The sequence below is a fragment of the Cognaticolwellia beringensis genome, assembly GCF_002076895.1.
GTDB lineage: Bacteria > Pseudomonadota > Gammaproteobacteria > Enterobacterales > Alteromonadaceae > Cognaticolwellia > Cognaticolwellia beringensis.
On record NZ_CP020465.1, the window covers coordinates 2,249,188 to 2,306,858 of the forward strand.

47 protein-coding genes (1 of these 47 running past the window's edge) are annotated in these 57,671 nt (G+C 36.9%); 23 read left to right on the plus strand and 24 right to left on the minus strand.

The window, feature by feature from the left end:
* Window positions 1-143: 143 nt before the first annotated feature.
* Window positions 144-2,114 (plus strand): tyrosine-type recombinase/integrase, encoded by a 1,971-nt coding sequence (locus B5D82_RS09545; protein WP_081151097.1) that lies wholly within the window; start codon window positions 144-146, stop codon window positions 2,112-2,114.
* 170 nt (window positions 2,115-2,284) lie between these two features.
* Here B5D82_RS09545 and B5D82_RS09550 read toward each other — a convergent pair whose 3' ends face one another.
* The 4 genes from B5D82_RS09550 to B5D82_RS09565 all read right to left on the minus strand — a co-directional run bounded on the left by B5D82_RS09550 (window position 2,285) and on the right by B5D82_RS09565 (window position 7,420).
* The gene (locus B5D82_RS09550; RefSeq protein ID WP_081151098.1) at window positions 2,285-3,367 is read right to left on the minus strand and encodes an acyltransferase family protein; all 1,083 of its coding nucleotides are present in this window, start codon (window positions 3,365-3,367) and stop codon (window positions 2,285-2,287) included.
* Window position 3,368: 1 nt separating this feature from the next.
* Window positions 3,369-4,703 (minus strand): O-antigen ligase family protein, encoded by a 1,335-nt coding sequence (locus B5D82_RS09555; RefSeq protein WP_081151100.1) that lies wholly within the window; start codon window positions 4,701-4,703, stop codon window positions 3,369-3,371.
* Between the two features lie 3 nt (window positions 4,704-4,706).
* Window positions 4,707-6,230: an oligosaccharide flippase family protein gene (locus B5D82_RS09560; RefSeq protein WP_081151102.1), complete on the minus strand. Its 1,524-nt coding sequence runs from the start codon at window positions 6,228-6,230 to the stop codon at window positions 4,707-4,709.
* 98 nt (window positions 6,231-6,328) lie between these two features.
* Window positions 6,329-7,420, minus strand: coding sequence for a GNAT family N-acetyltransferase (locus tag B5D82_RS09565; protein ID WP_081151103.1), 1,092 nt, complete (start codon window positions 7,418-7,420; stop codon window positions 6,329-6,331).
* Window positions 7,421-7,856: 436 nt separating this feature from the next.
* Here B5D82_RS09565 and B5D82_RS09570 point away from each other — a divergent pair, with 436 nt between their 5' ends.
* The 3 genes from B5D82_RS09570 (at window position 7,857) to B5D82_RS09580 (ending at window position 10,564) form a co-directional block, all read left to right on the plus strand.
* A complete protein-coding gene (locus B5D82_RS09570; protein WP_081151105.1) occupies window positions 7,857-8,759 on the plus strand; it encodes a glycosyltransferase family 2 protein in 903 nt (300 codons plus the stop codon).
* Window positions 8,760-8,955: 196 nt separating this feature from the next.
* Window positions 8,956-9,654 (plus strand): sulfotransferase family 2 domain-containing protein, encoded by a 699-nt coding sequence (locus B5D82_RS09575; protein WP_081151107.1) that lies wholly within the window; start codon window positions 8,956-8,958, stop codon window positions 9,652-9,654.
* Between the two features lie 10 nt (window positions 9,655-9,664).
* Window positions 9,665-10,564 carry a glycosyltransferase family 2 protein gene (locus B5D82_RS09580; protein ID WP_081151108.1) on the plus strand — a complete coding sequence of 300 codons (900 nt, stop codon included), beginning with the start codon at window positions 9,665-9,667 and terminating at the stop codon, window positions 10,562-10,564.
* A 117-nt stretch (window positions 10,565-10,681) separates the two neighbouring features.
* Here the strand turns inward: B5D82_RS09580 and B5D82_RS09585 are convergent, their stop codons facing one another.
* Both B5D82_RS09585 and B5D82_RS09590 read right to left on the minus strand, forming a co-directional pair.
* Entirely contained in the window at window positions 10,682-11,647 is a 966-nt protein-coding gene (locus tag B5D82_RS09585; RefSeq protein WP_081151110.1) for a glycosyltransferase family 2 protein, read from the minus strand.
* Window positions 11,647-12,465: a glycosyltransferase family 2 protein gene (locus B5D82_RS09590; protein WP_157673863.1), complete on the minus strand. Its 819-nt coding sequence runs from the start codon at window positions 12,463-12,465 to the stop codon at window positions 11,647-11,649. The genes B5D82_RS09585 and B5D82_RS09590 overlap by 1 nt, the downstream gene beginning before the upstream one ends.
* 186 nt (window positions 12,466-12,651) lie before the next feature.
* On the opposite strand from B5D82_RS09590, the gene B5D82_RS09595 reads away from it, so the two are divergent.
* The 5 genes from B5D82_RS09595 (at window position 12,652) to B5D82_RS09615 (ending at window position 18,553) form a co-directional block, all read left to right on the plus strand.
* The gene (locus tag B5D82_RS09595; protein WP_081151113.1) at window positions 12,652-13,803 is read left to right on the plus strand and encodes a glycosyltransferase family 4 protein; all 1,152 of its coding nucleotides are present in this window, start codon (window positions 12,652-12,654) and stop codon (window positions 13,801-13,803) included.
* Window positions 13,804-13,826: 23 nt separating this feature from the next.
* Entirely contained in the window at window positions 13,827-14,819 is a 993-nt protein-coding gene (locus tag B5D82_RS09600) for a glycosyltransferase family 2 protein (RefSeq protein ID WP_081151115.1), read from the plus strand.
* Window positions 14,820-14,922: 103 nt separating this feature from the next.
* The gene (locus tag B5D82_RS09605; RefSeq protein ID WP_081151116.1) at window positions 14,923-15,993 is read left to right on the plus strand and encodes a glycosyltransferase family 4 protein; all 1,071 of its coding nucleotides are present in this window, start codon (window positions 14,923-14,925) and stop codon (window positions 15,991-15,993) included.
* A complete protein-coding gene (locus B5D82_RS09610; RefSeq protein ID WP_157673864.1) occupies window positions 15,983-17,005 on the plus strand; it encodes an endonuclease/exonuclease/phosphatase family protein in 1,023 nt (340 codons plus the stop codon). The genes B5D82_RS09605 and B5D82_RS09610 overlap by 11 nt, the downstream gene beginning before the upstream one ends.
* A gap of 18 nt (window positions 17,006-17,023) precedes the next feature.
* Window positions 17,024-18,553, plus strand: a complete 1,530-nt coding sequence (locus B5D82_RS09615) for a hypothetical protein (RefSeq protein ID WP_081151120.1) — start codon at window positions 17,024-17,026, stop codon at window positions 18,551-18,553.
* 719 nt (window positions 18,554-19,272) lie between these two features.
* Here the strand turns inward: B5D82_RS09615 and B5D82_RS09620 are convergent.
* Window positions 19,273-20,448 carry an IS4 family transposase gene (locus tag B5D82_RS09620; protein ID WP_081148330.1) on the minus strand — a complete coding sequence of 392 codons (1,176 nt, stop codon included), beginning with the start codon at window positions 20,446-20,448 and terminating at the stop codon, window positions 19,273-19,275.
* 348 nt (window positions 20,449-20,796) lie between these two features.
* Here B5D82_RS09620 and B5D82_RS09625 point away from each other — a divergent pair, with 348 nt between their 5' ends.
* A complete protein-coding gene (locus B5D82_RS09625) occupies window positions 20,797-21,930 on the plus strand; it encodes a hypothetical protein (RefSeq protein ID WP_081151121.1) in 1,134 nt (377 codons plus the stop codon).
* Here B5D82_RS09625 and xrt read toward each other — a convergent pair.
* The gene (gene xrt, locus B5D82_RS09630; RefSeq protein ID WP_172820637.1) at window positions 21,898-23,334 is read right to left on the minus strand and encodes an exosortase; all 1,437 of its coding nucleotides are present in this window, start codon (window positions 23,332-23,334) and stop codon (window positions 21,898-21,900) included. The two genes, B5D82_RS09625 and xrt, sit on opposite strands and share 33 nt — an antisense overlap.
* A gap of 303 nt (window positions 23,335-23,637) precedes the next feature.
* Between xrt and prsT (B5D82_RS09635) the strand changes: the two genes are divergently transcribed.
* From prsT (B5D82_RS09635) to B5D82_RS09645, 3 genes are all read left to right on the plus strand, one after another.
* On the plus strand, window positions 23,638-26,391 hold the full coding sequence (gene prsT, locus B5D82_RS09635; protein ID WP_157673866.1) for an XrtA/PEP-CTERM system TPR-repeat protein PrsT: 2,754 nt from the start codon (window positions 23,638-23,640) through the stop codon (window positions 26,389-26,391).
* Window positions 26,392-26,449: 58 nt separating this feature from the next.
* Window positions 26,450-29,227 carry an XrtA/PEP-CTERM system TPR-repeat protein PrsT gene (gene prsT, locus B5D82_RS09640; protein ID WP_081151126.1) on the plus strand — a complete coding sequence of 926 codons (2,778 nt, stop codon included), beginning with the start codon at window positions 26,450-26,452 and terminating at the stop codon, window positions 29,225-29,227.
* A gap of 139 nt (window positions 29,228-29,366) precedes the next feature.
* The gene (locus B5D82_RS09645; protein WP_081151128.1) at window positions 29,367-30,212 is read left to right on the plus strand and encodes a PEP-CTERM sorting domain-containing protein; all 846 of its coding nucleotides are present in this window, start codon (window positions 29,367-29,369) and stop codon (window positions 30,210-30,212) included.
* A gap of 453 nt (window positions 30,213-30,665) precedes the next feature.
* On the opposite strand, the gene B5D82_RS09650 is transcribed toward B5D82_RS09645, so the two are convergent.
* The 4 genes from B5D82_RS09650 to B5D82_RS09665 all read right to left on the minus strand — a co-directional run bounded on the left by B5D82_RS09650 (window position 30,666) and on the right by B5D82_RS09665 (window position 34,646).
* Window positions 30,666-31,556 (minus strand): ThiF family adenylyltransferase, encoded by an 891-nt coding sequence (locus B5D82_RS09650; protein WP_172820638.1) that lies wholly within the window; start codon window positions 31,554-31,556, stop codon window positions 30,666-30,668.
* A gap of 45 nt (window positions 31,557-31,601) precedes the next feature.
* A complete protein-coding gene (locus B5D82_RS09655) occupies window positions 31,602-32,405 on the minus strand; it encodes a PEP-CTERM/exosortase system-associated acyltransferase (RefSeq protein ID WP_081151130.1) in 804 nt (267 codons plus the stop codon).
* A 307-nt stretch (window positions 32,406-32,712) separates the two neighbouring features.
* Window positions 32,713-33,477 (minus strand): PEP-CTERM/exosortase system-associated acyltransferase, encoded by a 765-nt coding sequence (locus B5D82_RS09660; RefSeq protein WP_081151131.1) that lies wholly within the window; start codon window positions 33,475-33,477, stop codon window positions 32,713-32,715.
* Between the two features lie 353 nt (window positions 33,478-33,830).
* On the minus strand, window positions 33,831-34,646 hold the full coding sequence (locus B5D82_RS09665) for a patatin-like phospholipase family protein (RefSeq protein ID WP_081151133.1): 816 nt from the start codon (window positions 34,644-34,646) through the stop codon (window positions 33,831-33,833).
* Window positions 34,647-34,757: 111 nt separating this feature from the next.
* On the opposite strand from B5D82_RS09665, the gene B5D82_RS09670 reads away from it, so the two are divergent.
* Complete coding sequence (locus B5D82_RS09670; protein WP_081151135.1) at window positions 34,758-35,522, plus strand: S1 family peptidase; 765 nt, start codon at window positions 34,758-34,760, stop codon at window positions 35,520-35,522.
* A 52-nt stretch (window positions 35,523-35,574) separates the two neighbouring features.
* Here B5D82_RS09670 and B5D82_RS09675 read toward each other — a convergent pair whose 3' ends face one another.
* The 3 genes from B5D82_RS09675 to gpmM all read right to left on the minus strand — a co-directional run bounded on the left by B5D82_RS09675 (window position 35,575) and on the right by gpmM (window position 39,185).
* Complete coding sequence (locus B5D82_RS09675; protein ID WP_094122786.1) at window positions 35,575-36,339, minus strand: divergent polysaccharide deacetylase family protein; 765 nt, start codon at window positions 36,337-36,339, stop codon at window positions 35,575-35,577.
* 100 nt (window positions 36,340-36,439) lie between these two features.
* Complete coding sequence (locus B5D82_RS09680) at window positions 36,440-37,624, minus strand: murein hydrolase activator EnvC family protein (protein WP_157673867.1); 1,185 nt, start codon at window positions 37,622-37,624, stop codon at window positions 36,440-36,442.
* Window positions 37,625-37,643: 19 nt separating this feature from the next.
* Window positions 37,644-39,185, minus strand: coding sequence for a 2,3-bisphosphoglycerate-independent phosphoglycerate mutase (gpmM, locus tag B5D82_RS09685; RefSeq protein WP_081151138.1), 1,542 nt, complete (start codon window positions 39,183-39,185; stop codon window positions 37,644-37,646).
* Between the two features lie 263 nt (window positions 39,186-39,448).
* Between gpmM and B5D82_RS09690 the strand changes: the two genes are divergently transcribed.
* The 4 genes from B5D82_RS09690 to gpsA all read left to right on the plus strand — a co-directional run bounded on the left by B5D82_RS09690 (window position 39,449) and on the right by gpsA (window position 41,742).
* Complete coding sequence (locus tag B5D82_RS09690; RefSeq protein WP_081151140.1) at window positions 39,449-39,874, plus strand: rhodanese-like domain-containing protein; 426 nt, start codon at window positions 39,449-39,451, stop codon at window positions 39,872-39,874.
* A 23-nt stretch (window positions 39,875-39,897) separates the two neighbouring features.
* The gene (gene grxC, locus B5D82_RS09695) at window positions 39,898-40,158 is read left to right on the plus strand and encodes a glutaredoxin 3 (protein ID WP_094122788.1); all 261 of its coding nucleotides are present in this window, start codon (window positions 39,898-39,900) and stop codon (window positions 40,156-40,158) included.
* A 63-nt stretch (window positions 40,159-40,221) separates the two neighbouring features.
* On the plus strand, window positions 40,222-40,731 hold the full coding sequence (gene secB / locus B5D82_RS09700; RefSeq protein ID WP_081151143.1) for a protein-export chaperone SecB: 510 nt from the start codon (window positions 40,222-40,224) through the stop codon (window positions 40,729-40,731).
* Between the two features lie 3 nt (window positions 40,732-40,734).
* The gene (gene gpsA / locus B5D82_RS09705) at window positions 40,735-41,742 is read left to right on the plus strand and encodes an NAD(P)H-dependent glycerol-3-phosphate dehydrogenase (protein WP_081151144.1); all 1,008 of its coding nucleotides are present in this window, start codon (window positions 40,735-40,737) and stop codon (window positions 41,740-41,742) included.
* Window positions 41,743-42,568: 826 nt separating this feature from the next.
* On the opposite strand, the gene trmL is transcribed toward gpsA, so the two are convergent.
* Window positions 42,569-43,033 (minus strand): tRNA (uridine(34)/cytosine(34)/5-carboxymethylaminomethyluridine(34)-2'-O)-methyltransferase TrmL, encoded by a 465-nt coding sequence (gene trmL, locus B5D82_RS09710; RefSeq protein ID WP_081151146.1) that lies wholly within the window; start codon window positions 43,031-43,033, stop codon window positions 42,569-42,571.
* Window positions 43,034-43,144: 111 nt separating this feature from the next.
* Between trmL and B5D82_RS09715 the strand changes: the two genes are divergently transcribed.
* Complete coding sequence (locus B5D82_RS09715; RefSeq protein WP_245807601.1) at window positions 43,145-44,071, plus strand: cation diffusion facilitator family transporter; 927 nt, start codon at window positions 43,145-43,147, stop codon at window positions 44,069-44,071.
* 32 nt (window positions 44,072-44,103) lie between these two features.
* Here the strand turns inward: B5D82_RS09715 and B5D82_RS09720 are convergent, their stop codons facing one another.
* Genes B5D82_RS09720 through B5D82_RS09730 form a run of 3 tightly spaced genes read right to left on the minus strand, consistent with a single transcriptional unit; the run spans window position 44,104 to window position 47,265 of the window.
* Window positions 44,104-45,114 (minus strand): alpha/beta fold hydrolase, encoded by a 1,011-nt coding sequence (locus tag B5D82_RS09720; protein ID WP_157673868.1) that lies wholly within the window; start codon window positions 45,112-45,114, stop codon window positions 44,104-44,106.
* A 49-nt stretch (window positions 45,115-45,163) separates the two neighbouring features.
* Window positions 45,164-46,564 (minus strand): ATP-binding protein, encoded by a 1,401-nt coding sequence (locus B5D82_RS09725; protein ID WP_081151150.1) that lies wholly within the window; start codon window positions 46,562-46,564, stop codon window positions 45,164-45,166.
* On the minus strand, window positions 46,564-47,265 hold the full coding sequence (locus tag B5D82_RS09730) for a response regulator (protein ID WP_081151151.1): 702 nt from the start codon (window positions 47,263-47,265) through the stop codon (window positions 46,564-46,566). The genes B5D82_RS09725 and B5D82_RS09730 overlap by 1 nt, the downstream gene beginning before the upstream one ends.
* Before the next feature lie 178 nt (window positions 47,266-47,443).
* Between B5D82_RS09730 and B5D82_RS09735 the strand changes: the two genes are divergently transcribed.
* The gene (locus B5D82_RS09735) at window positions 47,444-47,929 is read left to right on the plus strand and encodes a Spy/CpxP family protein refolding chaperone (protein ID WP_081151153.1); all 486 of its coding nucleotides are present in this window, start codon (window positions 47,444-47,446) and stop codon (window positions 47,927-47,929) included.
* Between the two features lie 3 nt (window positions 47,930-47,932).
* On the opposite strand, the gene B5D82_RS09740 is transcribed toward B5D82_RS09735, so the two are convergent.
* The 5 genes from B5D82_RS09740 to rsgA all read right to left on the minus strand — a co-directional run bounded on the left by B5D82_RS09740 (window position 47,933) and on the right by rsgA (window position 53,275).
* Window positions 47,933-49,891, minus strand: coding sequence for a M56 family metallopeptidase (locus B5D82_RS09740; protein ID WP_081151155.1), 1,959 nt, complete (start codon window positions 49,889-49,891; stop codon window positions 47,933-47,935).
* Between the two features lie 32 nt (window positions 49,892-49,923).
* Window positions 49,924-50,310 carry a BlaI/MecI/CopY family transcriptional regulator gene (locus B5D82_RS09745; protein ID WP_081151156.1) on the minus strand — a complete coding sequence of 129 codons (387 nt, stop codon included), beginning with the start codon at window positions 50,308-50,310 and terminating at the stop codon, window positions 49,924-49,926.
* Window positions 50,311-50,534: 224 nt separating this feature from the next.
* On the minus strand, window positions 50,535-51,281 hold the full coding sequence (locus tag B5D82_RS09750) for a glycerophosphodiester phosphodiesterase (protein ID WP_157673869.1): 747 nt from the start codon (window positions 51,279-51,281) through the stop codon (window positions 50,535-50,537).
* Between the two features lie 44 nt (window positions 51,282-51,325).
* On the minus strand, window positions 51,326-52,207 hold the full coding sequence (gene asd / locus B5D82_RS09755) for an archaetidylserine decarboxylase (protein WP_081151160.1): 882 nt from the start codon (window positions 52,205-52,207) through the stop codon (window positions 51,326-51,328).
* A 30-nt stretch (window positions 52,208-52,237) separates the two neighbouring features.
* A complete protein-coding gene (rsgA, locus tag B5D82_RS09760; RefSeq protein WP_081151162.1) occupies window positions 52,238-53,275 on the minus strand; it encodes a small ribosomal subunit biogenesis GTPase RsgA in 1,038 nt (345 codons plus the stop codon).
* A 282-nt stretch (window positions 53,276-53,557) separates the two neighbouring features.
* Here rsgA and orn point away from each other — a divergent pair, with 282 nt between their 5' ends.
* From orn to B5D82_RS09775, 3 genes are all read left to right on the plus strand, one after another.
* Window positions 53,558-54,103: an oligoribonuclease gene (orn, locus tag B5D82_RS09765; RefSeq protein WP_081151163.1), complete on the plus strand. Its 546-nt coding sequence runs from the start codon at window positions 53,558-53,560 to the stop codon at window positions 54,101-54,103.
* 295 nt (window positions 54,104-54,398) lie between these two features.
* On the plus strand, window positions 54,399-54,887 hold the full coding sequence (locus B5D82_RS09770) for a DUF4442 domain-containing protein (RefSeq protein ID WP_081151164.1): 489 nt from the start codon (window positions 54,399-54,401) through the stop codon (window positions 54,885-54,887).
* Window positions 54,888-55,145: 258 nt separating this feature from the next.
* Window positions 55,146-57,671: the 5' portion of a hypothetical protein gene (locus B5D82_RS09775; RefSeq protein WP_081151165.1), read on the plus strand. 1,098 nt of this gene lie beyond the right edge of the window; 2,526 of the gene's 3,624 nt are visible here — the first part of the coding sequence; it begins with the start codon at window positions 55,146-55,148; its stop codon lies off the right edge, out of view.

Genomic DNA, 57,671 nt, shown 5'->3' on the forward strand with positions numbered 1-57,671 from the left:
ATAAATTTTAGGTTAAGAAAGTTGGAGAGTTAAATAATGACTATTAATCTGGTCTTTTTGTTTATAAAAAAAAGTGTTAGCCTTTTATTGTACCCACTGACTTTAATTTTAGTCCCATACACCATCCTAGCGAGTATTAATTAGTGTCCTTCAATCGGAATGTAGATGCAATATCATCTTTATATCAAGACCAAAATAAAGAACTAGATTCCAACGTTCAAAACGAAATATTACAAACAAAAAAATGGAAAGTGCTGACAGGTACTTTCTTATTTTTTCTTATTTTATCGTTGATTTTTATTTGGACGAGAGAAAGTGTGTTTCAGAGTCAGGCTACTATTCAGTTTTCCACAGTTCAAGTGGTCGGTGGAAAGCTGTCTTCTCCTCTATTGCTAGACAGTTTACAAAACCAGCAGCGCCTCACCAGTAACAGAATATTAAAAGCCGTTAATTACAGCATACGCCATAATTACAATATACAAAGTAATGTAGATCTACTGAGTAAAATGCTAAGTGTTGAACTACAAAGTGGTCAAATTATTAATTTAAAGGCAACAGGCAGCAACCCTGAGCAATTGAAACCAATTCTGACAGTTTGGTTAGAGGAGTACCTTAAAGCTTTTAGCGTAGAAAACGATATTAATAACACTGACAGTATATTAACACTGAGCACTATGCTGGAGGCTATAGAAGATAAAATATCGCAGCAAAAAATGGCATTAGTTACCTTTAGTCAAGATAACGATATTGTTTCGTTTGAGCGTAACGAAAATAAAATTTTGAATAAAGTTAAATCGATAGAAAAACTACTGCATGCAGCTGAGCAAGACCACCTTAACCAGCAAGAAATAGTTAATCGTATCAACTATGCTGAAAAAGAAAATAGCTTAATTGTGCACCCTAAAGATGAAGCTGCTATAGCAATGGTTAGGCAAAATATAGCTAATATTGAAAATCAACTTGCTGAATTATCTGAGAAATACACACGTAAATATATGGAGAAAGATCCTAATATAATCTCGTTGCAAAAGTCGCTAGTAAATTTTCAAGATCAATTAGAAAAAGATAGCCTATTAAGTCACACTCTTTTCGTAAAAGAAGCTAAAAACAATTTGCTGGTGGCAAAAGGTAAAGTGGGTCTCTTAAGCGAGCAGCTAAATACCCTAAATAAAGAAGCACAAACCTTTAATCATAATTTAAAAGAATATGTTCGTATGAACGATTCATTGAATCAGTTAGTAACACAAGCGCAAGGCTTAAAAGATAGCTTGCTAGAGCAAGAGATGCTGCAAGTAGGAAAGCCTAAGTTTACCGTTTTAGAATATCCGTTTGTGCCTAGTTATCCTATTGCACCTAATAATCAAAGAGACTCTTTAATAGCCCTGTTAATTTCGGCGATAGCGGCACTATTAGCGCTATTTTTGTTTAGCTATATAGTACGGCAGAAACAGCCTTCAACTGTTTTTTCAAACTATACCGTGGTACCCAACGTTGACATAGGCGAGAAGCGGCAACGGCTAAATCAACAAGAGCTTGAAGCACTAGAAAACCAAACCGCACAAGTGCTACTTGAACAAAACGCTGTAATTGATAATTTTAGACTGTTAAGTACTGACGAATGTGAAAAATTAGTAAATTTTGCCAATAAGCAAGGAAAACTGGTTATTTTGTTAGTATTAAGCGGCGTTAATATTAAAGAGCTATTAGTAATTAAATTAAAAGACTTTGATATAGAAACAAACACGCTAAAAGTTAACGGGGCGTTCGCCAGAAATATAGCATTAACAAATGAAGTTAGCGTGCTTGTTAAAGACGTTATGCGATATAAAAGCACTCAAGACAGCCTGTTTGATAATGATTATTCGCTTGACGAACTTGCACATCTAATAGCCAATAGCGCACACGACGCAGAGTTAACTGAACCAGAAACCATTAGCCTAGAAAGCTTGCGACATACCTACCTTACGTATTTATTAGAACAAGGCGTTAAGTTGAATGAGCTAGAGAAAATAGCAGGATATATTAACCCTGCTCAGTTAGCGCTTTACCGTAAAAATAGAATTAACACACCGTTAAAACATACAGAAGTTAGTACTATTTACCCAATGCTTTAAATGTCTTTGTTCTGAAAAGGGCTCAGCACCACTATAGTAAAATAAACCCATGATATAAAAATATTGGCTCTACCTCATACATCTTTATTTATGCTAAGTTCAGTGGTTAGCCTTTTAAGACAAGCTAGTCGCTCGCAAAAACAGTAATTAGTGTGAATGCAGTGTCATGTTTATATAAAATAACGCTTTAACTTCATAGAAGGCTTTTCTATAAAATTCCATGATATAGCTGATAAAACTATAACTATAGTACCAGCTAGAATAGTCATCTCAGTTGGGCTAATGCCAATAATGTTAATTGCTATGGTTTGCTGAATTGGCCAAGCGTAGATATAGGTTCCGTAAGAAAAGTCACCCATTGTATTGTATTTTAATATCTTGCCCTTAGGTAAGTAAGCAGCGCAAAGTACTAAATAGGGCATAGTGAAAATATACATAACAAAGAATGTTGCTTTATTTAAGTACAGTGCAAATATCAGCAACGATAAAATAATCACTACCCATTTAAGGTTGAGAGAAATATGATTTCTTAGGACATATATCCCGCCCCCAATAAAAAAAGCCGATGCAAACCTGAAAAACTTATAATAAAACCAATGAAAGTTCTCATTAAAGTGAAAATGGAAATATAGGGCAGTACTGCTTATTGCGATAAGTACTATAATTGCTGGAACAATTGGAAAAGTGATATTCACCTTTTTTAATACGTAGCTCAAAACACCCATACCTATAAGTACTACATACATTCGTAGCTCCCATGGTAAGGTCCATAATGAACCATTAACACTTGAATCTAATGGTGCGTTATAAAATACCCCAGGTAACTCTTGATAGTCGGTTATTATAATTGTTGAGTTGTATATTATAAAATTTAACAGCGTAGAATCTTGAAGGTAATTTTGTAGTGAAAAGCTAGTTAAATAAGCGCCTAAAATTACGCAAAAAAGTACAGAAACTAAAAGGGCAGGAAAGATTCTCAATATTCTTGATACGATGAAAAATTTCAAATCTGTACGAACCAGCAAACTTCGAGTAACTAATAAACCGCTTGTAATAAAAAAAATATCTACGGCTATAGAGCCTAGGCTAATGCCTAATAAGTTTTTTATTGGCTCTAACTCTCTATTTCCTAGAGCAAGTGCATAACTGTGGCTAACAATAACGGCTAGTGCTGCTAGCATTCTGATTAAATTGAAGTTGTTGTTTTTACTATCTATAACGCTGCTAAGTGCTATATTATTTTGATAGCTCACATTACAGCCCTAACTTTAAAGAAATATAAACAGCAACTATAATAGACCAGCAATAAATCATCGATCTAACCGCAACATGATTAGAAAAGTGTATAGCATATTTTGGATTCAGCTTTACTAGCCTAATATGAGACGCGATTGCCATACCTAAATAAATAAATAACAAAAGCGTGAACATTCTACTGATAAAAAAGCCTGTTATCATAAAGCCCACCAAGGAAAAGAATAGGGTTTTGTTAAGAAATAACTCAGCTTCTTCTTCAGGTGGTGCCACTGTTTTTTCACTGTCGATTAGTTTTTTATGGCTAATTTGATCGCGAATAAACAAATATCCTGTTAACGCTGTAAAAATTAATGCACCACCCCATAAAGAATAACCAGGCACGCCTAGCTCCGCGGCAACATGAATATATGAATTGTGTGCCACTAAGCCATGTTCTTCAAGAAATTGGCCCATACCAATACCAAACACAGGGTTGTGTAATAGCATTAGCACCCCTGCATACCAGGCCTCTAATCGGCCATCGGCAGAAGCATCGATACTACTTTGTAGTGATGCAATTACCGTAGCAGCAATAGGGGCTAGCACGACAATAATCATAAATAATTTTGGCCCTGCATTCATCACGATAAAATACACCGCAACTAAAGCACCAGCGCCGAGCATAGTACCGCGAGAGCCTGTTAAATAAATGCCGTAGAATAGCGCCGCTAAAACGCTAAACATTATTATTTTACTGAACGCTTGGCTTTTTTTATAAAAATAAATAGCAAATGGAATGTTCATAACTAAAAACATACCTAGGTCGTTAGGGTCATTAAAAAAACCTAAATACGTAATGCGCCGCTCACCAAGACTAATATAGCCAACGGAGTATGTGCCTAATGCCCAACCTGCACCTTGATATGCCGTTTGTTGTACATGACCATTGTGTACCATAAGTAAGGCAGCAAAAAGGCAAACAGCCATAAGTATGTGCTGGCGTTTAATGCTAGTTATACAGTTTGAATATAAAAAAAGCGGAAACAGTGCACTAACCAATATACGCTCAGACTGGTCAATACCAATCATGCCTGAGCCGTTCAAAAAACCTGAGAATATAATCAACGGCACTAACGCTAAAATCATCCAATGCTGCGGGTACATTTTTATCGGTCTTTGCATGGCAACAGTGGCGCCGAACGCAAGAATGATAAAAACCTTTATCGTTATCCACTCAATACTTGTTTGAAACATTTCATGTGGGCGAATAAGCACTGAGGCAGTATATAAAAATAAAAAGAAGAAGCCTAACGGCGAGTCATCTTGTACATTTTTTTGGAAATGACGAGCCATGTTTTAAAGTTCCTTTATAAATTTTTGCTTAATATTGGCAGGCATACGTTCAACAGCATAAGTTAGCAAAGTCTTTTTAATGGCCTTATCAAGTAGCAATATCCAACAAACAACAACAATAAAAGGAAAAGCTAACGTGGCGGACATTAAAAACTCTAACCAAGTATCAATAGCTAAATAGTCTAATAAATAACTGCCTGCTATGCCTATGATAACGGTAATAAGCACCGACTTTGATAAACACCAATAAAGCCCGCGCATATTAAAATTATTGTATTTTTTAAACAATACTATTTTGGCAAAAACATTAAAAATAAGGCTATTAACAACACCACCTGCAGCCATACCAATAAGACCAAATTTCAAACCTAAAAATATAGTCAAAGTAAGCCCTAAAACAACTGACGCAATAGTGATAACTGAGATATATTTGTGATTCGCCTGGGCAAATAAAACCGTATTAGCAGAGCTACTAAAAGTAGCAAACAAAGCTGAAACCACATACAAATACAGTAAATTAATCGCGTATTCAAATTCTTGACCTACCCATAAAAGAATAAAAACTTTACCAAAAATAAACAGCGATAAAAACAATACAGTGGAAGAGAACAAGTTAATACGAGTAGTTTGATTAAATAGCAGTTCCATATTCTCATTGCGAGCGACTTTTTTATTAAATAAAGGGGAAAACACGCCGGTAATTGAACTAACAAATGCCGAAGTATGCATGATCAAATTACTGGCAATGCTGACTAAGGCTAAAGACGATAGATCAAATAATTGCGTAACGATTAGTGGACGTGATTTAGTACCTACAGTATTGGCAATACCATTAATAACCAAGTGTTTTGAATAGGAAAATAAATCGATGACTTCTTTTTTGCTGGCGAGTTTAAAACTAAACCTTAGGTCTGGGAATAGTCGTTTAGCATAATAAATTTTCAACGTATTGGTTAAAACATCACTAGCGAGTGTTGCAACTACAGCGCCCCAAATATTTAAGTCAGACAAGAGTAAAAACACCATAACAGCTTTTACTATCGCGTTTAATGACGATATGTTTGCATCAATATCGAAACGCAGCATACCGGAAAAAATGCCATGAAAAGGGTTCATCATAAACCCCCAAAGCACCTTGACTGACAGTACAAGTAAAATATCAACTAAGGTAATTTGGTCTAAGCCTTCAACCCCAAAAATAGCCGGCACAGTGGTTAAGCCAATTAAGATTAAAACAGACAAACCACCTAAAACCGAAAAAAGTACCAAGCCGGTAGAAAAAATCACGTTAACACGCTTTTTATCGTTTAGCTCTAAAGCTTGCACTATTTGGCGTTGAATCGCTTGCGGAAAACCTAGGTCAACAACATTAAACCAGCCTAATATGGATAAAATTAACAGCCATAAGCCATAGTGGTTACTGCCTAATTCATTAATAAAAAAGGGCGTAAGTAAAAAAGACGTTATTACGACAATTCCACGTTCAAGAAACCGAAATAGCGAGCTAGTAAGTAATTGTTTTTTCATTGAATGGTATAGTAGCTTCAATCAGAAAATTATAAGGAAAAAGTAAGTTAATGCGCTAGCTGACTTCAAGTTTTTATAGTAATAAGTGTTTATAACATTTATTTGCGGATAAATCGTGAAAAAAGTGAACGGTTAAGTTTATTACAAACTTTACTAAAAAACAGCTTTACTGGGCTTTTAACAACCGTTATTGATATCATAGCTCGAGCATCCGCATTAAATTTTGCTTTATAGCTATTGTTTATACCACCCATCATAAAATCGTAATATTTAGTTGGACAATTTATTATCGACCAATAATGCAGATATAGGCCAGGAGACAGCTTTGCATAATTTTGTTGGTCCCAACCACTTTGATAAAAATGATAAGTATCGTTTGAAACTAAATAATAATGTATGGCAATAGGTTGCTCACCAATAAAAACCGCGCTCATTGCTATTGTGCCGCTGTTTTTTTCACGCAATGCTTTATGGAATTCATTAAATTCAGGGGCAGCGAACGCACCATTTTTTCCTTTGTTTTGCCAGCGACTTTGATGGTGTTTTTTTAATAAACACCATGCATTGTCGTATTCTTCGTCATTAAGCCAGCGAACAATAGCACTTAAGTTAGTCAATTGGTTTTTACAACGATTAATGCGCGAACGGGTATTTTTACTTAATTGTTCAAATTGCCAATGCACCTTATCAACCTTATATTGGGCATAGTGCTGTTGAGTTAAGGTGCCCCTAATATGTGGTAGGATTTTGGCTATATGTGAATCTTTAAAAACCGCTTTAACAACACAAAGATCAAAGTTGAGTTTGTTTATTTCCTTAATAATTAAGGGGTAAACTGTTTTCTCATAACCTCGTTTTATAAATACATCTAGATACTCTAGCGCGACTTCAGCATATTCGGCTTCGCCTTGACCGACTAGGTGCAGGGTTTTGATAAAAGGGAAAAATTTACTTTTTTCAATAAAGAATGGCGCTAAACAAATTAATTTATCGTCTTGGTAATAAGCGAAAGAGTGTAATTGCCAATTTTCCTGCCAATAGGAGTTAGCCCAAGTGTTAAGGATGTCAACTGAACTTTGTTGCTTAGTGGATTTATATGTTTGTGCAATATCAGTAAGCAAAGTTGTTAACTGAATATCAGAGTGGACCTGCAATAAACGTAAATCACTTTGGCTAATCATTCGAGTCATATAAAGGAATTTCTTTGTGTTAGCTAATTTTTAGAATGTTAATAGGTACCTGTTAAATTTCGAACAACACCGCCCAATTTTGGTATTCAGCTTAACAGTTAACTCGTTTAATATCATTGATTACAGTATTATGTTTAGAGTACTTTATATATTAATATAATAGCACAAAGGCTAATTCAAACGATAAGATACAGTGCCTCATGTTTTGAATATTAATATAAGTACTACAAATACCTTAAAGGACTTAACTAATTAAAATATATAATATAATAATTCCAAACTTATTTGTTATTAATCAATTTTTAATAAAATAGCAAAGTATTATAATAAAAATTATATAAGAGTCGTCCTAGTGTAAAATTGCCAAGTCTTTTACAATATCGACATAAAGAAACTTTTACAATGTTCACTATTCAGTTTTTACAAAGGGTCATCAATGGAAGTTAAAAAAAAAATATTAGTAATCATTATTACTTACAATGGAGAAAATTGGTTAGATTACTGCCTTAATGATCTTAAAAGTCCATCGAATGATCATATTATTGATATTCTATGCTTAGATAATTTATCTACAGATCATACAATTGAAAAATTGAGAAATGACTTTCCAAGCGTTTCAGTTATTAAAAATGATAGTAACCTAGGATTTGGTAAAGCCTGTAATATTGGAATGCAAAAAGCGATTGATGAAAACTATGATTATGTTCTTTTATTAAATCAAGACGCTAACATTAAAAGTGATGATGTAAATCAGTTAGTAAACTTACATACAGCGAATATGGAATATGGAGTTTTAAGTCCTATTCATTTGAGCGGTGATGAGTCTAAATTAGATTCAAATTTTGGAGAATATCTTCGCTTAAATAATACACCTTTGTTAATAGAAGATTTACTTTTGAAAAAAAACATATCAGCTATATATGAAACTAACTTTGTTAATGCGGCTGTTTGGCTTTTACCTATAGCTTGTATTAAGGCAGTTGGTTTTTTTAATCCTGTTTTTCCTCATTATGGTGAGGATGATGAGCTTGCGGAAAGAATAAAAAAATCGGGATTTAAAATAGGTATAGTACCGAATGTTTTTGCCAAACATAAACGAGAAAATAGGTCAGTTAAAACACTTGAAAGTCATTTACAAAGTAAAGTTAACCGTGAACATGTAAATTTTATCATAGAATATTATCGCTATCCTGCGTCTAAAGTGAAAAAATTACTATATGTTGCTCGTCTACTCTTAATTAAAATTATATCAAGTTTGATACTTTTTGATTTTTCAAGTACTGCAACTTATATAAAAGCAGGGTGGCGGTTTGCGTTTAATTCTATAAAAAAATTATAGAATTATTTTTAACTAAATACTTTGATATTTTGGTCACATTTAGATTTACATCTACTTCCCAAATCGGGTATAGATCAAAATTTACTAGCACACTGGTGCTTGTTGGGCTAAAGGAAACAGTTTTTTATAATGGTTCCTACTGGGTTGATTTTTACATTGTAAAAGTAATATAAACTTTTAAAAGGCATAGAAGCTGATGATTAGATTATACAAAAAATATATTGGTTATGAGGCTAGGAAAAAAATTGGAATATTTTGGGGGTTATGTAAAGAATGCCGAAATAAAAAACAGATATATTTTAGAATGCCTAAAGTCGCAAGTGGTACTATTGTAGAAGCACTAAATGACGAAACAGTAATAGTGCCTCATTCTTATAAGCCAAAAACTATAAACAACCTACTTAAAATTAATTCCAACGCTATAAAATTTACTTTCGTTAGGCATCCATTAGACAGGTTTGTAAGCGCATACAACTGGGCTGTTAGGGATGATATATCTCCTGAAGAATATCCTTTGGATATAATTCAGAGGAATATAATTGATCAATTTGAAGGGATTAACGATTTTTGTAGGAACTTACCCACTTTACTTAAGAGTAACACTAACCATTTAATTCACTTTTACCCACAAACTTATTATATTAAACCATATGACGAATTGTTAGTTGATTTTGTTGGTAAATATGAAGATATGACGGATAGCTGTTTGATTTTAAAGAAAAAATATGGTATAGATTTATCTATTGAGTTTGGCGATAACTTAAAGAATAAGAATAAGAAGAGAACTAACAAAGAACCAATTAAAGTATTGAGCGAAATGGGAGTTAGCACTAAAAATGTTAAGCTATTAAAAGAAATATATTCAAAAGATTTTGTTACTTTTGGATATTATTAGGAATAAACCTATGAAATTATCAATTGTTTTTGCAACATTTAAAAGTGAAGCTATTTTAGATAAATCTTTACGGGCTTATTGCAACATAATCACGAGTTATCAATGGGAACTAATCATTGTTGACAATGCTTGTCGAGTTGAAACTCGACAAATAATTGAAAAGTACAAAGATAAACTTCCTATTGTATTTCTAGAGCAGCCACAGCCAGGGAAAAACAATGCATTGAACAAAGCCTTACCCTCGATACAAGGAGAGTTAGTGATGTTTACAGACAACGATATAATTCCTGCTAGTGACATTATTGATGTTTATGTAAAAACTGCAAAAAAAAATATGAATATTGATGTTTTTGGTGGGAAAATTTTGCCAAATATAAAATTGCCTAAATGGATAGATACTAGCGTTTTTGGAATTAAAACTGCTTTTGGCATCTTAGATGGAGGAAATGAAGATAAAGAAATACCTCTAGGAGATATTTGGGGTGGTAACATGTTAGTTAGGCAGTGTGTTTTTAAAGAAGGCGTGACATTTAACACTTCAATTGGCCCTAATGGCAAGAGTTATATTATGGGAAGTGAAACAGAGTTTCTAGGACGTTTAAGTCAGCTTGGTTACTCAGGTTTATATGTTTCCAAGGCAATTGTCTTGCATCAAATAAGAGACGAGCAATTATCGATTAATTGGCTAGCTCATCGCGCATTTAGAGCAGGAAAAGGAGCTTTTTTTAATAACCATGAAAATGCCAAAAAACTATTTGGTTTCCATCGATATTTATTAAGAAAATCTATAATAGACTTTATAAAGTCATTAGTCGCAATATTGAGCTTAAACAAGTCAAAAATTAATATTGCTATAATGCAGCTATGTAATACTTTAGGAAAGCTTTCTCAGTCACGTAATAATTGCTAAAGTTGAATTGACTCTATGACGAATTCTGTTTGATTACCAAGTTTGTATAACGACCGCAAACGATATTCGAAATTAATTAAAATCGTTTTCGATCGTTATACATATTTTTACTTGGTCTTATAGTGCTTTAATTAAACCTAGTTTTTTTAAAAGGAACTTGCCTTTTTTATCGATAAAATATATTTCTTTATACAATATTTTCAGAGCATCATTATCTTTGGAGTTATAGTGTTTTTCAAAGTCCAATAATTGTTGGTATCGTTCATTGTGCATTAATGTGGAAGTGCCGCGACCATCTATTCTTTTCAACCATTTTTGATGCCAAGCGATGTAACTAAATGCGTCAAAGTGTAATATACAAGCATCGTTTGAAATAGTTCCAAATTCGTTTTTTTTATATATTATGTTAGATACATGAAGGCCCATCAATTTTACATTTGCTTTAACTCTAGTTGCAGACTTTCCAGCAATATATGCTTTCATATAACCATACTCTAAGTACCTGCCGTTGCCTGTTAAAATTAAGAAACTTTTTTTTAGCTTGACCATTAAAAGGTTTATTTTTGTTCGTAACTTAATATAAAACGGCATTTTTATCGAGTTTTTATAATCGACAGGGTGGCTACGAAAGTTTTTGATTTCTGACCAAAAATTCGTATGTTCTTGTGTTTCAGGAATAGATTCACATACAGGAAACCTAATAGTAACTATGTTGTCAGGAATGTTCTTGAAGTATCCCGGCGCTGATTTTAAGTTATCAAAATGTATGAATTCATCTACATCTACATGCAGTAACCAATCGATGTGAAGCTGTTGGCAAAGATCTAAGGCGTAATCAGAGTTGTACATTTGTCGTTGCTCTACAGATTTGGATCTACCGCTAGCTGTTTCCCAATATTCATCAGAACAACGGATAGTTATTACATTTTTTAGACCTTCTATTGTCTTGATGTTTTCGTCATCTGGGTCATCAAAAAAAATTATTATCTTCTCCATTCCAATTTTTTCATAATGCTTTATAAATGCGATAGCTTGCGCCAATGTTGTTCGTTGAGTACTGCAAACGGCTATAGATATTGTCATTATTTTAACCTGAAAGTTTTAGCTATTAATATGCCAATAAAGTAATATGTTTTTTTTTCTAACCCCTGAGTTTTACTGCCTGCTGTCATAAAGGTTTTATATAAATATTTAGAAGTCATTCCCTTATTTTTCTTGAACGTGTGCCAGTGCTTTTTTAAAAGCTGGCAATGACCAATCAAGATCGAGCGCCCATTTGATGAAATATTGCCATGCTCCATTCGTCTTACTTTTGTTAGCGCTTGATTGATAAAGCCTATTCTAAAACCTTGTTGAATTAAGCGTATGCTTAACTCATGATCTTCTGAACACCGAACACTTTCATCAAAGTACTTAACAGCCTCTAGTGATGCTTTAGTAATAAGTAATGAGGGTGGGGTAACTTGCATAGAATCTAGTAAATCAACAATTGTTAAGTCAAACGGTTTGTCAATAAATGTTGATAGATCACCTGTTTTATCGAAGGTAGTGACGCCGGTATGGCAAGCTGAAAAATGTGGGTATTCTTCTAAAAAAGATAATTGTACTTCTAGTTTATTTGGTAGCCAAATATCATCAGCGTCTAAAAATGCAATTAAATCACTGGTTGCCGTTTTTACCCCCTCATTTCTAGCCGTTGATACACCTTTGTTTTCTGTAAAATCGATGATTTTTATATCAGTATATTGAGATAAAAACTTGAGTGCTTTCGCGCCACAACCATCATTTACCACTATAATTTCTTCAGGCTGAATTGTTTGCTGCTTAATTGATTGGTAGGTGTCATCAAAAAACGCTTCAGCATGATAAAAAGGAATTACGACACTAATAGAAGGGGACATTAAACATTCCATTGTTGGATTTCGATTAAATAACTACTAAATGTACTTTTATTCTAATTTCCATACAAGCTTTTAGACCTATTTCTTTTAATTATAAGGAAGATGTAGTAATTTATGAACAATAAAAAGCGATGTTTATTGTTACGAGCAATTTGCTTTGATAAGTAGCTTTTATAAGGGAATGAAATGCAAAAAAATGAAAATCCATTGAATATTTTACAGTTAACATTGTCATTTGAGAATGGAGGTCGAAAAGAAGCTATTAGAAACCTCGCGGCAGGTATGCAAGACGATGGACATAAAGTTTTTTTAGGGTGTGTTTCACATTTAGGTGCTGAGCAAAAAGACTTAACCGTATTCGAAGATACTGTGGTGTTTGACCGCCAAAAATTATTCGATTTTACCGCAGCGAAACAATTAGCTGAATATTGTGAAAAACATAAAATTGATTTAATACATACCCATGATGCGGGCAGTTTATTTTTTTCCTCACTTGCTAAGTTTTCTTTTAATAAAACACCTCCGCAAATTATGACTTTTCATCGTTCGTTGAACTTTGAAACCGCAAGCTTTAAAAACAAATTACGTAATATGTTTTCATTGTTAGTTAGCGAGGGTGTTATTACCGTGTCAAATGCTCGTGGCCGAGACTTTATTGCTAGCAATTTAATAAAACCTAAACGATTACAGTTAATTAATCTTTCTGCTGATATAAAAAGATTTACATTTGACCTTGATGCGCGTGCGCGTATTAGAGATGGCTTTGAAATTAAACCAACCGACATTGTTTGTGGTGCCATGGGGCATTTTGGCCTAGAAAAAGGCATTGATGTCGTTATTAAAGGTTTTGCTGATTTGCAACAGCGCCTTGGTGACGAAGGTAAGTCAGTTCACTTGATGATTTTAGGCAAGGGTAATAAGCAAGACACTAAACGCTTAGAAAAGCTTATTAGTGACTTTAACGTTGAAAGGGTAATTTTTGCAGGCTTTCATCCTGATCCTGAATCGTACTTTTCGGCATTTGATATTTTCTTACATTCTCCCAGAGAAGAAAATGGTGCTACGGTACTATTTGAAGCAATGGCAACAGGTTTACCTATAGTCGGTTCCTTAATTGGCGGCGTACCTGAGGCAATAGTAGAAAATGAAACAGGTTTATTGGTTGTTAGTGACACGCCTGAGCAATTGGCTGATGCAGCCCAGAAAATAATTATTAATAATGAGCTTAGAGGCGCTATGGGGCTAGAAGGCTTTAAAAGGTGTTACCTTAATTTTACTCGTGAACATTATTTTAATCGCCATGTCGATTTCTACAGGCAAGTTTTAAAGCAAAATTAACAATAGGTTACAAAGGAAACGTAATGACTACTATTACTATAGTGATAACTCCAAGAGAACGATATTACGGTGTTATTGAGTGTATTGACGCTGTTTGTGAAAACACTGATGAACCATTTGACTTAATTATAACTGACATTGGCTACCCTAAAGCACTCATTAACCAAGTTGAGCAACGAATTAAAAGTATACCTAATGCTAAAATAATTGATTATGGCGGCATGGTTACACCGATGAAAGTGTTCGAACATTTAGTGCCTATTATTAAAACTGATATGTTGGTTTGGGTTGAAACTGATACGACTGTTTTACCGGGTTGGATGCCGCCACTTATTGAAAGTATTAATGATGGTGCTTCTTTTGTTTCGCCGTTAACGCTAGAAAAAGAGGGGGTTGATCAGGGCGCTAAAATTCGTAACCATTTATATACGTGTAAAATATTGGTTGTTGAGTATGAAGGCGTTGATTACCTCATTGAAGCTAAAGAATATAGAAGAGAATTACCAGAAAAAATACCGTTAGAAATAAGACCAACAGAAACTTTTGAGTGGCATACGGTAGCTTTTAAAACGGCCGATTTACAAGAAATTGATTTTCCAGACATGGTGATGAGACAACAAATAGATATTCCTATGCAGTTAAGAGCACAGGGTAAAACTATGGTTGCTAATCCTTTTTCGAAGGTGATATTTGATAATTTATGTACTCGATTAACCATTAAAGATATGCGGTACTTCTTTTTTGTTTGGTCGCATAAGCTTAATGAAAAGTCGCATCGTGAGTTTGAAAAAAGATGGGGCTATAACTTTTATTCAGAGCAGTCTATTTATAATTGGGTGTTTCGTCGTAAAGCTTTTTTGATTTGCCGATTCTTTTTTATTCCTATTCCATTAGCGAATAAAATTACCGGACTGGCTAAAAGAATTTTTTGCAAAGATTGGGATCCCTTAAAAGACCCGATTGGTGATTCAAGACAATTATCTCAAGAAATAGGTAACCCAGAGCCTAATCGTTAATGTCGACCTAATTGCATTTATATTTCCACCTCTTTTGAAGCTAATACTTTAAAAGAGGTGATTTACAATTTCATATTTATTATATGTTCATTCGAAGTTGGTTATGAAACAAAAAAAAACAAGTAAAAAAGTAGCGCACATTATTGGTAGTTTAAAAATAGGAGGTGCAGAGCGTTTTATTATCGATTTGTCGATAGCACAAAAAAAACTCGATATAAAACCTGCGATTATTTCATTGGGTAGTCCTACCGATGATCTAGTTGATACCTGTCATATCAATAACATTCCGGTTGCTTCTTATTCAAGCCATTCTTATATAAAGTTATGTAGAGTTTTTTTTGTTTTATTAAAGTTTGATGTTATTCATGTGCATTCTCCTCATGCGTTAAAATATATAAGTTTATTCTTACCTTTACTGCGCAAAACTGTTGTTTATACAAGACATGGTGCAGCACCTTATTCTGCAGCTCCTTGGTTAAAGTTCCATCAAAAAATTAAGCCATATATAACGGCAGTTACTTTTGTATCTCAAGAAGGTAAAGATAACTTTCATCAAGCCCATGGATGGGAAGATATTACTAGCGTTGTGGTTGATAACGGTGTTTTGATAGAGCCAGTAAAAAAAGTACCCGCTAAAAAGGAAATTTTAAGAATTGGTTCAGTAGGCCGAGTTATTCCTTTAAAAAACCAAATAGGATTGCTTAAGGCTATTCAGCGTTTACCTGCCGACTTACAAAGTAATGTGGAAATACATTTCTTTGGAGATGGGCGAAGTTTAGCAGACTTGAAGACGTTCTATAACGAAAAAACGCCTACTTTAGCTGTAACCTTTCATGGCATGGTGAACGACCGTGAACTAATTTATTCTTCTTTAGATTTATTGGTAGTTACCTCTGAAACAGAGGGCTTATCGATGGTGATTATTGAAGCTATGGCGAATAGTATTCCTGTTATCGCGACTAATGTTGGAGGTAACCCGAGATTAGTCAAACATGGTGAAACAGGCTGGTTGTTTGAATATGATGATGATAAAGCGTTGGCAGCACAGATAGTGAGTCTGCTAAATAATAGGCCGCTTGTCGATGAAGTTGGCGCACATGCTCTTTCTTACATAACAGACAACTTCTCTATCGAGTCATCAGCAACCAAATATGCCAAGCTTTATGAAAAATAGCATACGCAATATATTTCAACGCTTAAGCCAACCTTATTTTATATTTTGTTGTTTTATGTGCTTGTTGGTTACGCTGTTACCTTGGTGGCCAACTCATGAAATACTGATTATTCCTAAATATGCATTATTGTTTGGCCCGCGTTGGTGGTTATTAATTACTGTTATTGGTTTGTTTGTTTTCTGGCGTTATTTGTCAAAACGTCAATTACAGTTTTCTTCTTTGTTGATGCTGTTATCACTCAATTATTTAGACTTTCAGTTACCTAGTGTGGCTTCATACTTTTCTACATCTACATCTACATCTACATCAACGTCTACAACAATTAGCTCAGAAATTTCAATACTTAGTGCTAATATTGGTGGTGGAGGGTCAAAAAACGAACTTGATTCTATCGGCTTTAGCATGGAACCTGACATTATTTTATTACAGGAAGCGAGACGAATTGAGCTTTCTACCTTATTTAATGATTATGACTTTAAAGAGTGTATATCTGGTTTATGCATTGTTAGTAAATACCCTTTTAAACAAGTAAAGGTGCTCAGTAGAAAGCTATTTCAAGGCTGGGGAATTTTTGCTGTTTTTTATGAAATAGAAACTCAATTTGGTATGGTTTCATTAGCTAATGTGCATTTTGAAACGCCTCGCTCAGTACTTATGGGGTTAATTTATCGTACTTTTGATTTTTCATTGGCAACTACCATAGACAGTAATCGGCAATTTGAGGCGGAATTGGTCAGTTTATGGTCACAAAATAAAAGCCATACGTTAATTGCTGGTGATTTTAATATGCCAGAAGATGAAAACACGTATCAGCGTAATTTTACCCATTTAAATAACGCCATTGGCACCAAAGGTTTTGGTTTTAACGCCACTAAGCACACCGTGTGGCATGGCGTGAGAATTGACCATGTTTTATATTCTGATGATTTCAAATTAAAAACTGTTGATGTTATTGAGTCAATCAATGGTGATCATCGGCCAGTAATTGCTACTTTTAGCGTAGGTAATTAATAGAAAGAAGGATTTGTGATGTTAAAATTAGCGCTTATTGCTGTTTATATTGTTTTGTGTGTTTTTTCAAAGCATAGCGTTAGCGCTGAAAATAATATTACATTTGATGTTAGTGATATTAAAAAAGCATCAGTCGAAGGTTCGTTATTTTTATTGTTGCCTATCCCGAAGCAAGGTGTTCCTTTAAACAGTAATTTTTTTCTATCTGATAATAAGGTCCCGATTAAAGCGAGCTTCAAGGCGCTTAATACTTGGCCAACGATTAAAAACGAGCAATTTATTCGTTTACTCTCGATTGAAGTTAGTGCTTTACAGCCAAGTGCTAAAGCCCTGACACTTAATTGGGAGGGGGCAGATACAGCGCTTTCGGTTCAGCAAATTAATGCAATTGAAAGTAATGTAAGCCAGCTTGTTTATCCTTCAAAGCCATGGCTGGTGCAAAGTATATTATTGCATCCTTATAAGGCTGTAGACAGCGATTGGTACACTGAGCCGCAAAAAAAATATGCCCACTATTTTACAAACCAGGCCTTGTTGACCAAGAAGGGCTATCCTGCTCACAAAGCAGCACAATGGTTGTATGACCGTCCTCAAGCTATTTATCAACTTTATTTAATGTCGGGTGAAAAAGAGTGGCTAACAAAAGCGAACGAACTCGCTGACTTTTATATCAATAATATTGATGAAAGCGGCATGTTTATGCTGAAGAAAAACTTTGATCCTAAATACTTAATGCCGAAAGGGTTGTTGTATCGGTATTTACTTACTGGTGATGTTGAAGCTATAAAAGCGCTCAAGCGAATTTATGAACGTTCGCTAGATTGGGATGAAAGCTATACTTTACGGCGTGGTTTTTGGACTGAACGTAATCAAGCCGCGGCGTTAAATGTTGCGGTTTCTTATTGGGAGGTGAGTAATGATGAGGCGGCGCTAAGGCGTATTAATGACATTATTGATGCAACGGTGGCAATGACATTTAACCCAGGCAATGATTGGTCATTAAGAGGTTGCCCTCAGCATAGTTTTAAATCACATGAAGGGTGGGGTGATGACACTCCTGCTTGTTCGCCTTGGATGATGGCTTTGTTAGGTGATGCTTTGTGGCGCTTTTATCAACTAACAGGTGATGTGCGTGCAGCGTCATTAATTGATGCCTTTGGTGATTTTGTTTTAAATTATGGTATTTATTATGGTAATGCCAGAGTAAAAAATATTGTTATTCCTAAATATATAGTGTCAATTAATAATCCTAAACAAGAAGAATTGAACCAATGGACCGATCCGCAGCATGCTTGTGATGTTGGGGCTTTACTGGGTAAGTCTGCGTATATAAAGCAAAAAAACAATCGTGATAACTTTCTTGTAAAAACTTTATTTAATGCTTTATTAGAGCAATGTGCGGGAAACTATACTAGATTAAAAAAAGCACAGAATAGTAAACGTAAGGCAAATCACTGGGTGCTTAAACCGCCACGACGTTTTGGTTGGATGTATTCAACCACCAGCGATTTACCTTGGTTAAAGAGTCAGTTGCTGAATGATTATTGATTTCGAGTGAGTTATACAGCTACGCTATAGTGCAGAAGGTAACTGTATTGTAGATCGGACTTCAGTCCGTCAATGGGTAGCGGGCGATTAACATGAAGCTTGATGGGCTAAAGCCCAACCTACAAAGAAGCCTACGGGTGATGATGTAGCGTTGGCTATGGTGTTGTAGGTCGGACTTTAGTCCGTCAAATGGGTAGCGGGCGATTAACGTGAAGCTTGATGGGCTAAAGCCCAACCTACAAAGAGCCTGCGGGTGATAATGTGGCTTGGGTAATTGTTTTGTAGGTCGGACTTCAGTCCGTCAAATAGGTTAGCGGGCGATTAACATGAAGCTTGATGGGCTAAAGCCCAACCTACAAAGCGCCTGCGGGTGATGATGTAGCATTGATAATGTTTTGTAGGTCGGACTTCAGTCCGTCAAATGGGTTAGCGGGCGGTTAACATGAAGCTTGATGGGCTAAAACCCAACCTACAAAGCGCCTGTTGGTGATAATCTGGCGTTGGTAATTTTTTGTAGGTCGGACTTTAGTCCGTCAAATGGGTTAGCGGGCGATTAACGTGAAACGTGATGGGCTAAAGCCCAACCCACAAAAAGCCTGCGGGTGATGATGTGGCGTTGGGTAATGTTTTGTAGGTCGGACTTCAGTCCGTCAAATGGGTTAGCGGGCGATTAACGTGAAACGTGATGGGCTAAAGCCTGAGAGATCCCCACAAGTTTCTCAATATAAACTTTCATGAATCAGTGCCTTCATTGCACTGATTATCATCTTATCCGATATATAATACCGCTTATGTTGTAGGATCCTTAGCGCTAAATACCCATAAGATAGCACACGCTTAGTTTTCACCGAGTTTGCTTGGAATTGCCGATGATAGCCTGCTGATTCCGCTGCCTTGCCTACACAATATAGATAAAATTGAACCATCATACTTAACAGTAAAATAACCTGCAGCCTTTCTACTGAACGGCTTAAACTACGAGACAAGCCTAAGCCATAGTATTCATTTTTACAGTCTCTAAAGGATTCTTCAATGGCCATTCTTCGTTTATACATATTCACTAAATGCTGCGGTTTAAATGTATTTCTAGGTAAATTAGATACTAAGAACCAAGGCTCTTTAGCTGACTTTGAACTCTTTATATTGGTTTTACATTTTGTGGTTACGCCCTTTCGATTAAGCTTATGGCGATACATCTTTCGTCCTTTGAATAAGACACCACGACAAACAAATTGATGAGCCTTTGATAAGATTACGCCTTTGAGCTCACTTGCTATAGAGAGCGCAAGATGGTGACATTTGCTCACATAATGCCAATCGCTTTCACCTTGACGTTGGCATTTTACAGTGCCTCTTGTCCTTGCAAGCCAGTACCATTGCTGAGCCTCGATCGCTTTAAACCACGGGATTTTAAAGCCCGCATCCGTGCATATAATAGGCTGAATATCTTCAGGTAATATCTTTTTTAAATTAGCAATGAAGTTCAAGTGTACTTGGTGGTTCGTGTGTTTACTTTCAGGATGAACTTCCTCATAGATCGTAACTGCACGTCCTCCAATAGAAATGGCGGCTCTGAGCATGACGAAGTTATAGTTGTAGACGGTGGACCAGTCCACATGAATAAGTGGGTGGGGTGTCGTAATAAACAGCCGTGCAATGTCCTGGTAAAATGACTGCCTATTCTGATATAAAGGCTGACTCCCAAGCAGTCTATCGATACGTTTTATCGCGTGTTTTTCTGATTTACCCTGCAAGCTAGCAGCGTGTCTTCCCATCGAGGTTAAGGTCAATGCCGCACCATTGATGAGACTATCAGCAGCAGTAAAAAGAGATTTTGTAATTCTAGGATCTAAAGTGTTTGAATCAAAGGTGAATAAGTCTGATAATGAAGGCATAGCGCTTGTATTTGGTATATTTGTTTTTTGTGGTGATTAACATTTTACCAGATATCAAGCGCTTACTTCTTAAACTTGTGGGGATTCCTCAGGCTAAAGCCCAACCCACAAAAAGCCTACGGGTGATGATGTGGCGTTGGTAATTTTTTGTAGGTCGGACTTTAGTCCGTCAAATGGGTTAGCGGGCGGTTTACGTGAAGCTTGATGGGCTAAAGCCCAACCTACAAAGAGCCTGTGGGTGATAGTATTAAACGTGATGGGCTAAAGCCCAACCTACAGGTGACTTTATTCACTGCATCTGTGTGTTTGCTTATAATCTCTTAATAGGGATATTCATTGGAGAGGGAAATGAACAAAAATTTTGCTTTATTATTCAGTTTTTCATTATTGATTATGGCTGGTTGCTCTGAGTCTGATCAGGCATACAACGAAGTTAATGATAGTGAATTGATAAAAGCTTCAGCTGAAATTAATCGGCAAAACTTCGACGATTTTCCGTTTCATGATGTGCCAGAGTGGCGCTATGATGTTGCCGAATACCAAGGCCCTTATTCTGAATCGGGTGAGTATTATCAAGAGCAAAATATTATTGCCCCCGCTGCGTTAAGAAACACTGTGCCCATTGGTCAAGGTGATTGGCTGGTTGCAGAACTTTATACCCGAACAGAAAAGCCTATTGTGCTTGATTATATAGATGTTGTACCTGACCCCATTAATGCTAAGAACCAAGTGCTAAAAATTAGTACCCCAGATCATACTGATGGTGTTGTGCTGCGTTCTAAAAATCCATTACCACCAAAATATCGTATCAGTTTAAAAATTGGTTTTGCTAATTACGGTAATGAAACAAAGCTCAATGGTTATAACGACGGTACTGAAAGTGCTGAGCCTTGGAGGGCGTTATCAAGTGTTGGCCATAACGGCTTTTATTGGTTAGCAATACTAGATAGTCCCCCTAAACCTCATAATAATATTTGGATACATCATCATCGAAAATTTGTCATTGATAGCTGGAACAGGAAAGACTTTAATCATACGGTAAATGTGATTGCACTCGATGGAAAAAGTGAAACCCATCAGGCGTTTGGTAAAAAATTTATTAGTTATGTTGATGGCGGTTGGCAAAAAATATCTGACGTACCGGTTGATTATTACCTACCTGATGAATGGTATACCGTTACTTTTACGCGTACGGCTTTATATTATGAATATGCGATTGAAGGCCGATTTAAAAACGCTGGGCAAACTATATATACCGATAGAATAGATTATCGAAAAAATTGTATTTATCATTACAATCAAACGCCAGAAGAGCTAGTGCCCGATTGCATTGATAATAGGCAGCAAGTTTTTTCGGGGAAAAATTTTACAGCGTGGCCTAGTGGTAGTGCTTATCCAGAATATTTTATGTTTGGTGAACCCCATATTAATTATTATGAAGGCAGTGTTTTAGTTGATGATATTACCTTCGAGGTTTTGTAATTCAGCTTTACATTGACGTTGTTGACAAGGTATAAATTTCCAATGCAGCTTGGTCTGATTAATATTCTTAGCCGCCATAGTTAACCGGGCTATTTTAAATGCTCTAAGTGACCCAAACTGTTGTTGGTTTATTTCATAACTGGCAACAATTACCGCCGCTTTACCTGCCTTAAATACGATATGTGTTTTCTGGTTTTGATCTACATCTTCATTTATAGATTGCCAACCATTAGGGATTAAATCATTCTCGTAGTAACTTGGCTTACCGTCTAACTCTTTACCATTAAAGAAATAGGTAAGCTCGACAATTCCGCTGTCTTTTGAGGTTAACTTGCGAGTAACAAAAGCATAAAAATGAATTTGTGGCTTTATTTCAAATGCGTCATCACTGGTTAAATTACTATCGTCAGGAGCAAGTATCAGCATGGTGCTGACAGTGGTTGATGACAAAGCCAGTAATACTAATAAAACAGCTAAAGCACGCTTGTTGGTGTAGCTTTCAACTTGTGATGTGTTTATATGTTCAGTTGATTCTGGAAGTGAGTCTGAATCTGGTGCTGTTAAATCAATATCAGCACACTTATTACCCCACCAAAATAAAATGAACATAAAAGGTACGAACAAATACCAGCCAAAGGTATTATGATCTTCCATTAGGCTACTCTCCATATTGGTATAGTCACCAATTAATATGAGTGCGGTTATTCTTATCCAGTTAGTCAGTAGCGCTCCAAAAATAGCGAGGGCAAAAAAAACAAACGCCTTTTTGGCATTTTTAATATATAGAAACCTGAAGAGTGTGCTGATCGCTAATGAAACGATCATGTATCTTAAACCACTACAGCCGTCGGCTATTTCAAATACGCCCGCAGGAATAGTAACAAAGTTACCTTCTACATAAGTCGGCACACCAGTAAAACTCATAAAGTAGGTGACTACGCTGACTGATATTTCTTGTAGTATATTGGTCAGCATGCCCCAAACAGGCATGATAAAAATTAAAAATATGCTAGGGAAAACTATATACCGGTTCAATTTATAAAGCATATTAATGCTAGTGACTAAAACTGCTAACAGAGAGCACCAGTAACCTAAACTAATTTGGGCGTTGCTCGTTATGAATAATGCTAAACAAGAACAAATAAATATGACTGTTGCAGGAAATGATAATTTTTCTCGAAAATTCAACTTGCCTGCTTTTTGCAGTATATAGAACAAATATAGAGAAATAATGGGAATTAAGTAGGCGTGAGAGTATGTACCGTCATCAAAACTATGGCGCCATAAAGTCACCAAAATAGGCATGTTTAATAATGAAACGGTGAAAGAAATGAGCAAAATCCCTAAAAGCGGAGCTTTAAAGAAAGTACTGAAGATTTCAATGAGTTTATTCAATTTTATCATGCGTCTTAATTTATAATTATCAGGTGAATAAATGAAAAGTTGATTATAATGATAAACTTCCATACAAGCTTTATCAGTATAGTGATTAAGTTAACAAGGTTTTAAGGGTTTGTCTTTATTTAAAGATATAAAAACGGTTATATTTAATAAATACAATAAGTAATGAGTTTTTTAGAGTAAGCATTATCGTAACAATAACGTGAGTTTTACACATAGCTTTATAAAAAATTATTAGGTAGGTTACTTTAATTCATTGAGAAGTGCATACTAAACAATAAAATTAAAACACAGGGAGTTGGTATCTTGAAATTCAATCAATTAGCAGCGTATATTGGGGTTGCCGTTTTTATTTCTGCTTGCGGCGAAAGTATAACTTCACAAGAGCATATTGCCAACGCGAAGTCTGCGATAGAAAGAAACGAGCTGAGTATAAGTGAAATAGAATTAAAAAATGCTTTAAAAGTTGATGGAAAAAGTGCAGAAGCACGGTTTTTACTTGGTCAACTATATTTATCTCAAGGTGATAGTTTAGTTGCTGTAAAAGAATTAGAGCGAGCGCATTCATTAAATTACGACGGTAATAAAGTTGTACCATTACTCGCTAGGGCTTATTTGCTAGCTGAAAGCTATGAAGATATTTCAAGTTTAGATGACGACGGTAAAGACTTAGTTATTGACAGTAAAATTAAATTCTTAGCCTTTAAAAGTATTGCTGCTGTACTTAGCGAAAAATTTGAATTAGCTCAAGAGCTTACCCTGCAAATAATCTCGTTGTCTGAGACCAACTCCTATTCTCTGTTAGCTAGTGCTTATGTTAACTTTGCCGAAAATAATAATGAACAAGCACTTTCTTTAGTATCAAAAGCCTTACTAGCTGACTCTGAAAATATTGATGCCTTTTTGTTAAAAGGTCATGTCTCTTTTGCTTTAAATAAATTTGCCAGTGCGGCAGAAAATTACAAGAAATATAATGAATTACAGCCAAAAGTGGGCGTAACAAAATTATTTATTGCTAATTCATTATTACGTGACAATCAATATGATGAAGCTGAAAAATATGCTGATGATATTCTTGCATCTATCAGTGAGCAACCGCTAGCAAATTATATAAAAGCCGTGGCGATGTTCGAAAAAAAGGACTATACCAATGCAAAGTCGCATGCAGAAACGGCGCTTAATCAAAACTATAATTTACCCGTTTTAAAATTAATTGCCGGTACAAGTGCATTTAATTTAAATAATTATGAAAGCGCATATCATCATTTAAACGTTATTGTAAAACAAATGCCAGCTAATCATTATTCAAGGAAAATATTGGCGATAAGCCAACTTCAGTTGGGGTTAATTGATGATATAAATGAAACACTCATTGGTTTTAACGCGACGACTTCTGAAGAAGTACGTTTTTTATCTAGCTTGAGCTTTCAACTGGCAGAACTAGGCGCCCTTGACGAAGCTAAAGTTATAGCAAAACAAGCTAATGAGAATGCAACCGAGTCGAATGCTGAGCAAAGTGTGCGTAGTGGCATATTAAAATTAATGACCAATGATCCTTCTGGGGTTGAAGATTTAGAATTAGCGCTGGAAGCAAACCCAAATCTTGAAGGTGCAGAGCTTGCAATTGCCTTTGCGGCATTACAAACAGGTGATTACGATAAAGCACTTAAAGTTGCTAAGAAATGGCAAGAAAAGCAGCCTGACATCGCGGGTAGTTATAATATGCTTGCGGCTGTTTATATTGCACAACAAAAAAATGAGCTAGCTACCCAAGCATTACAAACAAGTTTACTCAAAGATGCCAATAATCTATATGCGCTTACTGAGTTAGCGAAACTTAATTTTACTGAGGGTAATAAAATTGACGCTGAAAAATACGCCCTGCGTGCGGTTGATCAGTATCCAGACAATGCTAAGGCTTTGCGCTATTACTATGCTTCAAAACCTGATGAACAAGCTTTAGCTAAAATTGAACAGGCTTATCAAAAAAGTAGCGATAATATTGCATTAAGTTTGTTATATATTGACGCGCTTATTAATTCAAACGATTTGACCCAAGCGTTAGTTATTGCTAATGGTATGGAAAGCAGTGTTAAAACACCTAAAAAATTATGGTTACAGCGTATTTCGATTTATAAAAAACAACAGAATGAGCTGCAATTAATTACCACGATTGAAGAATGGTTAAAGGCTAATCCTTATCATATTGAACCTGTGTTAATGATCTCTGATTATTACGTTAACCAAAGACAAATAGACAAGGCATTACCGTATCTCGATAAAGCGTTGTCTGATCATCAGAAAGACAGCTTAATTATTAAATTGGTAAAAGTTCAATTGCTATTGGACATCAATAAGCTGTTTGAAGCCAAAAAACTTTTTCAAGATCCTCAGTTGCAGAGTGTTAAATCTGAGGTGAAATCAGGACTAGAAGGACGTATCGCTTTTCTCGAAAAAGACTTTACCAAGGCTGTTGAAAAGCTTACTCATTTTTATCAAGCTTATCCATCACGTAAAAATGTGGTCTTACTTTCACTAGCGTATATAGCTGATAATCAAGCGGTACAAGCACAGCAAATTCTGCGGGAGTATTTGGCAAAAAATGAGCAAGACGACCAAGTTCGAATGATGTTGGCTGATAGCTATCTAACTACAGAGGTTGAAAAAGCTATTTTAACTTACGAAAAAATTATTATTAATGAACCTAATAATGTCATTGTTCTAAATAATCTTTCATGGCTATACTTGGAAAAAGGCGAATTAGACAAAGCACAATTACACTCTAAAGCCGCGATTGATCTTGCTCCTGAAAATCCAAATGTTATTGATACGCGTGGTATGGTTCTATTAAAGTCGGGTAAAAATGTAGAAGCATGGAAAAAATTATCAGAGGCATATAAGTTGTCTAATGGTAAGGATATATCAATAGCGTTGAATTACGCAGAAGCGTTACTCGCAAATAAACGAAATCAGGATGCTGCTAAATTGTTGATAAAAATTAAAGTTAACAGCATTGATGATATGAATCGTAAGAATAAATTAATGGCATTAGCAATTTAGTTGATCAAATAACTGATCATTAGAGGGTTTTTGCCAGGTATATAATACAGGACGACTAATGTACTTAATAAATAGAAGTAAGAAAATCATTCCATTGTTGGCGTTTACGATTGCAGTAGCAGGTTGTAGTGGGCAAAAAAGTGATGAAGAATATTTAACACTCGCTAAAGCGTCCATCGCACAAGGCGAGGCTAACGCAGCGATTATTAACTTAAAAAACCTATTGAGTGCTAATGCACAAAACGTCGAAGGACGATTTTTATTAGGCAAGTCGTACTTAAATCTAGGTTTGTGGATTTCAGCAGAGAAAGAACTGGAGCGTGTTTATAAAAAAGGATATGACACCGCGCTTGTTATCCCTTTATTGGCTAAAGCTTATTATCACTTAGGCGATTTAGCCGGCTTAGAAGCGTTGTTGATTCAGTTGGACTCATTCTCTGAAGAAACTCAAGCGATATTAAAAACTTTTACAGCAATAGCTTACATTAAAGAAGAGAGTATTGAGCAAGGTATTATATATTTATACGATGTAGTTGAAGTTGATTATGACTCTAAATATACCGAGCTCAGTAAAGCGTGGAAGCAGGGGATGGATAATAACATTAGCCAAGCCATTGCCACTGTCGACAGTATTTTAATTAACTCGCCAGAATTTGCAGAAGCGATAGAGTATAAAGCTTACTTGTTCTTTAAAGAGCAAGAGATGGCACAAGCAGCAGAATACTTTGGAAAATATATCGTTTTACATCCTCAAGCACATGAATTACGCATGATGTATGCAATGGCATTAGTGTATTCAGAGAAATATAAAGCTGCAGAGCAGCAAGTTGATTTACTATTGGTGGGGTTACCAAATAATCCTAAGCTTAATGAAATGAAGGCTCAAACTCGCTTCGCCTTGAACGATTATGAGCAAGCCAAGCGATATGCGGAAATTGCGCTTAGGGGTAATAACAGTTCTGTACTTGCTAAAGTTATTGCTGGTGTAAGTGCATTTCAATTAAATCAATTAGAGGTAGCCTATTCACAATTGAATTCAGTAAGTAATGACTTAAGCTACCAGCACCCAGCTAAAAAATTACTGAATGCGCTGAAATTTCAATTAGGTTACGAACAAGATGTTTTTGCAGAGCTGTCTAATGTATCCAATGATCAAGTTGACTTGGAAACATTAGGTATTTCGGCTAGTGAATTATTTAGGTTAGGCAAAGTTGCTGAAGCGAATGCACTCCTGGCTAAGGCGGCTGAAACTGCTCCTGATAATGCTGATGTACTTTATCAACAGGGAGCTTTAAAGTTTTTTTCTGGAGATAATTCTGCAGCAGGTTATTTTGAAAAAGCGTTAGAGAAAAACCCAGAGCTAGAGTCTGCGATGTCGATGCTGTTATTAGAAAGGTTAAAAGTTAATGATTTCGAGAAAGCTCTTGAAATTGCCAATAATATAGCTAAAGACAACCCTGAATTATCACTCTCTTATAAAGGAATAATCTATGTTCGTAAGAACGAGTTAGATAATGCTAAAAAAGCCTTCGAGCAAGTTTTAACGATAAACGAAAATAATACAGGCGCTTACTTCAAGCTTGGCCAAGTGTATGAATTAGAAAAAAACTTTGAGGCTGCGATCAAGCAATATCAAAAATCCCTGAACTTAAATATAAATTTACCATTGGTTGTTTCAGCGCTATTAAGAATAGGGCAAGACGTAGAGCATAGAGATAGTGTGAGAAGTTACTTTGAGCAGTTTGTAAAAACAAATAACAGTGAATTTTTATCGCATATCTATCTAACGGCTTTTTATATTGTAAAAGGTGAATTAGACACTGCTGAGAGTATTGTAAGTCAAGGACTTGTGCGTTTACCTAATAATATTCAGTTGTTGATGCTTAAAGGCAAAGTGCAAGCGAATAATAAACATTATGATGATGCGATTGAAAGCTTTAACAAAGTGCTAAAGTTAAATGCTTTTAGTCCTGAAACTTTGATTGCAAAGTCTAATGTATTAGAGCTTAAAGGAAGTTTTTCTGATGCTATTGAAGTACAGAAAAAGGGTGTTGCGCTAATGCCTAATTCCCCTGTTCATAAGTTACAGCTGGCGCAGTTATATATTAAAAATAATGATTTAAAGAATGCATCAGAAATTTTAACTGAACTACAATTGTCAGACAAACCCAACATTCATATAGAACGTTTAATTGGCAAAGTGGCTTTTTTAAATAATGATTTTTCAAAAGCACATCATATCTTAGCTGAAGTGGTTAAAACAATTAATTCTGAAGAAGTTATATTCCAATTGTCGACATCATTACAACAGTTAAATCGCTCAGTAGAGGCTTTGGCTGTTATCGAACGCTATAAAAAGTCGGGTAAAGCACACAATACTTTAGATTTGGAATTGAAATATGCTGAGTTGTTAGAAAAAGAGCAGCCTAATAAAGCATTGCAAGTTTACATGAAGATATTAGATAAATCTGATCGACATTATTCAATGCTAAATAACGCGGCGATGCTATTCTTGAAACAAGGAAACCATCAACAAGCGATTAATTATGCACGTGAGGCATTAGCTGCAGTGCCGGATAATAGTTCGGTACAAAATACATTGGGATTAACACTTTTAGCCGTTGGCCAAAACAAAGAAGCTGAAAGACATTTACAGCAAGCGTCTACGGCTAATCAACATAATGCTAATTATAAAGTACATTTGGCTCAAGCATTATTTGCTAATGGTAAAGCCGATAAAGCAAAATCGTCAATGCTTAATATGAATAGTAAAGAATTGAATGACTTTACCTTACCTAGGTATCAAGCTTTAACTAAAATACTTGGTATAAACTGATGGAAAAGTGTCAAGATATTTTACATAAAGGCTACGCGACTAAAACAGGAGCTTCTTAAGTTGCTGATAAGCTAGTAGTTATTAAACTTGGCACATAGAATGCATTTACTTAGGATAGAACTTAAATGGAGAATTTGAAATGAAAAAATTATTTACAGCAACGCTAGTTACTTTAGCTTTCGCAGGCACAGCAACAGCTGACGAAATTTATATCGATAATGGTGCTAATTACGGTGGCAATGCTAATACGGCTGCTGGTGACAACACTACAGGTTGGAAAGAAGAGCTTAAATTAGTTTATAAATCCAACTCAATTGTTAAAGATGTTGATGGTGATCAAACTATAAGTGTTGGTGATACAATCACTTCACAAGGTGGTTTTGTTGGTACTAATGCTATTAATGAAAACTTTGTTACTGCGATGACTCCAGGACAAACTTTCGGTGGACCTAGCAACAATGGTTATGAAGCCGACTGGTTATTAAGCTTTCGTTTCAGCGACCTAATGGGTACTTTTAACGGTTCTGATTTTATTTACAGTTCAGGTACTATTGATTGGATTTTATTTGATGCATCTGAAGGTTATACCGGTGCTGCATTAGGTAATGAAGTTCATTTATTTTCAACTACTGTAACGGGTCATACTTCAGTTCCGGGTAATCAACAATTTACTGGTACTGTTGGTAATTTTGGTCTTGGAATGGTTAATGGTATTCCTGTTGGCGATATGTTTAACATCAAGTATGGTTCATCATCGTTAACCCTTGGAGAGTATGAAGCTACAACCGGTTTACCAGTACGTTTCACTATTGATCAAAATACACAAAGTCCAAATGTGACAGGTTATAACGCAGCAACACAAGAGTTTACTCTTGAAGGTGGGCATAACGCTGCTTTACAATTTCAAGTTCCAGAGCCAACTACTCTAGCTATTTTAGGTTTAGGTTTATTAGGTTTTGCTGGCGCATCACGTCGCAAGTCTTAATTTAACTAAACGTTAAAAAACCGCCTTTTGGCGGTTTTTTTATGTCTAAAATTTATAAGCTAATAATCGGCATAGATATATCATACTGAATGACAGCCTAATATGTCCTCTGGTTAAATTTTACTTATAGCTATAAGTTAATGTATCTCAGAGTCAGTGAGTCGTGATTTAACGCTTATTCTGACTGAGTGGTAGCATACGTACATTTTTTGTATTACTAAGATAATACGTTCTTGCTGTGTTTCTGTAGAGTTTAATTTACGTATATCAGACCTGATAATTAATATACCAAGTTGATTAATTCGACTTTCATTTTTAAAAGGTTAAAAGATTACTTTGACTGTGTAGGTGTTGGGGGATATAGATAAGTTAATAGTAACGACTCAGCTAGATTTTATTATCTAGCTGATTAGTATAAGTAGTAACAATAGAACAAGTAACTAATCAAATAGGTTATTTACTGTTATCAATAATACCTTTAAAGACTTTAAACATATAACGCTGTAATGGATTTCTGTTGCCAAAAGGACGCCATGTTTTGACAGTTTTATTCAGGTAAGCGTCAAAGTGTAAGCCTCGGGGCGCGCAGATAACCTCGCCCCTGTTTAAAATTATTTTAAGAGCATTTGTACAAAGTACACCTGCTGCTAAAGAAATGCCCATGCATGTTGAAGGTACTTTCTTTTTAAAGAAGTTAACTGAGGTTCTTTGTGCAAGATAATGGCGTTGTAAACATGCTGGCGCTACACCAACGACAAATTTGACAATATTATCTGCAAAAACCTCTGCTTTTTCTTCTTCCGTAGCATTAGCTGCAGGATCTTCGATGTTAAAATAATCATCGAACGACATTTTACCTGGCATGAAGACCAAGAAAGCAGTTCCCATTCCAAGAGGGGCTGCGGTAATCGTTGGGATACCTTTTTCATAGCATCGTCGAAAAACCTTTCTACGTATTTCTAAAGCGAAGATATCTAAACTGTCGATGTAGATATCAACATCCTGTAAAAACTCTTCTAAATTATCTTCTGAAATGCCTTGATTAAAGTTGGTTATTTCAGCTTCAGGATTGATGCCACGGATAGTTTCTTCCATTACGGCTGATTTAGCTTTACCAATAGTCGACATGTTTGCGCCAGATTGGCGATTAAAGTTGGCGACATCATAATCATCCAAATCCGAAATATTAAATTTACCTATGCCTAAGCGTGATAACACCACTGCATGATCGCCACCAACACCACCTAATCCGCCAATAGCAACTTTAGTATTACGTAACTTTTGCTGTTCGTCGTCGGTAACCCAACCAATATTTCTTGAAAATGCTTCTTCATAATTAAACATATTAATCTCTATTTTGTTCATTCATAGACAAGAACAAAGGACCACTTAAATGTGGCTGCTTAAGTCTACATCTGGAATGTTAAATGGAGTGTCCTTACCAAATTTAACAAATTTAATTTGCTCAGCCATCTCTTTATGAATTATGGCGTATAACTCTTCAAGCTGTTCAGTCAACTCTTTATGGAAATCTTGTTCGTCCAAATAGAACATGGCACGCTTACCATGATAGTCCATGTCATCACCTATTTGTTGAAACGGTAAGCCAAAGCGCTTTAATCGTCGATTAAGTCGAGGCTCCATCATAACAACCATACCTTGGTGTTGACATAAGCTTGCTAAGGCAATACCACTTAAATAAAGCCCCATGGCGATATTAGGAAAATTGCGACGCTCTTCTTCAGTGAATACAGTGTCGGGCTTAATATTATTAAGTACAAAGGGTACGTTTTTTTCTTTTTCACGCCTTCTAAATGATGCTAATACCGCTAAGCGTGAAATTTCGCCGAAGCTACCTCGCGGTAGTTGTGTTGTATCGACAATTTCTTTTCGGGCACTTTGCAGACAATTTGCTTCAAAAGGTAATTGCTTTGTGGGATCGGTTGGTGGTGGTATAATTAATCGAATACAGCCTGCGAAAACCCCAGTGCGACGATGCTCTAAAAGGCAGTGATAAGCATACTCATCACATTGGTCGATTTCCATTTTTTGGGCATTTTCAGGTTCCCAGCCTAACTCAGAGCTGTAAACACCATAACGAATTTTATAAGCTTCTTGTCTTAGCTCTTTTGTATTGGCAAAGTGAATTTTAAAGTATTGATTAAAATGTTTGGCAATTGAATAGTCACTCATTGTTCAATCCACGTCCCCAGGCTATTTTATTTAAGATACTCTATAGAATATAACAAGATGTAGCGTATTTGCTAATTAAAGTGCAACATAAATATATGTTTTTTAACAATTGGTCATATAGTTTTCACAGTTTTATAATTAAAATAGTGAATTAGCTGAGATATTACTCCTTTCGCGGTGTTATTAGTTACTTCAGTCGGCCTTTGTAGCCATAGGTTTAGGACTAAATGCAGGAGGTTGGATTTATTCCAGTATGTTGTAATTTTATTAAGTGATGGTTGTCGGTGGTTTGAAGGTATTGGAAAAATTAAAGTCGGCAGCCTGCATTTGAAAACGGCACAATATATTGCTGTAATAATAATTCGGCACTAATAGAGTCATATAATTCTTTCAGTTCCGGCTTTAAATTGGCACTAAATTTTTCTCGTGGTAAATGATACATAGCTCTTTTTCCATGATAATCGATAGTATCTCCAACTTTTTCAAATTGAAGGCCTATTCGAAATAGTCCACGGTGTAGCCTTTTCTCCATAATAACAAATAAATCTTGGTGGTTACATATTTCAGATAACGTAACGGACGCCAAATACAAGCCGATGGCTATATTTGGAAAGTTTCGATGTTCTTCTTCAGTGAAAGTGATTTCGGGCTCAATATCATTCATGACAAATGGTTTTCTATTTTCTGATTTTCTGCGCCGAAATGAAGACAACACAGCTAGTCTTGATATTTCACCAAAGCTTCCACGTGCTAATTTTGTTGAGTCAATTATGTCTGTTCTTGCTGAATGGAGAAAGTTTTTTTCAAAAGGCAGTTGGAGTTCAGGTTCGTGGATTGGAGGTATGATTAAGCGTACACAGCCAGCATAAGTACCGGTTCTTCTGTGCTTTAATAGGCAGTGATATGCATAATCATCACATTCATCAATTTCCATTTGTAAATTATTTTTGGCCTCCCAGCCTAGTTCATGGCTATAAACGCCATAACGTATTTTAAATGCTTCTTCCTTGAGTTCTTTAGTATTTGCAAATTGAATGTGAAAGTGTTGATTAAAATTTTCGGCTATTGACATAGTCTCTCATTGTTTAATCCACGGCTTCAAATCACTTTTTAGATGCTTTTTATTTAATACAAAGTACTTATATTAACTTGCTTTAAACTAAATGTTGATTTGAAGGCTAAATATTTTACTTTTTTATATTTTCGTTAATTGTGTTAAATCAAAGAATCGGCATAACTGAGTTATTATAACGGCTTTTTTTATTATCTACACATTTAAACAGTAAATAAACTTTGTTTGCAATAGTAATTTCGCAAATTTCAGTACGAATGTATACGTTTTAGCCTTAATTATACTCAGATTAACTTAAGTTTTCATTAGATATTCATTTGCTTTCATTTCGATAGTTTGTCAGTCAAATCGTTTTAAAGTTTAGCTTTCATCGGCACAATTTCCATGGCAGTTTGGTAGCCGACATCAAATAATTCGAGTTTCTTTTCTTCGCTCATCCCAAAGTCTACAGCAGAGGATAAGCCCGCATTGATAATAATAGTGTTATGCCAGAATGCGTCATTGATATACTCGCGCGATATCGTTGTCATGAAAGTGCGAATTAGCAGTGTTACGTAGTTTATAATAGGAAACATGCCATCAGTTTTTAGCTCGTCATATTCATGTTCACCACGCAGACGAAAGCACAGCACCGGTGTGCCATCCATTGCCCAATCTCTGTGCAAGGCATCTTCTGATAAAATACTGCCATCAACCATTAAGTGGTTACCAAACTTTTTAAAGCTGAATACGAGCGGTATAGACATAGAAAAACGCACGGCCAAAGACACCTTCATACCTGGTGTTCTTTTTCGATCGAAAATAACCGGGCGGCCTGTTTTTACATCTGTAGCTACTATATGTAGATTGCAATTAAGGTCGTTAAAAGTTTTTCCATCTAGATGATTATCGACCCATTGTTCAAAAACATCGCCAGAACTTAAGCCACCATTACGAATTAAACTTACAATTGAGAAGCCTTTAAATTGATTATAATTTGTCGTTAGCGCAATATGCTTCATTTCTGGTATCGATAGCCCTGCGGCGTAAAAGCTGGCAATAATACTGCCCCCCGAAACGCCAACAATATGAGAAAAGTCGATATGTAAATCTTCTAACGCTTGCAGAACGCCAATATGAGCGGGTAACCGTGTTCCTCCCCCAGCTAAAATAGGCACTATATCCACCATTTTACGTTCTCCTTTTATTATTATTATTTAATTATGAGCAAAAATTTAGAAATCGCTAGCAAAACATGTGCTAAGTTCAAGTAAAGTGTGAATTTTTTAAAGAGTGAAACTATGAACCGTTTATTACCATCATTAATAATCATTGGACTTTATTTTAGTTCGATAGCACAAGCTAACTTAGTAGATACCGTTAGCATGGTCAAGCCATCCGTGGTTGGTATTGGCATTTATACCCCGACAGGCAGACAGAAAAACCAACTTTTTGGTACGGGCTTTGTTATTGGCGATGGTCGTTATATCGTTACTAACAATCATGTTATTGATAAAGAGTTAGATGATAATTTATTACAAAAGTTAGCTGTATTTACCGGTAAAGGGCCCGCAGCGAAAGTTAGGTTAGCTAAGTTGATTGCGACCGACGAAGAACACGATTTAGCCATTCTTAAAATTGAAGGGCGACCATTACCTGCTCTGACATTAGCGACGAGTAACTTTCTTAGTGAAGGTAGTAGCATTGCGTTTACTGGCTTCCCTATTGGTGCCGTGCTTGGACTTTATCCTGTTACACATAGGGGTATTATTGCTGCCGTAACGCCAACTATTATTCCCGTTGATGACTCAAGACAAATTAGTATTGCTATGCTTAAAAGATTAAGAGACCCCTATTTAGTTTATCAGTTGGACGCAACGGCTTATCCTGGCAACAGTGGTAGTGCTATGTATGATGTTAAAACGGGTGAAGTTGTCGGTATTATTAATAAGGTTTTTGTACAGGAAAGTAAAGAGACTGTGATCAGTAAACCAAGCGGTATTACTTATGCCATACCTGTGAAATATCTGCATGTGCTACTTAAAAAACATAATATAAATAGTTAGTTAGTCTTGCAGTGTCAAATAATTTTACACTTTTTAAAATACAATAATCAGCTTAATCTTCAGCGTTTATTTGCTGGTTAAGCAATGCTATTTTATTGCTAAGTAACTTGGATATTGGTACTAGCTCGACATTATTTTGCTCAAGTAATGGTAAGAATTTAAGTAATGCACTGATTGTTTCAGGATGAGGGTGAGCTATTGCAACAACGGTTTGATAACGCTTAGCGTCTCGAATTAACTGTTTAAATTGCCGGCGAATATAGTTATGTTCCAATTTATTATCGAGAAAAATATGGCGATGTAAGCTTGGCACGCCAAAACTTATGGCCACTTTTTCAGCTTGGCTGGCGCTGGTTGTTACACTATCAATAAACATTAAGTTTCGTTCACTTAGAAACTGCATAGTCCAAGCCATGGGTTGATATAACTCGGTGAGTTTACTGCCCATATGGTTGTTAATACCTAAGGCGAAAGGGATTTCATCAAAAGCATTGGTTAAGCTTTCGCGAATCCCATTTTCGTTCATTGTGCTGGTTAATGCGCCAGGCCCTAACTTCTTACCATTTTTGGCTTCCATGGGAATATGCAAAATAACATCTTTGTTTTTCGCTTGTGCTTTTAACGCGAGTTTTTTGCCATAAGGGGTATGAGGAAGAATGGCATAGCTGATATTTCCAGGTAAATAAAGCGCTTGTGCATCGCTTTTTCGATAGCCAATATCGTCAATAATAATCGCTACTTGCGCTGTTTGAGCATAAAGTAAAGTAGGGAAGAGTAAGCTTAGTGTCAGCAGGAATTTAGGCAGTAATCGAAGCACGGTAAGTTTTTTCTTATAATAAGTCGTTATGTAGAATAACAGTTCAGATGTTCAAAATCGACTAGTTCGCTACATAATGTAATCGAATTTATAATCAAAATTACTTACACCAGAGTTTTGGGTTCACAGCGATACCGGTGTGTCTAATTTCAAAGTAAAGGCCTGAATTGGTTTGGCCACCACTTTGGCCAACTAAGGCTATGGGCTCACCTGCCTCTACACGATCGCCAACAGACTTAAGTAATGCTTGGTTATGACCATATAAGCTCATGTAACCATCACCATGATCAACAACGGTGACCAGTCCATAACCTTTTAGCCAATCTGAGAATAAAATAGTGCCGTTATGAATAGTTTTGACTTCTCGGCCAATAGGGGCTGAAAGAAATACCCCTTTCCATTTTAAATAGCCTTGCTTGCTTGAGCCAAAACTATGATTAATTCTCCCTTTAACAGGCCAACTGAGTTTATGCTTTAATTTACTTAATCCGACTAAGTTTTTCGCCCTTTTTGCTTTCTCTGCATCAGCGGCCATTTTTTTCAACAAGCTAACTAATGCTGACTCTTCACGTTCTAACTTGGCTAACTTTTGTTGGCCAGTCAGAGCCTTTTTATTTAGCGCTGCTAAGGTTTGTTTTTGTTTTGTTTTCGACAGTTCGAGAATTTGTTTTTGCTGGCTTTGGGTTTGTGTTAATTGCGTTAATTGTTCAGCTTGTTGTTGGTATTGTTGGGTGACGTCATTTAATTGCGTAATCGTACTTTTAAAGGCTTCAATTTCTTTAATACGCGCTGTATTAAGGTATTGATAGTGGGTAATAGTACGCTGAACGCTACTGGGTTTTTCTTGATTAAGTATTAGCTTTATATAGTCGTGATGACCTGTCGAATAGGCAGCTCGCAGTTGCTTAGCTAATATCTGTTCTTGTTGTTTTTTAGCGAGTTCGAGTTGCTTTTTTTCTGTACTTAGCTGGCCGAGTTTCTCACGTGTTGCTGCTAATTTACTTGAGGTGTTAGCTAAATTCTTGGCAATTTTCCCTATCGCCAGATCATCAGTTTTTAACTGTTGCTCTAGATCACTAATTTTAACATTAGTACTTGAAAGGTTTAGTTTTTGTTGATTGATAGCTTGTTGAATGTCAGAAAGTTGTTGGTTTGTTTTTGCACTGTTATTTGTGTTTGCTTGCGCAAAAGCATTAAGCGATAAGCACATCAACATTAGCCCAATAAAAAAAGCATAGCCAGCGTTAAACCGGCTATGTTTCAATATTGGGTTGTTGATATTCACGTTTAAAAGCACGTTATTGTTAAGTTAACTTTAATAAGTTACTTCCTGTCATTTCTTCGGGTTGTGCCATGTTCATTAATGATAAAACCGTCGGGGCTATATCACTGAGCGCGCCAGTTTTTGCCATTGTTGCGTTTCTACCAACATAAATTAACGGAACAGGTTCACAGGTATGCGCGGTATGGGCTTGTCCTGAAACGTTGTCCATCATTTGTTCTGCGTTGCCGTGATCAGCGGTAATTAAACACTCACTGCCCGTTTTTGCTAAGGCGGTAACTATTCTACCGATACAAGCGTCGACGGCTTCACAAGCTTTTACGGCGGCATTAAAATCACCGGTATGACCCACCATATCACCATTTGGATAATTACAAACAATAAAGTCGTGATCGCCGCTTTCTATGGCTGCCACTAACTTGTCGGTTAATAGGGTAGAATTCATTTCTGGCTGTAAATCATAAGTGGCGACTTGTGGAGAAGGGACTAATATGCGCTCTTCGCCTTTAAAAGTATCTTCTTTACCACCGCTGAAAAAAAAGGTTACGTGTGCATATTTTTCAGTTTCTGAAATTCGCAGTTGGGTTTTGTCATGTTTCTCAAGCCATTCGCCTAATACGTTGTGAAGTTCGACCTTTGGAAATGCACAGGGTGCATCAATATCAGCCGCATATTCAGTTAACATCACGAAGCCACCGAGTTTAGGCTGTGTTTTACGCTTAAAGCCTGAAAATTCGGGGTCTGTAAAACAGCGGGTAAATTGACGTGCACGATCGGCTCGAAAATTCATAAATATCATGGCATCGCCGTCTTGCACTTGAATAACGTCACCCTTGGCGTTGGTAATTGCTGAAGCTTTAACGAATTCGTCATTTTCATCACGTTCGTAAGCCGCATGTAAAGCGTCAGTTGCTTTGCTGTATTGGTATTCGGCCTGACCTGAAACCATTAAATTATAAGCGGATTCGACGCGATCCCAACGTTGGTCTCGGTCCATAGCATAATAACGGCCAATAACTGAGGCGACTTGTCCACAGCCGAGCTGGGCAAATTTCTCTTGGGCTTTTATCAGTGAAGCTTCTGCACTGCGCGGTGGTGTGTCACGACCATCTAAAAAAGCATGTAAATAAATCGCCGTAGCGCCTTTTTCAGCCGCCATTTCTAACATGGCAAAAATATGGTCTTCATGGCTATGGACGCCACCGGGAGATAATAGACCAAAAACGTGAATCGCTTTGTTGTTACTTACGGCATTTTCTACTGCATTAACTAGTGTAGGGTTACTTTGAAATTCTTTATCTTTAATTGCTTTGGTAATACGAGTGAAGTCTTGATAAACAATACGTCCAGCGCCTAAGTTGACATGGCCAACCTCAGAGTTACCCATTTGCCCATCAGGTAAACCAACCGCCATGCCAGAGGTTTCAATCAGCATATTGGGCTTATTCGCCATTAAGTTATCTAATACTGGGGTATTGGCATGAAAAATAGCATTTGATTCTGTGTTTTCTCTATATCCCCAACCATCTAGAATAATAAGAACGGTAGACTTCTTGTTTGGCATCACGGCTTCCTTTATACGAGCAAAGATAGATAAAAATAATACGAGTAAAGATAAATGAAAATAATTTTCAGCTGCAGTATATCAAGACACGAAGTGAATATCTTCTGTCTGTTTAGACAAAATGTTTCAGTTTTAAGATCAAAATATAGCGATATGCGGCAAGTTATTTAAAAATTGTGTTTTTCTATGAAAAGTTCAGTTTGGGTTTAGTTTATTAGCCTGTATACTGTGGAAAATTTTTAGTTAATTAGAATATAAAACTTATGGATCAACTTATCACTTTCGCAATGAGTCAGCCTTTACTTAGCGCTGCTTGGCTGGTTATTGTTTTAATGATTATTGTCATTACTATTAAAATTCAAATGTCGCCTATTAAGCAATTAAGTACACAACAAATGACTTTTTTAATTAATAGAGAGTCGGGCGTTGTGGTTGATAGCCGAAGCGAAAAAGACTTTAAAGCCGGCCACATTGTTGATGCTGTGCACCTTGGTAATGAAAAAGTCACTAAAAATGACTTCACTAGTCTTGAAAAACATAAAGATAAACCCATTATTATAGTATGTAGTGCTGGTATGAGTGCAAGCAAAGTAGCTAATCAACTAGCAAAAGCGGGCTTCACTCGAGTAAGTATACTCAAAGGTGGAATGAGTGCATGGTTAAGTGCGGGTTTACCGGTAACTAAGTAGTAACAATTAAACAACGGATTATCATAATGGCAGTTGATATATATACTAAAGCGACTTGTTTTTATTGCATGAGAGCGAAAGCCTTATTTGCTGATATGAACGTTGCTTACAATGAAATAAAAATTGACGGTGATGCACCACTGCGTGACAAAATGATCAAACGCAGTCAGGGCGCTTCAACCGTGCCACAAATATTTATTAACAATGCCCATATTGGCGGTTGTGACGATTTATTTGCATTACATGCGCAAGGAAAATTAGCTTCACTTTTAGCCTCAGAGTAAAAGTGAAAATATCTTAGAATAAAATGCCAATAAATAATGGCGTAAATATAAAGGAAGAACAACATGGCTGACGAAATTCAAAACGGCGCAGAAGCGACTACAGAGCAACAAGCACCACAATTTGCTATTCAACGCGTTTACACGAAAGATATCTCATTTGAAACACCAAATTCACCGGCAATTTTTCAAAAAGATTGGAAGCCTGAAGTCCAGTTAGATATTGATACTAAATCGACTAAACTTGCTGATGATACTTATGAAGTGACGTTATCATTGACGGTTACTGCTACAGTTGAAGAACAAACGGCTTTTCTAGCTGAAGTACAACAAGCCGGTATTTTCACCATTGGTAATCTTCCTGAAGCGCAGCTAGCACATACTATTGGTGCATTTTGCCCAACAACATTATTCCCATATGCTCGCGAAGCTGTTGCCAACTTAGTTAGTCGTGGTTCATTCCCACAAATTAACTTAGCTCCGGTAAACTTTGAAGCATTATTCGCAAATTATGTACAACAACGTGCAGCACAAGCGAATGCAGAACAAGCACCAACAAGCACAGAAACTCACTAGTTTATGAGTCCTGTTCTTGCCGACATTTCAGTTATTGGCGCTGGCTCTTATGGTACAGCGCTAGCAATATGCTTAGCGCGTAATGGCCATAAAACACTGCTTTGGGCACGTGATGAAAATCACGTTGCTGAAATGGCGAGTACGCGTGCTAATGAAAAATATTTACCGGGTAGCAAGTTTCCTGAAGCATTAGTGGTTAGTAATGATTTAGCCAATGTAGTCGCTGCCAGTAAAAATATTTTATTAGTGGTACCTAGCCATGTTTTTGGTGAAATGTTGACGCAAATAAAGCCTTTTTTGAGAAAAGATGCCCGTTTAGTCTGGGCAACTAAAGGTTTAGAGCACGATACAGGGCGCTTATTGCAAGACGTAGCACGAGAAATTTTAGGTGACGATATATCGTTAGCTGTGCTTTCTGGACCTACCTTTGCAAAAGAAATGGCAGCAGGATTACCAACCGCGATATCTTTATCTTCAACAGATGATGCCTTCGTTGATGACATATCGAATTTATTGCACTGTGAGCGCACTTTTCGTGTTTACAGTAATAAAGACTTTATTGGTGTGCAACTAGGTGGCGCGGTTAAAAATGTTATTGCGATTGGCGCAGGCATGGCTGATGGCATTGGCTTTGGTGCTAATGCACGTACTGCTTTGATCACTCGTGGCCTAGCAGAAATGACTCGTTTAGGTTGTGCGCTAAACGCAGAGCCTTCAACATTTATGGGCATGGCAGGGTTAGGTGATTTAGTTTTAACTTGTACCGATAACCAGTCACGTAATCGGCGCTTTGGCTTAGCTTTAGGTGCTGGCGCAGGCGTAGAACAGGCTATTGCAGATATTGGTCAAGTGGTAGAAGGTTATCGCAATACCAAAGAAGTCTATATGCTGGCCCAGCGAATGGGCGTTGAAATGCCGATCGTAGAGCAGGTTTATCAAGTGCTTTATTGCGGTAAAGATGCCAGATTAGCCGCAGCAGATTTATTATCACGCGATCGTAAATTCGAATAGTTGCCAATAAATTCTAATTTGACGGCATAAATGCCGGCCTACAATAGACAAACGCCTGAATTGCCAATTAATTTATACCATAAATTGTAGGTTGGGCTTTAGCCCATCAGGTTGATTTCGTTAATTTATTTGTAATTTATTTGTAATTTATGTTTAATTTAATATAGATTTGACGGCATAAATGCCGACCTACAATGGGCAACGGCTGAATTGCCGATTAATTTATACCATAAATTGTAGGTTGGGCTTTAGCCCATCAGACTAATTCCGTTACTCAGCTAACCCATTAATTTATTTAAAATTGTTGTCCGATTAAATATAGATTTGACGGCATAAATGCCGACCTTCAATGGGCAACGGCTGAATTGCCGATTAATTTATACGATAAATTGTAGGTTGGGATTTAGCCCATCAGGTTGATTTCGTTGATTTATTTGTAATTTATGTTTAATTTAATATAGATTTGACGGCATAAATGCCGACCTACAATGGGCAACGGCTGAATTGCCGATTAATTTATACCATAAATTGTAGGTTGGGCTTTAGCCCATCAGGTTGATTTCGTTGATTCGTTGATTCGTTAATTCCGTTATTCAGCTAACCCATTAATTTATTTAAAATTGTTGTCCGATTAAATATAGATTTGACGGCATAAATGCCGACCTACAATAGACAACGGCTGAATTGCCAATTAATTTACGCCATAAATTGTAGGTTGGGCTTTAGCCCATCATCTTGATCCTGTTGTTTTTTGTAAATTTTCTTTCGATTCATGATGATTTGACGGCATAAATGCCGACCTACAATATTTAAATCTTTTTCTATACTACACCGAATTTTCAAAACCTAATTGACGCCAAGCCTCATAAACAATTACAGCGGTAGCGTTGGATAAATTCATACTACGGCTGTCTTTTAACATGGGGATCCTGATTTTGTCTTGATTGGGAATTTGTTGCCTAACATCTTCCGGTAAACCGCCTGTTTCAGAGCCAAATAACAGATAATCACCGGTCTGAAAGCTGATGTCACCGTAATAGCCAGTTGACTTTGTTGTAACAGCTAACACACGCTTAGGTTGTTCAGATTCAATAAAACTTTGATAGTTTGCATGGCGTTTTAGGGCGGCAAACTCATGGTAATCTAAACCCGCTCGGCGCAATTTTTTATCTTCTAGGTCAAAGCCGAGCGGCTCAATGAGATGTAATCTAAAACCAGTATTAGCACATAGGCGGATAATATTGCCAGTGTTGGGTGGAATTTGAGGTTGAAATAAAACGACATCTAACATAGCAAGTGCTTAATAAATTGTATAATTAAATGGTATTATACAGGCCTTGAGGCGAATGCTTAAGCTTTGCTTTTATAATCTTAAGTAATATTTATTGACTAGGAGGACTCAGTGCCGGAAAACAAGATAGATTCCAACCAATATGCATACTTGGTTAAGTTGGCAGCTTTTGCAGCAACAACAACCGCCATGATATTAGTGGTGTTGAAGCTTTATGCGTATTTTGTCACTGATGCTAGCGCGATGCTGGCGTCTGCCACCGACTCAATTTTGGATTTATTTGCCTCCATTATGAATGTGGTCATTTTACGTTTCGCTTTGGCCCCTGCCGATAAAGAACATAAATTTGGCCATGGTAAAGCGGAAAGCCTAGCAGGATTAGTACAAGCAGCATTTGTTCTCGGTTCAGCGTTATTACTGGTATTTAATGGTGTCGATCGCATTATTAACCCTCAAGAAGTTGTTCGCACGGAAGTCGGTATTGTTGTGTCAATTATCGCCATTGTTATGACCTTAATGTTGGTCATATTGCAAAAATATGTCATTAACCAAACAAAGTCTGTCGCCATAAGCGCCGATGCTTTGCATTATCAATCTGATTTAATTCTGAACTTAGGTGTGCTTGCGGCACTATTTTTAAGTCAAGGCTATTGGTTACAGGCTGATGGGTTTTTTACCGTTGCAGTCGCTATATTCCTATTGATTGGTGCCGGTAAAATAATCTGGACCAGTGTCCATCAATTAATGGATCATGAACTTACCGCAGAAGAGCTTAGCATTATAAAGAAAATTGTTTTGGCACATGAAGGTACGCATGGCTTACATGAGTTAAGAACGCGACAAGCAGGGCCCGATCGTTTTATACAGTTTCATTTAGAATTAGATGGTGAGTTGTCTTTGTTAGAAGCTCATACCATAGGTGAGGCTATTGAAGTTGAAATTATTGAGGCGCTAGCCCCTTGCGAAGTTTTTATTCACCACGACCCTTTGTCAGCAGCCAACCATCATCAAGCTACAGATGAAATAAAACGAGTATAGATAACTAAGCCTAAGCACAATTGTAATATGGCTTATTGGTGTAGCTTAAACCACGCGATGGTATGATCTATGGCGCTATCACGGTATTTATCGAGTTCAAAAAAAAGCTCGTGATAGGCGCCAGATATGATGACGGGTTTACCCTCGGGGCAAGCGTTACTATTGCTTTTATATAGCTGTTGGCAAAAACTGGTTTGCGCATCATTATCTACAATGTGTTCACTACCGGCTTGTAACATTTGTATCGGTAGCGACAATTTATCAATATCATTGAGTAAATTGTCTGAATTGATAATAGCTTGCTCTAACCAGTTAAATGTTACGCCGCCAAGTTTTAACTCTGGTTGTTCGTGGTACAAGGCTTGAAAACGCTCAAAACGTGGCGCTGAATGCATTAAACGATTTTCATCAAATGTACTTTTATTGATATCGTTTTGGCCGAAAAAATACCATGGTGTATCAGATAACCAACGGTTTAGCATTGAACCGGTTTTTATTAGAGATTTTGCAAGCCAATCCGGTGTACCACCACGTGATATTGCTATCATGGGTGAGCTTAACGTTAGTGCTTTGATATTATTTGGATAAAGTTGTAAGTATCTTAAAGCTATCGCTCCGCCCATTGAATGAGCAAGCATATATGCGTGTTGCTTATGTTGAGGATATCGCTCAGGTAGAATAAGGTTGAGTAGTTGATGCAAATCCTCGGCGTATTGATCAAACTTCTCGATATAGCCTTGTAAGCGGTTAGGTGTTAAACGCGCTGAGAGTCCTTGTCCACGATGATCTATGATCACGCTATCATAGCCCTGATTATCGAGATCGAAAGCTAACTCTTGGTATTTCAGGTAACTCTCCGAACGGCCAGGTACGATAACAATGTAAGGCTGTTCAGGACGTTTAAAATTAGTCGCATAAGCAATACTAATATTGTCGTCGGTTGTGAATGACGCTTGCTGCACTGATTGCCAGAAGGTTGCAATAGCGATTGTTTTTTCTAGTGTGAGTGCTCGCTTACTCTCTGCGCTAATATTATTAGCCATTGCTGAAGTTCCTAAAAATAGCCAACATAAAACTAGTGGATAAAATTGCTTATAATTCACTATTTTTGCTTATCTCTAGCGGTAATTCAATGATAACCGTTAGCCCATTTTGGTTATTATTTTGCGCGCTAATATTGCCGTTGTGTGCAACAACGGCTTGTTTTGCTATTGCCATGCCTAAACCTGTGCCACCTGTCGCCCGATCACGCGCTTGAGCAACGCGATAAAAGGGTTCAAACAACTTAGGTAAGTCGTCAGCGGGAACACCGGTACCAGTATCAATGACTTTAATAATGAACTTCGTGCTTTTTTTACTTAAATTAACGCTTACTTGATGATTTTCATGGCTATAGTTTATCGCATTTATCAAAATATTATTAATGGCGCTAGACAATAAGTTTGGATCTGCAGGCAGTAACGCCGGGCCGTGTGATGTAAAGCTTATGGTTATGGACTTTTCATTCGCGATATATTGCGCATCTTCAATACAAAGGCTTAATAGCTGCTTAAGATCTACTGACATTAGCTCCATTTGGCTAATGGTATTCTCCAACCTTGATAAGGATAATACATTTGAGATCATATCATCGAGTCTGGTGATCTCAAGTTCACATCGTTGTAAATGTTTATGTAACAAAGCCTCTGTAATATTATCCTGCTGAGCAAGCCCTAGCGCTATTTGCAATCGAGTCATTGGTGAACGTAATTCATGAGAAACGTCGGCCATTAGTCGTTGATGCGAGCCAATATTTTGCTCTAGCTTTTCAGCCATTAAGTTGAAACTTACCGCACAAGCGCCAATTTCATCATTGCGTTGCGCAATTAAGGGTATGCGAGCGCTAAATTCACCATCACCAAAACGTGCCGCCGCTTTTTGCATGGCAATTAATGGCTTAGTTAATGATCGAGTAAGTAGCCAGAGTAAAAAGGAACTGATAATGATTGGAATAGCTATGCGCAACCATGTTGGCATACGTTGAATGATGCTACCAAAGGGAGGCTTTCGATCACGACTTGCTAAATATAATTGATAGGGGGTACCAGCAACATCAATTGCTATAGGCCCCGTCATACGATAAAACTCAAACTTGATAGTGGTGAGACGATCGAGGTTATTCTCGGCTAAAAACTCTTCTAAACTCGCGATTTGCCATCGGTCAGAAGAGTGCACTTCATTTGTAGTAGTGTTTTTTAAGAGTAATTCACGGCCTTGTTTTTTTGACAAGATTGACAGCACTTTTTGTGTTGTGCCAACAGGGGTGAGTGTCAATTTATGGTTAATTCTTTCCATTCTAGCGATATCGGAATGATGGGTCGGGATAATAAAGCTTTTTGTTCTAAATTGTTCAGATACTAATCTCGTGATGCCTATGGTTAAAATAACAATTAACCAAAAATAAATAAATAGCTTGGCGCCTATTGAAGAAAATTTGCTGGGCATTTTAAACATTAATTTAACTCTCCCGCTAAGAATATGTAGCCAGCACCACGAATAGTTTTAAGTTTGTCACTCGGGCTAAAAGGCAGTAATTTACGTCGAATGTTACTGACATGCATATCTATACTGCGGTCGAAAGCACTTAACTTACGTTTTAATACTTGTTCTGAAATTTCATTTTTACTGACAATTTCGCCTGGTTTTGCCATTAAATGCTCAATGATTTGGTATTCAGTGCCAGTAAGCTCAATAAACTGGTCGTGACAACTGACTTGTCGAGTTGCATGATTAAGTTTTACGCCGTTAACGTACAATGCTGACGTTTGCTCTTTACTGTTTTTTACGATGTCTATTCGTCGAAGAATGGCGTTAATTCGGGCAAGCAATTCACGGTGCTGAAAAGGCTTAGGTAAATAGTCATCAGCGCCAAGTTCTAGGCCCAATATTCGTGAGGCATTATCACCTTTAGCGGAAAGCATTAAAATAGGCGTTTTGTGATTACCTCCTAAGGCTTTTAGTACTTCAAAACCGGTTAATCCAGGCATCATAACATCTAATAAAATTAACGAAATTTTATTATCGAATGCTTTTTCTAGCCCTGAAATTCCGTCATGGCAGCTTACTAATTCAAAGCCTTCTGTAGCGAGGTAATCTGTTAATAATTCAGCAAGTTCTTTGTCATCATCAATTAATAAAAGTTTATGCTTTTTCATCGTTGTTCCCGCGAATCATTAGTTATATGTCTAACGCATCAATTAATTTGTCCGATGAATATTATAATAACGTATAAGTGAAAGACCGATTGCTATCTTTACAAAACATTTACGTTGGTTTGCGTTTCTTTTCGTTGCACAAATTATACTGGTGTTGAATTAATTGAGGAACTAAATTATGCAAATACAAAAACTGTATTCAAAAATAAAACCATACGCAGCTATGAGTGTGCTTGTGCTTGGTATCAGTAGTCTTAGTGTTAATGCTATGGGCCACAAAAATGACAGCCATAACGTTGAGAAGAGTCAACAACAGGGCGAAGGGGCTAAAAAACACCATGCAAAGATAAAAAAGCACATGCATCGTTTAGCTAAAAAGCTAGATCTAACGTCAGAGCAGCGCGACGAAATCAAGGTGATTTTTGCTGGAATGAAAGAAGACAGGCTAGCACATAAGGCGAATTTCACTGGCTTTAATGAGCAAGTAAAATCTTTACTACAAGCCAGTAAATTTGATGAGAATAAGTTTGATGCTATTTATGCAGAGTTTCAACCGAACTTTCAAAAAATGGCTATGGACAAGGCAAAGATTCGCCATGCAATTATGCAAGTGTTAACACCTGAGCAACAGAAAAAATTTCTAACTATGGGTAAACATCGTTAAGGTTTAATTTAAAAGGCTAAACGAGAATATTTTAGACATTTTGCTTTCTACCGCTCGGCCATTTTCTTTGGCAGGTAGAAAGCGCCACTTCTCCATCGCTTGTCGAATGTTATTACGGAAATAGCTGACTTTACTTTTAGTTTCAAACTGTATGTCTTTTACTCTGCCATTACTGTCGATATTAAACTCCACCATAATCTCTAATTCGATACCTTTTCTTTTTGCTGTTGAAGGATACTTAGGTTCAGTTGAGTCTACTAATTTCGCTGCTACTGTATTGGTCTGCAAAAAGCTGTGTTCAACGACATTATTGCTGAGCTTGCCTTGATTAAAATGTGTATTTCTTAATTGCGCATTATTATCCGCTTGCTCTTGGTAACTAAAGCCATATTGTGTTCTGTTTAAGGTCGTTATTGTCGTATCTCTGGGGATTACAGGCTCATTTAATAGTGTGCTAATTTGCTGTGTATATGAGTTTGCTTTTGCCGAAGTATGCTTGGAGTCAGTGCGTTCGAATGCTAATTCAGACGTCGATTTATTTTTCGTTATTTTGGGTTGCTGCTTAACCGGTGTAACCGTTGTTAATGCTGGATGATGTTGTGCGGAATTTTTCATCTCACTTGAATTTACATGCACAATAGGCAACTCGTTATAATAAGCGGTAGTGAGTGGTTTACTCTCTACATTAAGCGGCTTTAACGGTGCTTTTTCAGCGAAGCTAAGTGTTTCTTTTCGCGTCTTAACGGCTATATCAACTTTATTAAACGCCGCAGACTCGCTAGGATTTGACTTATCGATAGCTAATAAGCGCCTAGCAAGTGAATTGTTATTATTCGTTTGCTGAAAAGTTAGGGGTAAATGCGATATTGAACTTTTAGACAGCGTTGCTGCAGAGTTATGTAATGAAATGCTACCTGACTGTAAATCAATAATGGGTAAGGTTAATGAATATTTCGAAAATAGAAATACAATGGTCAATAATATGGTAAATGAAGCAAGCCATTTACCTGAATCGGTTGTTTTTGTGCAGTGTTGTTGCTTGCCTAGCAGACGTACAACCCGTTGCTTTAAATCACCACCAGAAGCGGCCATAGCCATATTGGGTATGGTGTGATGGCGATGTTTTTCACATAATGATGCGGTGTCTGCCAACGTATGCGCATAGGCAAGTGAACTGCCACAATGTTGCACGGCAATATCATCGCTACAATATTCTCTTTCGTTACGCATTTGTTTTGAAACCCAGCTAACCGAGGGATGAAAAAACAGCAAAATTTCAACGAGAGTTTGTAAAAAATTAACCAAATAATCATGACGTCGAATGTGCGCTAGTTCGTGCAGTAACAACATATCTAATTGTTGCGGGGTTAATCCCGACAACATGCTAAATGGAATAAGGACCACAGGTTTTAACCAACCTATTGCCATCGGGACATCGGTTTTACTAGAAAGTAATAGGGCTACATTTCTCGTAAGTCCGACTTTAGTGATCAGTGCATCAAATCGCTTTTGTAGTGTAATATCGGCAGACGTGCAGCCCTGAAGCGGCATTTTATTAACATTATACAGTTCTATTATTAATTTAAGCGCAAGCACGATTACGATTGCAAGCCACACCATAGCAAGCGCAGGTAAGTATTCTAACCATTCCATATACCAAACGTTTGCGGATATTTGTTCTAGATAAAAGTTTTGATCGAGTAAAGGCAAGTTGTGAGCAAAGATCGTAGCTTGACGATAATCAATATCGTAAACAATAAAGAAAGTGATGATAGGTAAAATTAGATTAGCGAGCATCGCCATGGAGCTTAAAGCGTAGCGTAATTGGGATTTTTGATAGGATATTAGCGAAAGTATAGCTTTTAATACCACTGCAATTAGAACCCCTTGCCATAAAAAATGGATAAGAGTAATGGCTAACGCAGCTAATAATGGGCTATTTATTAAGCTTTCCTGAAACATGCCTATTTAAGTTACCTTTTAGTATTAGTTAATTATGATTGTTGTTCTAATTCATTGAGTAACTGTCTAATATCTTCAATTTCTTCTTTACTGGTTGAGTTATCTAACGCACGCATGACTAATTTAGATGTAGAACCACCAAAAGCTTTTAAAACTAAGTCTTTTAATAAAGATGATTGTGTAACCATTTCACTGTTCGCGGGGGCATAAACATGTGCTCGGTTGCTTTCATCACGAATGACTAAGGTTTTTTCGTGCATTATTTGTAGTATTTTAAGTACTGTAGTATAGCCTGTTGTTTGAGTTTGGCTAACTGTTTCATGGATTTGTCGAACCGTAGCAGGTCCCATTCTCCAAAGAATATTAAGCAAGGTGAGTTCCGCCTCTGTAGGCTTAATATTTGATTTATCTCGTGACATTGAGATTCCTTAAGGCAAATTTATCTAGAATTATTATACCAAGCGGATTATTTATTTTTCACTCAAGGAGAATTAATCAATTTGGTATTGTATACGAAAATACTCGTATCTTATTTCTCTATCCTAGCTTGAGACGAATAAATGAGCAATAGCAATTACTCATTAGTTCCATTTAATTGTCAATAAAATAGCCAAAAGTGTTTATATTCAGTGACTCGGCAGTGTTAAGTCAGCGCCGATATCGTTTGACGTGTGCGCAGTGGGAAGTTTGTAAATATGCCGTCTACTTGAAAATCAAGGCATTGCTTGATTTGATCTGGATGATCGACAGTATAGACCCAGACTTTTAAACCTCTGCGATGAGCGTCTTTAATTATTTCTGGATTCATACACTCAATTGAAAGGTTTAACATGTTTACTTTTAGTTGTTGGCAAAACTCAGCGTAATTAATCGGGCAACAAGCTATTAATGCGGCGGTGGTCATTTCAGGAAAATGATTTGCCACATAAACAAGTGCGTGATGATTAAATGAAGAGATAACAAGTTGTTGAAACGTTATTAATTTGCGTGCTTGAGCATGTCGAATTACTGCTTCGAGCTTTTGCATTTCGTTAGCTAGCTGAGCTCCTTGTGTTGCAGATTTCAGCTCAATATTGATCTGGCATTGGATATTAATACATTGTAAGGCTTGAACTAAGGTACAGATATTGTACTTGGCGTTAGGTGACGTGTGAATAAGTTCATCGAGTGGTACTTGATTAAAATGGACTTTTTCTTCGCCATGATTACTGCCGTTAATGTCGATAATTTTTAGGTAGCTGTCGTGCAGGAGAATAAATTCTGAGCTGGGTTGATGAAATTGCACATCAAACTCAATAGCGTCACAACCTTGTATTAAGGCCTGTTCAAATGCTAGCAGTGAGTTTTCAGCAAACTCACCACTAGCACCTCTGTGGGCAATGACTTTCATTTTATCAATCTCCATCACTGGGATTGAAAGCCAAAGCAGATAACTTACGCACTTTCATCTGTTTTAATTAGATCTGCATAATGTTCACCAAGGCGAGTAACGGTTTCAGGCCCTGCTGCTTGGTTAAATTTGACCATATTTGGCGCGAAAGTAGTAACCACTGTAGAGCCTAATTTAAATCGGCCCATTTCAGCGCCTTTCTCTAGTGTTATCTCACTGGCGCCTTCAGCTGGATATTGCCAGCGAAATACATCTGTACCCGCAGGAGGTGTTATTGTTCCACCCCATACGGTTTCAATGCTGGCGACTATTGTTGCACCAACCAGTACCATTGCCATTGCACCATGTGCTGTATCAAAAATAGCCACTACTCGCTCGTTACGGGCAAATAGGTTAGGAACATTATTCGCCGTTAACGGATTTACTGAAAATAAATCACCAGGTACATAAATCATTTCTCGTAATGTACCTGTTATAGGCATATGAATGCGGTGATAATCTTTTGGCGCAAGATAAATACATGAAAACTCACCGTCTTGAAAAGGCGCTGCCGTTGCTTTATCGCCACCTAGTAACGTTTCTAAGCTGTAATTAAAGCCTTTTGCTTGAATAAGTTGCCCTTGCTCAATGGGACCTTGTTGACTAATTGCGCCATCAACAGGATAACAAACGGTATTTGGATCATCGAGAATAGTACGGGCACCGTCTTCAAGCTCACGGGTGAAAAAGTCATTAAAGGTTTTAAAATCAGTGGCATTTTTTAATTTAGCTTCTGCCATATTAATATCATAAGCTTTAATGAACTTACTGATGGCCTTAGTAGTAAGCCAGCCAGCTTCTGCAGCAGCAAATTTACCAACAAGTCTTGAGATGGCATGCTTTGGCATCATATATTGCAGAGCGATTTTTATTTTATTAACTAACACTATCTTTCCTTAATTTTTATATTTTCTGTTTTAATCATTAAAGCGCGAGGTCAGGGTATTATCACCTAAACTGGCTAATATTTTTTGGAAACTGGCTAAACGTTCAGGGAATATTTTACCCTCGTCTCTAGCGGCAATTAACGCACAGCCGGGATCGTTTTGGTGTTTGCAGTCACGAAATTTGCAGGTACCTAAATATTCGTCAAACTCGATAAAGCCATTACTGACTTGCTCGGGTGACAAATGCCATAAGCCAAACTCTCTTATGCCTGGTGAGTCTATCAAATCTCCGCCTTGTTCAAAATGATACAGTCGAGCAACGGTAGTGGTGTGTTGTCCTAGCCCTGAATTTTCTGAAACTATTTTCGTCACTACACCCAATTCAGGCATCAAGGTGTTAGTGAGTGTAGACTTACCCACGCCAGATTGGCCAACAAAAACGCTGGTATGTTGGCTAAGTTGTAACTTTAACTCGGCAATACCTTCACCGGTTTCATTACTCATATAAGTGACTTGATAGCCAATTTTACGATAAATATTTAATTGATTTTCAATCGCTTCACGATTGCTATCATCGAGTAAATCGACTTTGTTCAATAGAATGACGGGTGTAATACCGGTTTGTTCCGCCGCGACTAAATATCGGTCGATAATGTCAGCATTAAAGGCCGGTAATACTGATGAAACAATGAGTATTTGGCTAATGTTGGCGGCAATATGCTTAACACCATCATATACATCAGGGCGACTAAGCACAGAGTCTCGCTCGTGCACCGCTTCTATAACACCTGAGATACTGTGTTGAGTTTCTTTGCCTTTACGCCAAAGTACTTTATCTCCACACACTAAAGAAGTAATACTGCGACGTAAATTACAACGGAAAATTTCGCCATCGCTGCTTTCTACATCGGCATGTTGTCCAAAACGACTGATAACTGTACCTGTTTCGGCCGCTGCGAGTTCATCATCTTGCCATTGCACCTTTTCAGTAGATTTACGTAACTTCTTACTTTGGTTAGCTTTGATCTGCCGCGCTTGACCTTTGGTTAGTTTTTTGGCTTTAGCCACAAGTTAGTCTCATTTTATGTTAAGTCAGCATGTATACCTGTTCCACTTTAGGATGCAGTTTCAGCGCTAAGCTAGGAAATCAGTATCTTGAAGTAGGGCGGGCATAAACTCGAATCTGTTCAGGCGCCGACAAATAAATTTAATCATGCTACATTCTGACGTATTATATACTCAAGCATTATATAAATGCATGTGTAATCGCGCCTTTTACAGACTCAACGCTATGTGGCTGGTTTGTTAAAAGAGACAAACTGATGAAAAGTAATGAAGGTAGAAATGACAATGAATGCTAACGATAGCAATTTAATTTGGTTAGATTTAGAGATGACAGGCCTTGAACCCAGCACTGACGTTATCTTAGAAATTGCGACAATAATTACCGATAGCCAACTTAATATTTTAGCTGAAGGTCCGGTGTTTGCTATTCATCAAAGTGATGAAGTTTTAAATAATATGAATGCATGGTGTATTGAACATCATGGTCAATCTGGTTTGACAGAAAGATGCCGCCAAAGTACGACAAGCTTAGCGCATGCAAGTGCTGAAACATTAAAATTTATTAAGCCTTATGTGACTAAAGGCAAGTCACCCATGTGTGGTAATAGCATTGGGCAAGATAGACGTTTTATTAATAAGTACATGCCTGATTTTGAAGATTACTTTCATTATCGTAATTTAGATGTGAGTACAGTAAAAGAGCTAGCACGTCGTTGGAAGCCTGAGGTATTAGACAAGGTGGTTAAAACGGGGGCGCATTTAGCTATGGATGATATTCGTGAATCTATTGCGGAAATGAAAATTTATCAGCAACACTTCTTTAAGCTTTAAAAGCTAAACTTAACTACATATAAAAAGTCACTTATAAAAAGACGCCTTCGCGTCTTTTTTCGTTTTAACCGTTTGCACTTCAAAGCAATACTCCATCAGGGAAATTGCTCCGGCATAAACTAAGAGTTTATAAGTGTAATCACTTGTACATTAATGTTCTTGGCCAACAATGACTGCACGGCATTAAGACATCTTTGTGCGTCGCCGTTTCTAGCCATTTATAAAAAATACTTGCAGGTCTGACCAGTACGGTTACAATAAATAGTCAGTATACAAACATTTATCAAGGATATTTATGGTTAATCGCTTTAGTCGGGTTGTTAAGAGTATTAAAAAGTTACCGAAAGTCAGTCATTCTTTTTTCTTGACGAAATTATTTTGCTCACAGGTTAAGTATGCTCGAACGTCAAAAGTCACCATTGTTGAAATAGAGCAACAGCAAGTAAAGTTGTTAATGGTTAATCGTAAAAGAGTGCAAAATCATATTGGCGGTGTGCACGCTATTGCCGCCGCTTTATTAGCAGAATCTGCAACCGGTATTGTCTTTGGGCTGAATTTACCAGATAGCTGCCTGCCTTTATTAAAGTCGATGACCATCAATTATCAGCGCAGGATGCAAGGTGACTTGACCGCGGTTGCTACCATTTCAGATGAGCAAATAGCATTATTAACGCAAGAAAAAGGCAATATGGTAATAACCGTTACGATTATTGATGAGTCAGGCGAACAACCGATAGAATGCCAGATGACATGGGCATGGATCACAAAAAGAGCCAAAAAATAGTTATACCCTCAGCTGAGTTGCATTCAGCATTACGTATTGACCTTTATCATAGCCAAAAGCTTAATAAATCAGCTCGTTGGTTATGACAACTAAAACTTAAATTAAAATACTCTACTACTATTAATCGTTGCTAATTAAAGTTAAATCCATACACTGTTATATCGTCAAGCCGTTTCTAATTTCGTAAATTTCCCTGAACCGGCTTGCCAATGTAAACTACCCATTATGTATTTGACTTGTTAGGATATTACCTCGTTCATGGATTCAACACTGCCGTTATATCGTCAGCTTAACAGGCGATTTTTTTTATTAGCCTTGAGCTTTTCCTTGCTTTTTTTGGTGGGGTTTTCGTTTTACTTTCAATACCATCAAGATTTATCCACGCTTAAATCTCAACAAATGCCGGCCATTGAACAACATAATCAACGACAATTACTCTTGATTAAAAATGATCGATTGCTCAATAGCATTATCAACAGTCAATATGCGGCAAAGTTTGATGACTACTTTCAAACCTTGAATGACAATATGAAAAGTATTGTCGGGATCAGTGACAATAAACGGCTATTAGAGCAGCTAATGCGTCGTTTACAAACACAGTCAGAGAATGTCGCTCGCTTAGCTGAAAATGACCGACGAAATTTGCAACTCAAAGACAGTGTCCTGATTCAATTAACACTAGTGACGGATAGTTTATCCAACTTAATTGCTGAGCAAAGCAGCCAGCAAAAAGATTTATATCGTCAAATTGCCCAAGAGAAATCAACTGCACGAGTTATGGCCGTTAGGGCAAAGGCAATAAGTGACTTGGTCGATAACTTAAATATCAATCGAGAATTGCATCAAAGTTTATTTGATACTTTAGTGATGTTTAAGCGACTTGATTTGCAATACGATTTAGTCGAGTTTGATTATATTCAACAAAAAACTCAAAGTGAGATAAGTTCTTGGTTGGAAAATACCACCAATGTGACAGCACAAGCTGTTAATGTTAAAGCATTAATTGAACAAGCGTCAGTGCTTAACGCTTTGTTGTTTAGCGAGCAAAATACTTTTGCAAAATGGCGTGGCCAATTGGGTATGGCAAAGGACTTGCAAGCTGAATTAGTAAATCAAAAGCGTGAGTTAGCCCTCTTACTCGATAAACCCCTTGTCGTGCCGCAGCTAAAGTCTTCAATTATAGAACAGCACCTACTCACCTGGTTGGCAAAGTTCAATATTGACTTGCAGACTCAACATTACATCTGGCTTATTGCAGGACTTTTTGTTTTGCTTACTCTCATTTTTATCAGCTTGATCTTTAGTCTGCGCAGAAAAATTAAACGCTTTGGCGTGCAAAGTATAGCAGTGGTTGAAGAGTTCGTAACTACGGGAGAGCTCGTAGCAAAAGTACCTGCACTTGAAGTCACGAAAATTATTAATTCTGTCAAACAGCTAGTTCAACCCTTACATAGTGAAGCAGACTTTCAACAACAGCAAAAAAAACATCAAATGTATACTGCGCTTATGGCTCGCCATACCGGTAAAATTTTCTGGCAATTGCCTGAATTATCAAAAAAACAGCAGTTACAATTACGGACTCTGTTGGGTGTTAAGCTCACCACTAAACATTGGCGTCATTGTTTTAGTCGAGTGGATGTTCACGCTATTTTGTTCCTTGCGCGGCAAGCAAAGAAAAATAATAGTGTTGAAAGAATTTCTTTAATCAGCAATCAAGAAAAGGCTATTGCACTGACTATTGAATACATTGAAGACGCTTGGTGTGGCAGTTTATGTAACGCAGAACAACATCGTGCGCTTAAAGATGAAAACACACAATTACAGCAACAGCTACAACAGCAAAATCAAGCAGATAAACTTGCTATTATATCCAATAGTGAAGATGCATCAGTGCTAGCAAGTAATGCCATGATACACAGACAGATGCTGTCTTTATCTCAAGGTGATGAACAACTTGTCTATCAGCAGTTACGGCAACTATTACGTTTAAGTGAACAACAAAAAACCCGGGCACAATTACGTCGAGACGACTTTGTACTGACTTTATCAACGGTGTCATTGGCTACTGAAATGCATACTGCTTTGGCCAATGTTAGTTTTACCCAAGTGCACAACGATAATCTGATTTATTTGAATGTTTCAGATAACCTGGCTTCTATGGTCACGCTTGAAAGCGAGCTTTTTCAGGCGATGTTAACTACGATATGTCAAAAAATGCTGACTGAACAACATGGTGTTGAACTTAATGTTGATCTGCAAGTAGTTGACGTAAATAGCGCTCAACAAACGGTACGAATGACTTTTTTGATTGATAAATCATCACAGGTAGAGACATTACAGCGAGTGAGCAATGAGCTAGCCTTCAATGATGAGGTTAGTGCTGACTTTGACAACGCTACCGATAATTATTTACGCGATTTACAGTTAGTCTTCAATGTTAGCAATAAGGTTAGCCAACCATTAGACCATGGTGGCAAGTTCTCCTTTGATTTGCCTTTTGCCATTGCCAAAGACCTGAATCAATCAAGTAAAAACCAGCCAGCCAAGTTAGCAAAGTGCTCACTTTTAGTTATTGCGACTGACAAACGCAGCCGAAAAAGAATTTGTCATCAACTTAGCCATAGCAAAGCTGTGGTGGAAACCATGCAAGATTTATCATTATTTCAACGACAAATCAGCATTAAACACTTAACGAAGCACCGCTTAGACGTAATTATTTTATCGCCTGAAGTCTATTTTTCAGATTACGATTTAATTATCCAACATCTGACCAGTCTGCCGGTT

Bases quoted from the DNA above. Each gene is read 5' to 3' on its own strand.
- B5D82_RS09555 (WP_081151100.1), bottom strand. From the start codon at position 4,703: ATGGCTCGTCATTTCCAAAAAAATGTACAAGATGACTCGCCGTTAGGC.
- B5D82_RS09560 (WP_081151102.1), bottom strand. From the start codon at position 6,230: ATGAAAAAACAATTACTTACTAGCTCGCTATTTCGGTTTCTTGAACGT.
- B5D82_RS09565 (WP_081151103.1), bottom strand. From the start codon at position 7,420: ATGACTCGAATGATTAGCCAAAGTGATTTACGTTTATTGCAGGTCCAC.
- B5D82_RS09570 (WP_081151105.1), top strand. From the start codon at position 7,857: ATGGAAGTTAAAAAAAAAATATTAGTAATCATTATTACTTACAATGGA.
- B5D82_RS09575 (WP_081151107.1), top strand. From the start codon at position 8,956: ATGATTAGATTATACAAAAAATATATTGGTTATGAGGCTAGGAAAAAA.
- B5D82_RS09580 (WP_081151108.1), top strand. From the start codon at position 9,665: ATGAAATTATCAATTGTTTTTGCAACATTTAAAAGTGAAGCTATTTTA.
- B5D82_RS09585 (WP_081151110.1), bottom strand. From the start codon at position 11,647: ATGACAATATCTATAGCCGTTTGCAGTACTCAACGAACAACATTGGCG.
- B5D82_RS09590 (WP_157673863.1), bottom strand. From the start codon at position 12,465: ATGTCCCCTTCTATTAGTGTCGTAATTCCTTTTTATCATGCTGAAGCG.
- B5D82_RS09595 (WP_081151113.1), top strand. From the start codon at position 12,652: ATGCAAAAAAATGAAAATCCATTGAATATTTTACAGTTAACATTGTCA.
- B5D82_RS09600 (WP_081151115.1), top strand. From the start codon at position 13,827: ATGACTACTATTACTATAGTGATAACTCCAAGAGAACGATATTACGGT.
- B5D82_RS09605 (WP_081151116.1), top strand. From the start codon at position 14,923: ATGAAACAAAAAAAAACAAGTAAAAAAGTAGCGCACATTATTGGTAGT.
- B5D82_RS09610 (WP_157673864.1), top strand. From the start codon at position 15,983: ATGAAAAATAGCATACGCAATATATTTCAACGCTTAAGCCAACCTTAT.
- B5D82_RS09615 (WP_081151120.1), top strand. From the start codon at position 17,024: ATGTTAAAATTAGCGCTTATTGCTGTTTATATTGTTTTGTGTGTTTTT.
- B5D82_RS09620 (WP_081148330.1), bottom strand. From the start codon at position 20,448: ATGCCTTCATTATCAGACTTATTCACCTTTGATTCAAACACTTTAGAT.
- B5D82_RS09625 (WP_081151121.1), top strand. From the start codon at position 20,797: ATGAACAAAAATTTTGCTTTATTATTCAGTTTTTCATTATTGATTATG.
- xrt (WP_172820637.1), bottom strand. From the start codon at position 23,334: ATGATAAAATTGAATAAACTCATTGAAATCTTCAGTACTTTCTTTAAA.
- prsT (WP_081151126.1), top strand. From the start codon at position 26,450: ATGTACTTAATAAATAGAAGTAAGAAAATCATTCCATTGTTGGCGTTT.
- B5D82_RS09645 (WP_081151128.1), top strand. From the start codon at position 29,367: ATGAAAAAATTATTTACAGCAACGCTAGTTACTTTAGCTTTCGCAGGC.
- B5D82_RS09650 (WP_172820638.1), bottom strand. From the start codon at position 31,556: ATGTTTAATTATGAAGAAGCATTTTCAAGAAATATTGGTTGGGTTACC.
- B5D82_RS09655 (WP_081151130.1), bottom strand. From the start codon at position 32,405: ATGAGTGACTATTCAATTGCCAAACATTTTAATCAATACTTTAAAATT.
- B5D82_RS09660 (WP_081151131.1), bottom strand. From the start codon at position 33,477: ATGTCAATAGCCGAAAATTTTAATCAACACTTTCACATTCAATTTGCA.
- B5D82_RS09665 (WP_081151133.1), bottom strand. From the start codon at position 34,646: ATGGTGGATATAGTGCCTATTTTAGCTGGGGGAGGAACACGGTTACCC.
- B5D82_RS09670 (WP_081151135.1), top strand. From the start codon at position 34,758: ATGAACCGTTTATTACCATCATTAATAATCATTGGACTTTATTTTAGT.
- gpmM (WP_081151138.1), bottom strand. From the start codon at position 39,185: ATGCCAAACAAGAAGTCTACCGTTCTTATTATTCTAGATGGTTGGGGA.
- B5D82_RS09690 (WP_081151140.1), top strand. From the start codon at position 39,449: ATGGATCAACTTATCACTTTCGCAATGAGTCAGCCTTTACTTAGCGCT.
- secB (WP_081151143.1), top strand. From the start codon at position 40,222: ATGGCTGACGAAATTCAAAACGGCGCAGAAGCGACTACAGAGCAACAA.
- gpsA (WP_081151144.1), top strand. From the start codon at position 40,735: ATGAGTCCTGTTCTTGCCGACATTTCAGTTATTGGCGCTGGCTCTTAT.
- trmL (WP_081151146.1), bottom strand. From the start codon at position 43,033: ATGTTAGATGTCGTTTTATTTCAACCTCAAATTCCACCCAACACTGGC.
- B5D82_RS09720 (WP_157673868.1), bottom strand. From the start codon at position 45,114: ATGGCTAATAATATTAGCGCAGAGAGTAAGCGAGCACTCACACTAGAA.
- B5D82_RS09725 (WP_081151150.1), bottom strand. From the start codon at position 46,564: ATGTTTAAAATGCCCAGCAAATTTTCTTCAATAGGCGCCAAGCTATTT.
- B5D82_RS09730 (WP_081151151.1), bottom strand. From the start codon at position 47,265: ATGAAAAAGCATAAACTTTTATTAATTGATGATGACAAAGAACTTGCT.
- B5D82_RS09735 (WP_081151153.1), top strand. From the start codon at position 47,444: ATGCAAATACAAAAACTGTATTCAAAAATAAAACCATACGCAGCTATG.
- B5D82_RS09740 (WP_081151155.1), bottom strand. From the start codon at position 49,891: ATGTTTCAGGAAAGCTTAATAAATAGCCCATTATTAGCTGCGTTAGCC.
- B5D82_RS09745 (WP_081151156.1), bottom strand. From the start codon at position 50,310: ATGTCACGAGATAAATCAAATATTAAGCCTACAGAGGCGGAACTCACC.
- B5D82_RS09750 (WP_157673869.1), bottom strand. From the start codon at position 51,281: ATGAAAGTCATTGCCCACAGAGGTGCTAGTGGTGAGTTTGCTGAAAAC.
- orn (WP_081151163.1), top strand. From the start codon at position 53,558: ATGAATGCTAACGATAGCAATTTAATTTGGTTAGATTTAGAGATGACA.
- B5D82_RS09770 (WP_081151164.1), top strand. From the start codon at position 54,399: ATGGTTAATCGCTTTAGTCGGGTTGTTAAGAGTATTAAAAAGTTACCG.